The organism is Burkholderia sp. BCC0397 (genome assembly GCF_902832865.1).
In the GTDB taxonomy this organism is placed as follows: Bacteria; Pseudomonadota; Gammaproteobacteria; order Burkholderiales; family Burkholderiaceae; genus Burkholderia.
On record NZ_CADFDL010000010.1, the window covers coordinates 55,292 to 112,962 of the forward strand.

General features: G+C 66.4%; 50 protein-coding genes and 3 pseudogenes (2 of these 53 running past the window's edge). 28 read left to right on the forward strand and 25 right to left on the reverse strand.

Going from position 1 to position 57,671, the window contains the following annotated elements; genetic code table 11:
- The 20 genes from HWX03_RS26240 to HWX03_RS26335 all read left to right on the forward strand — a co-directional run.
- A protein-coding gene (locus tag HWX03_RS26240) for a biopolymer transporter ExbD (RefSeq protein ID WP_011549764.1) crosses the window boundary here: on the forward strand, nucleotides 1-417 show its 3' portion. 6 nt of this gene lie to the left of the window's left edge; 417 of the gene's 423 nt are visible here — the last part of the coding sequence; the start codon falls outside the window, past its left edge; its stop codon occupies nucleotides 415-417.
- Between the two features lie 199 nt (nucleotides 418-616).
- Nucleotides 617-1,048, forward strand: a complete 432-nt coding sequence (locus tag HWX03_RS26245; RefSeq protein ID WP_174431564.1) for a biopolymer transporter ExbD — start codon at nucleotides 617-619, stop codon at nucleotides 1,046-1,048.
- 16 nt (nucleotides 1,049-1,064) lie between these two features.
- The gene (locus HWX03_RS26250) at nucleotides 1,065-2,255 is read left to right on the forward strand and encodes a tetratricopeptide repeat protein (RefSeq protein WP_175873231.1); all 1,191 of its coding nucleotides are present in this window, start codon (nucleotides 1,065-1,067) and stop codon (nucleotides 2,253-2,255) included.
- Nucleotides 2,256-2,558: 303 nt separating this feature from the next.
- Entirely contained in the window at nucleotides 2,559-3,134 is a 576-nt protein-coding gene (locus HWX03_RS26255; RefSeq protein WP_175819790.1) for an XRE family transcriptional regulator, read from the forward strand.
- 353 nt (nucleotides 3,135-3,487) lie between these two features.
- Nucleotides 3,488-6,313, forward strand: coding sequence for a TonB-dependent receptor (locus HWX03_RS26260; RefSeq protein WP_175873232.1), 2,826 nt, complete (start codon nucleotides 3,488-3,490; stop codon nucleotides 6,311-6,313).
- A 240-nt stretch (nucleotides 6,314-6,553) separates the two neighbouring features.
- Nucleotides 6,554-8,428, forward strand: coding sequence for an extracellular solute-binding protein (locus HWX03_RS26265; RefSeq protein WP_175873233.1), 1,875 nt, complete (start codon nucleotides 6,554-6,556; stop codon nucleotides 8,426-8,428).
- A 12-nt stretch (nucleotides 8,429-8,440) separates the two neighbouring features.
- The gene (locus HWX03_RS26270) at nucleotides 8,441-9,493 is read left to right on the forward strand and encodes an ABC transporter permease subunit (RefSeq protein ID WP_175873234.1); all 1,053 of its coding nucleotides are present in this window, start codon (nucleotides 8,441-8,443) and stop codon (nucleotides 9,491-9,493) included.
- Nucleotides 9,447-10,550 carry an ABC transporter permease gene (locus tag HWX03_RS26275; RefSeq protein ID WP_175819794.1) on the forward strand — a complete coding sequence of 368 codons (1,104 nt, stop codon included), beginning with the start codon at nucleotides 9,447-9,449 and terminating at the stop codon, nucleotides 10,548-10,550. Before HWX03_RS26270 ends, HWX03_RS26275 begins: the two co-directional genes overlap by 47 nt.
- Nucleotides 10,550-12,184, forward strand: coding sequence for a dipeptide ABC transporter ATP-binding protein (locus HWX03_RS26280; protein WP_175873235.1), 1,635 nt, complete (start codon nucleotides 10,550-10,552; stop codon nucleotides 12,182-12,184). Before HWX03_RS26275 ends, HWX03_RS26280 begins: the two co-directional genes overlap by 1 nt.
- A gap of 112 nt (nucleotides 12,185-12,296) precedes the next feature.
- Entirely contained in the window at nucleotides 12,297-15,470 is a 3,174-nt protein-coding gene (locus HWX03_RS26285) for a multidrug efflux RND transporter permease subunit (protein ID WP_175873340.1), read from the forward strand.
- A gap of 42 nt (nucleotides 15,471-15,512) precedes the next feature.
- The gene (locus HWX03_RS26290) at nucleotides 15,513-15,659 is read left to right on the forward strand and encodes a Tn3 family transposase (RefSeq protein WP_347879536.1); all 147 of its coding nucleotides are present in this window, start codon (nucleotides 15,513-15,515) and stop codon (nucleotides 15,657-15,659) included.
- A gap of 640 nt (nucleotides 15,660-16,299) precedes the next feature.
- Nucleotides 16,300-19,020 (forward strand): TonB-dependent receptor, encoded by a 2,721-nt coding sequence (locus HWX03_RS26295; protein ID WP_175873236.1) that lies wholly within the window; start codon nucleotides 16,300-16,302, stop codon nucleotides 19,018-19,020.
- 301 nt (nucleotides 19,021-19,321) lie between these two features.
- Nucleotides 19,322-19,519: a hypothetical protein gene (locus HWX03_RS26300; protein WP_208456825.1), complete on the forward strand. Its 198-nt coding sequence runs from the start codon at nucleotides 19,322-19,324 to the stop codon at nucleotides 19,517-19,519.
- A 169-nt stretch (nucleotides 19,520-19,688) separates the two neighbouring features.
- Nucleotides 19,689-20,672: an anthranilate 1,2-dioxygenase regulatory protein AndR gene (gene andR, locus HWX03_RS26305; RefSeq protein WP_175873237.1), complete on the forward strand. Its 984-nt coding sequence runs from the start codon at nucleotides 19,689-19,691 to the stop codon at nucleotides 20,670-20,672.
- Between the two features lie 102 nt (nucleotides 20,673-20,774).
- The gene (locus HWX03_RS26310; protein ID WP_175873238.1) at nucleotides 20,775-21,734 is read left to right on the forward strand and encodes a PDR/VanB family oxidoreductase; all 960 of its coding nucleotides are present in this window, start codon (nucleotides 20,775-20,777) and stop codon (nucleotides 21,732-21,734) included.
- Between the two features lie 22 nt (nucleotides 21,735-21,756).
- A complete protein-coding gene (locus HWX03_RS26315) occupies nucleotides 21,757-23,094 on the forward strand; it encodes an aromatic ring-hydroxylating dioxygenase subunit alpha (protein WP_175873239.1) in 1,338 nt (445 codons plus the stop codon).
- Nucleotides 23,094-23,630, forward strand: a complete 537-nt coding sequence (locus HWX03_RS26320; RefSeq protein ID WP_175873240.1) for an aromatic-ring-hydroxylating dioxygenase subunit beta — start codon at nucleotides 23,094-23,096, stop codon at nucleotides 23,628-23,630. The genes HWX03_RS26315 and HWX03_RS26320 overlap by 1 nt, the downstream gene beginning before the upstream one ends.
- A complete protein-coding gene (locus HWX03_RS26325) occupies nucleotides 23,627-24,265 on the forward strand; it encodes a cysteine hydrolase (RefSeq protein WP_175873241.1) in 639 nt (212 codons plus the stop codon). The genes HWX03_RS26320 and HWX03_RS26325 overlap by 4 nt, the downstream gene beginning before the upstream one ends.
- Nucleotides 24,262-25,110 (forward strand): SDR family oxidoreductase, encoded by an 849-nt coding sequence (locus HWX03_RS26330; protein ID WP_175873242.1) that lies wholly within the window; start codon nucleotides 24,262-24,264, stop codon nucleotides 25,108-25,110. The genes HWX03_RS26325 and HWX03_RS26330 overlap by 4 nt, the downstream gene beginning before the upstream one ends.
- Before the next feature lie 50 nt (nucleotides 25,111-25,160).
- Nucleotides 25,161-26,387 (forward strand): dienelactone hydrolase family protein, encoded by a 1,227-nt coding sequence (locus tag HWX03_RS26335; RefSeq protein ID WP_175873243.1) that lies wholly within the window; start codon nucleotides 25,161-25,163, stop codon nucleotides 26,385-26,387.
- 133 nt (nucleotides 26,388-26,520) lie between these two features.
- Here the strand turns inward: HWX03_RS26335 and HWX03_RS26340 are convergent, their stop codons facing one another.
- Nucleotides 26,521-26,775, reverse strand: coding sequence for a hypothetical protein (locus HWX03_RS26340; RefSeq protein WP_175873244.1), 255 nt, complete (start codon nucleotides 26,773-26,775; stop codon nucleotides 26,521-26,523).
- A 209-nt stretch (nucleotides 26,776-26,984) separates the two neighbouring features.
- On the opposite strand from HWX03_RS26340, the gene HWX03_RS26345 reads away from it, so the two are divergent.
- The 4 genes from HWX03_RS26345 (at nucleotide 26,985) to HWX03_RS26360 (ending at nucleotide 29,075) form a co-directional block, all read left to right on the forward strand.
- Nucleotides 26,985-27,404, forward strand: coding sequence for an organic hydroperoxide resistance protein (locus HWX03_RS26345; RefSeq protein WP_034201940.1), 420 nt, complete (start codon nucleotides 26,985-26,987; stop codon nucleotides 27,402-27,404).
- A 66-nt stretch (nucleotides 27,405-27,470) separates the two neighbouring features.
- The gene (locus HWX03_RS26350) at nucleotides 27,471-27,797 is read left to right on the forward strand and encodes a DUF4148 domain-containing protein (RefSeq protein WP_175873245.1); all 327 of its coding nucleotides are present in this window, start codon (nucleotides 27,471-27,473) and stop codon (nucleotides 27,795-27,797) included.
- Nucleotides 27,798-27,860: 63 nt separating this feature from the next.
- A complete protein-coding gene (locus HWX03_RS26355) occupies nucleotides 27,861-28,190 on the forward strand; it encodes a DUF4148 domain-containing protein (protein ID WP_175873246.1) in 330 nt (109 codons plus the stop codon).
- A 168-nt stretch (nucleotides 28,191-28,358) separates the two neighbouring features.
- Entirely contained in the window at nucleotides 28,359-29,075 is a 717-nt protein-coding gene (locus tag HWX03_RS26360) for a GNAT family N-acetyltransferase (RefSeq protein WP_175873247.1), read from the forward strand.
- Between the two features lie 52 nt (nucleotides 29,076-29,127).
- Here the strand turns inward: HWX03_RS26360 and HWX03_RS26365 are convergent, their stop codons facing one another.
- The 4 genes and pseudogenes from HWX03_RS26365 to HWX03_RS26375 all read right to left on the reverse strand — a co-directional run.
- Complete coding sequence (locus HWX03_RS26365; RefSeq protein WP_006482257.1) at nucleotides 29,128-29,583, reverse strand: MarR family transcriptional regulator; 456 nt, start codon at nucleotides 29,581-29,583, stop codon at nucleotides 29,128-29,130.
- 107 nt (nucleotides 29,584-29,690) lie between these two features.
- On the reverse strand, nucleotides 29,691-29,819 hold the full coding sequence (locus HWX03_RS37265) for a hypothetical protein (RefSeq protein ID WP_256122098.1): 129 nt from the start codon (nucleotides 29,817-29,819) through the stop codon (nucleotides 29,691-29,693).
- Complete coding sequence (locus HWX03_RS26370; RefSeq protein ID WP_175873342.1) at nucleotides 29,816-30,187, reverse strand: GFA family protein; 372 nt, start codon at nucleotides 30,185-30,187, stop codon at nucleotides 29,816-29,818. Before HWX03_RS26370 ends, HWX03_RS37265 begins: the two co-directional genes overlap by 4 nt.
- 185 nt (nucleotides 30,188-30,372) lie before the next feature.
- Nucleotides 30,373-30,483 (reverse strand): annotated as a pseudogene (locus tag HWX03_RS26375) (nitronate monooxygenase); the annotation flags it as partial.
- Nucleotides 30,484-30,717: 234 nt separating this feature from the next.
- Between HWX03_RS26375 and HWX03_RS26380 the strand changes: the two are divergent.
- A complete protein-coding gene (locus HWX03_RS26380) occupies nucleotides 30,718-31,320 on the forward strand; it encodes a 5-formyltetrahydrofolate cyclo-ligase (RefSeq protein WP_244132785.1) in 603 nt (200 codons plus the stop codon).
- Nucleotides 31,317-32,000 (forward strand): hypothetical protein, encoded by a 684-nt coding sequence (locus HWX03_RS26385; protein WP_175873249.1) that lies wholly within the window; start codon nucleotides 31,317-31,319, stop codon nucleotides 31,998-32,000. Before HWX03_RS26380 ends, HWX03_RS26385 begins: the two co-directional genes overlap by 4 nt.
- Before the next feature lie 63 nt (nucleotides 32,001-32,063).
- Here HWX03_RS26385 and HWX03_RS26390 read toward each other — a convergent pair whose 3' ends face one another.
- Both HWX03_RS26390 and HWX03_RS26395 read right to left on the reverse strand, forming a co-directional pair.
- Entirely contained in the window at nucleotides 32,064-33,197 is a 1,134-nt protein-coding gene (locus HWX03_RS26390) for an AAA family ATPase (protein ID WP_175873250.1), read from the reverse strand.
- Nucleotides 33,198-33,238: 41 nt separating this feature from the next.
- Nucleotides 33,239-34,108 (reverse strand): annotated as a pseudogene (locus tag HWX03_RS26395) (RNA ligase family protein).
- A gap of 733 nt (nucleotides 34,109-34,841) precedes the next feature.
- Between HWX03_RS26395 and HWX03_RS26400 the strand changes: the two are divergent.
- Nucleotides 34,842-35,129, forward strand: a pseudogene (locus tag HWX03_RS26400) (RtcB family protein); the annotation flags it as partial.
- A 219-nt stretch (nucleotides 35,130-35,348) separates the two neighbouring features.
- On the opposite strand, the gene HWX03_RS26405 reads toward HWX03_RS26400, so the two are convergent.
- From HWX03_RS26405 to HWX03_RS26485, 18 genes are all read right to left on the reverse strand, one after another.
- A complete protein-coding gene (locus tag HWX03_RS26405) occupies nucleotides 35,349-35,561 on the reverse strand; it encodes a hypothetical protein (protein WP_014897011.1) in 213 nt (70 codons plus the stop codon).
- 151 nt (nucleotides 35,562-35,712) lie between these two features.
- A complete protein-coding gene (locus HWX03_RS26410) occupies nucleotides 35,713-38,292 on the reverse strand; it encodes an EAL domain-containing protein (RefSeq protein WP_175873343.1) in 2,580 nt (859 codons plus the stop codon).
- A gap of 57 nt (nucleotides 38,293-38,349) precedes the next feature.
- Nucleotides 38,350-42,033 (reverse strand): hybrid sensor histidine kinase/response regulator, encoded by a 3,684-nt coding sequence (locus HWX03_RS26415; RefSeq protein ID WP_175873251.1) that lies wholly within the window; start codon nucleotides 42,031-42,033, stop codon nucleotides 38,350-38,352.
- A gap of 47 nt (nucleotides 42,034-42,080) precedes the next feature.
- On the reverse strand, nucleotides 42,081-43,316 hold the full coding sequence (locus HWX03_RS26420; protein ID WP_175873252.1) for an ABC transporter substrate-binding protein: 1,236 nt from the start codon (nucleotides 43,314-43,316) through the stop codon (nucleotides 42,081-42,083).
- Nucleotides 43,317-43,652: 336 nt separating this feature from the next.
- Nucleotides 43,653-44,090 carry a hypothetical protein gene (locus HWX03_RS26425; RefSeq protein ID WP_175873253.1) on the reverse strand — a complete coding sequence of 146 codons (438 nt, stop codon included), beginning with the start codon at nucleotides 44,088-44,090 and terminating at the stop codon, nucleotides 43,653-43,655.
- Between the two features lie 191 nt (nucleotides 44,091-44,281).
- A complete protein-coding gene (locus tag HWX03_RS26430; RefSeq protein WP_175819811.1) occupies nucleotides 44,282-45,205 on the reverse strand; it encodes an ABC transporter permease in 924 nt (307 codons plus the stop codon).
- Nucleotides 45,205-46,077 (reverse strand): sugar ABC transporter permease, encoded by an 873-nt coding sequence (locus HWX03_RS26435; RefSeq protein WP_175873254.1) that lies wholly within the window; start codon nucleotides 46,075-46,077, stop codon nucleotides 45,205-45,207. Before HWX03_RS26435 ends, HWX03_RS26430 begins: the two co-directional genes overlap by 1 nt.
- Before the next feature lie 49 nt (nucleotides 46,078-46,126).
- Nucleotides 46,127-47,215, reverse strand: a complete 1,089-nt coding sequence (locus HWX03_RS26440) for an ABC transporter ATP-binding protein (RefSeq protein ID WP_175873255.1) — start codon at nucleotides 47,213-47,215, stop codon at nucleotides 46,127-46,129.
- 49 nt (nucleotides 47,216-47,264) lie between these two features.
- Complete coding sequence (locus HWX03_RS26445; protein WP_175873256.1) at nucleotides 47,265-48,431, reverse strand: extracellular solute-binding protein; 1,167 nt, start codon at nucleotides 48,429-48,431, stop codon at nucleotides 47,265-47,267.
- A gap of 339 nt (nucleotides 48,432-48,770) precedes the next feature.
- Nucleotides 48,771-48,959 carry a hypothetical protein gene (locus HWX03_RS37050; RefSeq protein WP_244132787.1) on the reverse strand — a complete coding sequence of 63 codons (189 nt, stop codon included), beginning with the start codon at nucleotides 48,957-48,959 and terminating at the stop codon, nucleotides 48,771-48,773.
- Nucleotides 48,949-49,158 carry a hypothetical protein gene (locus HWX03_RS37055; protein ID WP_244132788.1) on the reverse strand — a complete coding sequence of 70 codons (210 nt, stop codon included), beginning with the start codon at nucleotides 49,156-49,158 and terminating at the stop codon, nucleotides 48,949-48,951. Before HWX03_RS37055 ends, HWX03_RS37050 begins: the two co-directional genes overlap by 11 nt.
- Nucleotide 49,159: 1 nt before the next feature.
- A complete protein-coding gene (locus HWX03_RS26455) occupies nucleotides 49,160-49,303 on the reverse strand; it encodes a hypothetical protein (RefSeq protein ID WP_175873257.1) in 144 nt (47 codons plus the stop codon).
- Nucleotides 49,304-49,458: 155 nt separating this feature from the next.
- Nucleotides 49,459-50,052: an alpha/beta hydrolase gene (locus HWX03_RS26460; RefSeq protein ID WP_175873258.1), complete on the reverse strand. Its 594-nt coding sequence runs from the start codon at nucleotides 50,050-50,052 to the stop codon at nucleotides 49,459-49,461.
- A 30-nt stretch (nucleotides 50,053-50,082) separates the two neighbouring features.
- A complete protein-coding gene (locus HWX03_RS26465; RefSeq protein ID WP_175873259.1) occupies nucleotides 50,083-51,411 on the reverse strand; it encodes an MFS transporter in 1,329 nt (442 codons plus the stop codon).
- A gap of 163 nt (nucleotides 51,412-51,574) precedes the next feature.
- Nucleotides 51,575-52,630 carry a 3-keto-5-aminohexanoate cleavage protein gene (locus HWX03_RS26470; RefSeq protein WP_175873260.1) on the reverse strand — a complete coding sequence of 352 codons (1,056 nt, stop codon included), beginning with the start codon at nucleotides 52,628-52,630 and terminating at the stop codon, nucleotides 51,575-51,577.
- Between the two features lie 123 nt (nucleotides 52,631-52,753).
- Nucleotides 52,754-53,602 carry a TauD/TfdA family dioxygenase gene (locus tag HWX03_RS26475; protein ID WP_175873261.1) on the reverse strand — a complete coding sequence of 283 codons (849 nt, stop codon included), beginning with the start codon at nucleotides 53,600-53,602 and terminating at the stop codon, nucleotides 52,754-52,756.
- 10 nt (nucleotides 53,603-53,612) lie between these two features.
- Nucleotides 53,613-54,593: a quinone oxidoreductase gene (locus HWX03_RS26480; RefSeq protein WP_175873262.1), complete on the reverse strand. Its 981-nt coding sequence runs from the start codon at nucleotides 54,591-54,593 to the stop codon at nucleotides 53,613-53,615.
- Nucleotides 54,594-54,611: 18 nt separating this feature from the next.
- Nucleotides 54,612-55,544: a universal stress protein gene (locus HWX03_RS26485; RefSeq protein WP_175873263.1), complete on the reverse strand. Its 933-nt coding sequence runs from the start codon at nucleotides 55,542-55,544 to the stop codon at nucleotides 54,612-54,614.
- A 242-nt stretch (nucleotides 55,545-55,786) separates the two neighbouring features.
- Between HWX03_RS26485 and HWX03_RS26490 the strand changes: the two genes are divergently transcribed.
- Nucleotides 55,787-57,671 carry the 5' portion of a LuxR C-terminal-related transcriptional regulator gene (locus HWX03_RS26490; protein ID WP_175873264.1) on the forward strand. The gene runs 809 nt beyond the window's last position, so only the first 1,885 of its 2,694 coding nucleotides appear in the window; its start codon is at nucleotides 55,787-55,789; its stop codon lies off the right edge, out of view.

Genomic DNA, 57,671 nt, shown 5'->3' on the forward strand with positions numbered 1-57,671 from the left:
ATGAACGTCGGGCAGGACGAAAGCGACGAGGTGATCGCGAACATCAACACGACGCCGCTCGTCGACGTGATGCTGGTGTTGCTGATCATCTTCCTGATCACGATTCCGGTCGTCACGCATACGATCCAGCTGCAGTTGCCGAAGGAGGTCGTGCAGCCGCTGCAGACCACGCCGAAGAGCGTCGAGATCGCGGTGAACCGCGACGGCGATTTCTTCTGGGGCGAGCAGCTGGTGGATGCGTCGACGTTGCTCGCGAAGCTGAAGGGTGTGTCGCAGCAGCAGCCGCAGCCGAGCGTGCACGTGCGGGGCGACCAGAACACGCGCTACGAGTTCATCGGCCGGGTCATCACGATGTGCGAGCGAGCGGGTATCGCGAAGGTGTCGTTCATTACGGAACCGCCGGCGCGTGGTGGCTAGCCTTGCATGGGGGACGGCGCACGCGCCGATTCTGATTGACCGCTATTGCATGGGACCAGAGTAAGCGCTAAAGCGCTAACTCTGGTCGACCGCGAAGCATGGGATCTGAGTAAGCGCTAAAGCGCTAACTCTGGTCGACCGCTATGCATGGGACCAGAGTAAGCGCTAAAGCGCTAACTCTGGTCGACAGGAGCAGACGATGGGAATGAACGTGCCTTCGGGCGGAGGCGGCAGCGAGCCGGAAGTGATGGTCGACATCAACACCACGCCGCTGATCGACGTGATGCTGGTGCTGCTGATCATGCTGATCATCACGATCCCGATCCAGATGCATTCGGTAAAGATGGACCTGCCGGTGGGCAACCCGCCGCCGCCCGCCACCCAGCCGGAAGTCGTGCAGATCGACATCGACTTCGACGGAACGACGACGTGGAACGGCGCGCCGGTGCCGAATCGCGCGGCACTCGAGGCGAAGCTGACGGCGGTCGCGCACGAACCCGTGCAGGCGGAGATCCATCTGCGGCCGAACAAGCTGGCGCCGTACAAGGACGTGGCGGCCGTACTGGCGTCCGCGCAGCGCGTGGGCGCGACGAAGATCGGCCTGATCGGAAACGAGCAGTTCATGCAATGACGGGACAGGCCAACCGATGAACCAGCGACGATGGAAACGGATGATGGCGCTGACCGCGCTCGGTGCGGCCTGCGTGCTCGGCCGGCCGGCGTGGACGGCTGACGCGTTGCGGCCCGATGTGGCGAAGTCGCTGGCGGCGGCGCAGGAACTGTATCGCGCGCACAAGTATCGCGACGCGCTCGGCAAGATCGCGCAGGCGGCCGCCGTGCCCAACCGCACGCCGTATGAAACCTACATGGTGGAAGCGACGCGCGGCGCGGCGGCGATGGCGGCGGGCGATACCGGCGTGGCCGCGCAGGCCTACGAAACCGTCCTGAATTCGGGGCGCCTGTCGGGCGAGGACGAGCAACGGACCACGGCGGCGCTCGCGGGGATCTATTTCCAGCAGAAGAACTATCCGCAGGCGATCCGCGTCGCGCAGCGCTACCTGAAGGCGGGCGGCACGGATCCGGAAATGCACACGCTGCTCACGCAGTCGTATTACCTGTCGAACGATTGCAGCCAGGTCGTGAGCCAGCTGAAGGCAAGCGCGGACGCACAGGCGAAGGCCGGCCACGCGCCGGACGAAGGGCAGTTGCAGATGCTGGCGACCTGTGCGCAAAAGAGCAAGGATGCCAGCGCCTATCGCAGCGCGCTCGGCATGCTGGTGGCTTATCATCCGAGCCCCGCGTACTGGGAGGACATGGTCTCGGCCATTCGCGGCAGCCCCGGTTACTTGTCGTCGCTCGACCTCGACATCTATCGGTTGCGCAGGGCGACGGGCTCGCTGACGACGGCCGACGCCTATATGGAGATGACACAGCTCGCGCTGGTGGCGGGAACGCCGGCCGAAGGCAGGCAGGTGATCGACCAGGGGTTCGCGTCCGGCGTGCTGGGCAAGGATGCGCAGGCGGACCGCGAGAAACGGCTGCAGGCGCTGGCCGCCAAGCGCGCGCAGTCGGGCGTGGATGCTGCCAGTCCGGTGGCGCCGATCGACGTCGGCATGAATCTGGTGTTCGCGGGCCACGCGGCGCAGGGGCTGTCGATGATGGAGCAGGCGATCGCGAAGGGCGGGCTCGAGCATCCCGATGCGGCGCGGCTGCGGCTCGGCGAGGCGTACTACGTGGCGGGCGAGAAGGCGCATGCGGTCCAGGTGCTTCGCACGGTGAAGGGCGCCGACGGATCAGGGGATCTGGCGAAGCTCTGGACGGCGGTGGCATCCCGGTAGCGCAACGCAAGGGCGCGACGGCGTGCGACGCGCACGCGCTCGACAAGTAGCGTGGCGCGGCGGAAGTACAAGTGCTTGACGGTCAGGCACGAAGAGAAAGAGGGGGTAATCTTGTTAATTAGTAAACCGAATGAAATATGCGAAGATCGCGCGGCCATGGGGCGATGGCGTCGAGCCGCACCGCGCGCCGGCTGCACGCAGCGGCAGTGCGCGGCCGGGTATCACGCCGAGCCGGTCGCGTCATCGCATCGGCGAAGGATCGCCGACATCAAACCGGTTTCGACTGCGAGGCTCCGCACTTCCATGACTGTGCCCCCTGATGAGTCGGTTCTGGTCGCCGTATCGCTAGGCAACAAGATCCGGGCGCTGCGCCAGCGCCTGAAGCTCACGCTCGACGAGACGGCCGGGATCGCTGGCATTTCGAAGCCGTTCCTGTCTCAGGTCGAGCGTGGGCGCGCGACGCCGTCGATCACGTCACTGGTCCGGATCGCGCAAGCGCTGGGCGTGACGATGCAGTACTTCATCGACACGCCGACGGAAGCGCGTTCGGTGTGCCGCGGGAACGCGATGCAGTATTTCCAGTTCGCGAACTCGGCCAGCCTGTTCGCCAGGCTGACGAACCTGGTGGATGGCCGCAAGCTCGACGCGATTCTCGTCAGGATGCCGGCGGGGCAGTCGCCGTCCGAGATAACGACGCATTCGGGCGAAGAGTTCGTCTATGTGATGCGCGGGCAGGTCGCGCTGACGCTCGAGGATTGCACGTTCACGCTGAACGAGGGCGATACCGCGCACTACGAATCGACGATGCCGCATGCGTGGCACAACACGGCCGACGAAGAGGCGGTGATCGTCTGGGTCGGCACGCCGAGGCTGTTCTAGCGGAGGCGGCAGGTGCCGCACCCCGCGATGTCGGAGAACTACCCGACTGACGGAAGACAGCATGCAGTACGGCGCGCGAACAGTTTCGTTGCCGGCAGGGCTGGACTCGTCATCCATCGAATCGGAAGCAGCAGGAAGTGCGCTCATTACATGTAGTAAGTATGACGAATCAAAATATAAAGAGACGGTGATGCTGAGTGGCACGGGTGCCCCGAGGCCGGTCCGTTCGAGTCATTGCAGTCGGAAGAGTGGCTATCGCGGGTTCCGTTACACGGGCACCCAGGACGCGCGAGGAATTCACAAGGTTCCGGCGCGCAGCAGGCGGGGTCTTACTACGAGCGAGAGGGAACAAGATGAAGCAGAGAGTTTTGGCGTTGGCCATCAAGAGGATGGTCTGGGCGGAACTGGCGCTGACGGCCGTGCTGGTGCCGCCGGCGTTCGCCCAGAGCCAGCCGGCGCCGGGCGCCGCATCGATCGCGGATGCGGTCGCGAACGGCGCACCCATGACCGTTGCACAGGCGGACGGTGCGGCGGGCGCTGTCGCTGCCACGGGTGCCTCGGCATCCGGTGCGGCAGCCGAGGCGACGCCTGCCGCGCCCAGCGCGAACGGACAGGGCAAGGTCGCGCAGATCAAGCGGTTCGAAGTGACGGGTTCGCTGATCCGGCAGGCCGACAAGGTCGGCTTCAACCAGGTTCAGACCGTCACGAGCAAGGACATCGAGAACAGCGGTCAGACCAGCGTCGCTGACTACCTGCGCAGCACCTCGGCGAACTCGGCAAGCAGCTGGAGCGAAGGTTCGACGAACAGCTTCGCGCCGGGCGGCGCTGGTATCGCGCTGCGCGGTCTTAGCGAGAAATACACGCTGGTGCTGATCGACGGCATGCGGGTGTCGCCGTATGCGTTCGCGGTGAACGGCAGCGATCAGTTCTTCGACCTGAACACGCTGCCGCTCAACATCATCGACCGTATCGAAATTGTCAAGACAGGCGCGGTGTCTCAGTATGGTTCCGACGCAATCGCGGGCGTGGTGAACATCATCACGAAGAAAAACTTTCAGGGTCTTGAACTGGGGGGCAGCTACGGTGGCGCGACGAACGGTGAAGGCGGCCAGGGCACGACGAAGTTCAACATCCTCGGCGGCTTCGGCGACCTGAACGCCGATCGTTTCAACGTGACGGCGGCGCTCAGCTACTACAAGTCGAACGGCATCTCGATCGCCGATCGCGACACGACGCAGAACCAGAACTTCTCCAATTTCCCGGGCGGTCTGTCGAACCAGAGCGTGTCGTACTGGCGCAATCCGGCCACCGGCGCGAAGGTGCCGCTGAGCCCGTGTCCGAACGGAGGCCAGGCCGTGCCGGGCACCTCGGTCGCGCAGGTCAACGGTCCCGGCACGGTCTGCGCAAACAACACCGCGTACGCATCGTCGCTGTCGCCGTGGACCGAACGCCTGAGCGCGAAGGTGCACGCCGACTTCAAGATCAACGACGCGATGCAGGCGTTCGCCGATCTCTGGGAAAGCAACAATACGACGGTCACGAACAACTTCGTCGGCCGCCTCGGTAACAGCACGCAGACCTATGATCCGGCGACGGGCGGTCTCACGCCGATTTCGAACCTGGTGCCGGGCAGCAACCCGTATAACCCGTTTGGCGTGCCGGCCAAGCTGGTCTACGCATTCCCGGCCGCGCAGGCGGTGCATACGAGTTCCAACTTCTGGCGTGCCGCGACGGGTGTGAAAGGCTCGTTCAGCACGCCACGCGTGGGTGATTGGGATTGGACAGCGTCCTACACGCATTCGCAGAACACGGTGTCGAACAACTATTCGAACCTGATCAACGCGGCTGCACTGGAAAATATTGTCCAGAACGGCGTGTTCAACTTCGCCAATCCATCGTCGACACCGAACGGGTTGAACGGGCTGTACGGAAGCACGTCGACACAGGCCATCACGAAGCTCGACGCTGTCGACGCGACGCTGTCTACGCCGAACCTGTTCACGTTGCCCACGGGTAACGTCGGCCTGGGTCTCGGTACGCAATTCATGCACCAGAGCCAGTACATCGGTACGGGCGCGGACTACGCGAACGGCACGCTCGTCCAGCCGTCGCTGCAATCGGTCAACGGCGAGCGCAACGTCGCGGCGATCTACTACCAGATCGATATTCCTATCCTGAAGAACTTGACGTTCAGCCAGTCGGGGCGCTATGACCACTACAGTGACTTCGGTGGAGCGTTCTCGCCGCGCTTCGCGTTGCGCTTCCAGCCGATCCGCGAGCTGACGATGTACGGTTCGTACAACCGTGGCTTCCGCGCACCGACGCTGATCGAAAACACCTCGTCGAGGACCTACGGCGCGCAGGGCGCGGTCGATTCGAACGATCCCAACAACCCGAACGCATACAACCTCGTTGAGGAAGTGCAGGCCGGTAACAGCAAGCTGCAGCCGGAGCGGACCAAGAACTACAACATCGGCTTCCAGCTGTCGCCCACCCGCAATACCGATTTCGGCTTCGACTGGTACAAGATCCACATCGACAACGTGATTGGCACGGAAGACATCCAGACGGTGGTCGACCAGAATGATCCGTCGAATGTGATCCGTAACCCGAACGGCTCGATCGCGTATGTGCGGCTGCCGTATATGAACCTGTCGTCGCTCGATACGGACGGCTTCGAGACCACCTTCCGCCAATCGGTGTCGACCAAGATCGGCACTTTCACGCTGTCGGGTGACTGGGCCTACGTGTGGCACTTCAAGATGCCGGTGGGCGGCGAGTCGACCGACTTCGCGGGCAACAACGGTTCGCTGAACGAGCCGTTCGGCGGCAGTTTCCCACGCTGGAAGGGCAACACGAGTCTGAACTGGAACTACCACAACCAATGGAACGCGACGTTGACGTGGATGTTCACGGGGCCGTACAGCCAGGCCATCCTGTCGCCGGGCCAATATCCGAACATGCAGGACAGCGTGGCTTCGTACAGTCAGTTCAACCTGATGGTCAGCTACACCGGCTTCAAGCACTGGACGATCTACGCGGGCATCGACAACATCTTCAATCGTGCGCCGCCGTTCGACCCGGTTTATATGAACGCGAGCTACCAGACGGGCTACGACACGTCGCTGTACACGTATGTCGGTCGATTCGCGCAGGTTGGCGCGACCTACAAGTTCTGATGGCGATTGCGATGCACTGATAGGTTTTAGACCGGCCGCTCCACGTCCACCTCCCCATTTTTTGGAGCGGCCCTTTTTCGCCTGGCGCCACGACGGCCCGCAACCGGGACGTGCGGCGATGCAGTTTGCAGGATCGTTTTCAGCACGAACAACCAGTGGGATGCAGGTGGCACGCGGCATCCTGCACAGGAATCTACCGCGCGCAGGCATCGCGCCCGCACGCTTTCGGACAGACCGACCATGAAACTGTTGAAATGGCGATGGGCAGGCGTGCCGCGCGCGGCGCTGTTCGCGTGCGCCGTGCTGCTCGTGTCGGGTAGCGCCATGCCACGTGCGGCGCTCGCGGTGTCGGCGATCGCGCAATACGACCAGCCCAAGTACCTGGCCAATTTTACGCATTTCGATTATGCCGATCCCGATGCGCCGAATGACGGCACGCTCAACTTCGAAAACTACGACGAAGCACAGAGCTACGACTCGCTGAACCCGTTTCTGACCCGCGGCTCGCCCGCGCCGGACATCAAGAACCTGATGTTCGACACGCTGATGCAGCGCAGCTGGGACGAGCTCGCGTCCGAATACGCGCTGATCGCCGACGATGTCGAGGTTGCGCCCGACGGGCTGTCGGCCACGTTCCACATCAATTCGGCCGCGCGCTTCTCGAACGGCGACGCGATCACCGCGGCCGACGTCAAGTATTCGTTCGATACGCTGACGAGCCCGCAGGCATCGCCGCTGTACAACGCGCAGTTCTCGATCATCAAGCGCGCGGTGGTCGTCGACGGTCACACGGTCCGCTTCGAGTTCAAGCACGCGGAGCGCGACGCCGCGCTGATCGCGGGCGACCTGCCGGTGTTCTCGCCGAAGTGGGGGCAGCGCGCGGACGGTACGCGGCCGCCGTTCGACCAGATCGCGAACGTGCCGCCGATCGCGAGCGGTGCGTACCTGATCGAGCAGCGCAGGAACGACAAACAGATCCGATACGTGCGCAACCCGCGCTACTGGGCCGCGAATCTGCCGTCGCGGCGTGGGATGTTCCGCTTCGCGCGCGTGTCGTTCAAGCTGTACCTCGACCAGTACACGGCGCTCGAGGCGTTCAAGGCCGGCGATGTCGACGCGCGGATGGAGTACAGCTCGACGCAGTGGGCGCGCAAGTACGTCGGCAAGAATTTTCACAACGGGCTGCTGAAGAAGGGCGAATTCCCTGACGGCCCCGCGCAGATGCAGGGTTTCCTGATGAACCTGCGCAAGCCGATGTTCCAGGACGTGCGTGTGAGGCATGCACTCGCGCTGGCGTTCGACTTCGACTGGATGAGCCGGATGATGTTCTACGGACAGTACCGCCGCACCAACAGCTTCTGGGAGGCGAGCCCGTTTGCCGCGTCCGGCGTGCCGAGCGCGACGGAGCTCGCGCTGCTCGAACCGTACCGGTCGACGCTGCCGTCGGAGGTGTTCGGCCCGATGATCAAACAGCCGTCGACGCTGCCGCCCGGCTCGCTGCGCGCGAACCTCAGGCAAGCGCGCGACCTGCTCGCGCAGGCCGGCTGGCACTATCGCGACGGCGCGCTGCGCGACGCGAACGGCACGCCGATGACGATCGAGATCATCGACGACCAGCCCGGCATGGATCGCCTGATCCTGCCGTACACGCAAGCGCTCGCGACGCTCGGCATCCATGCGTACCTGCACGAGATCGACAGCGCGCTCTACCAGAAGCGGCTCGACAATTTCGAGTACGACATGACGACGTATATCTACTCGCCCGTGACGATCCCCGGCGCGGAGCTGACCCGCCGTTTCGGGAGCGCGGCCGCCTCGCAGCCCGGTTCGGAGAACTATCCGGGCGTGAAGTCGAAGGCCGTCGATGCGCTGATCCGCGCGGCGCTCGCGGCCAATACGCTCGACGATCTCGAGACGGCCACGCACGCCCTCGATCGCGTGCTGATCAACCTGTACGTGCTGGTCCCGCAGTACTACATGCCGAACGCGCGGATCGCGTACAAGACGACGCTCGGCCATCCGGCGGTCGTGCCGGCTTCCTATCAGTACGAGGACTGGATCATCGACTACTGGTACGGGAAGCGGCCGGCGCTCCAACCCGCTCCGGCGGCCTGACGGAGAACAACCATGCTGGCATACATACTCAGGCGCCTGCTGTTGATGATCCCGACGCTGATCGGCGTCGTGACGATCACGTTCGCCGTCACGCAGTTCGTGCCGGGCGGCCCGGTCGAGCAGGTGCTCGCGCAATTGCGCCACGGCAGCACGCGCGGCGGGGAGGCGGGCGGAGGTGGGGGCGGCTACCACGGCAGCCAGGGTGTCGACCCGCAGCAGATCGAACAGATCCGTAAGCAGTTCGGCTTCGACAAGCCGCCGCTCGAACGCTACGCGCTGATGCTGAAAAGCTATGCGACGTTCGACCTCGGCCAGTCCTACTTCGCGCACCGCAGCGTGTGGGCGGTAATCCGCTCGAAGCTGCCGGTGTCGATCACGCTCGGGCTTTGGACGGTGATCCTCACGTATCTCGTGTCGGTGCCGCTCGGCATCGCGAAGGCAGTGCGCAACGGTTCGCGGTTCGACACCGTGACGAGCGTGCTGGTGCTGACCGGCTACGCCGTGCCGGGCTTCGTGCTCGGCGTGCTGCTGCTGATGCTGTTCGGCGGCGGCACGTTCTGGCAGGTGTTCCCGATGCGCGGCTTGACCTCGGACGACTTCGACGAGCTGACGATGGTCGGCAAGACCCTCGACTATCTGTGGCATATCGCGTTGCCGGTGACGGCCTCGGTGGTCGGCAATTTCGCGATCGTCACGATCCTCACGAAGAACACGTTCCTCGAGGAAATCGGCCGGCAATACGTGCTGACCGCGCGCGCGAAAGGGGCGCCGGAGCGCGACGTGCTGTGGAAGCACGTGCTGCGCAATGCGGCGATCCCGCTGCTCACCGGGTTGCCGGCCGCGTTCGTCGGCGCATTCCTGAACGGCAACCTGCTGATCGAGACGCTGTTCTCGCTCGACGGGATGGGGCAACTGTCGTACGACTCGGTGATCCGCCGCGACTATCCGGTCGTGCTCGGCTCGCTGTTCCTGTTCACCCTGATCGGTCTGCTGACCAAGCTTATCGCGGATATCTGCTATGTCCTCGTCGACCCCCGTATCCAGTTCAGCCGCCTGGACCACTGATCCAGCGTGCGCGCCGTCGCCGTCGCCGTGGCGGCGCACGTGGCAGCGCTTTCGTGCGCAGCCGCTCGGCTATGCAAGCCTCGCGATCTTCGCGACGCTGTTCGTGCTCAGCCTGTGTGCCGACGGCCTGTCGAACGATCGGCCGCTGCTCGTGCGCTACGACGGGCACTATTACTTTCCGATTGTGAAGGACTATCCGGAGACCGAGTTCGGCGGCGACTTTCCGGCGAAGACCAACTATCTCGACCCGTACATTCGCGCGAAGCTCGAGGCAGGCGGCAATTTCGCGATCTATCCGCCGAATCGCTACCGCTACGACACGATCGACTATTTCGCATCGCGGCCGTATCCGGCGCCGCCGTCGGCGAGCAACTGGCTCGGCACCGACCAGTTCGGGCGGGACGTGCTCGCGCGACTGCTGTACGGGTTCCGGCTGTCGGTGCTGATGGCGTTCGCGCTGACCGTGTCGGGGGTGCTGGTCGGCGTGCTGACCGGCGCGCTGCAGGGCTTCTACGGCGGCCGCACCGACCTGGTTGGGCAGCGCCTGATCGAGATCTGGAGTGCGTTGCCAGACCTGTACCTGCTGATCATCTTCGCGTCGATCTTCACGCCGTCGCTGTGGCTGCTGTTCATCTTGCTGTCGATGTTCGGCTGGCTCGTGCTGTCTGATTACGTGCGCGCGGAGTTCCTGCGCAACCGCGCGCTCGACTACGTGAAGGCCGCGCGCACGATGGGACTGTCGAACTGGCAGATCATGTGGCGGCACGTGCTGCCGAACAGCCTGACGCCGGTGATCACGTTCCTGCCGTTCCGGATGAGCGCGGCGATCCTGTCGCTGACGAGCCTCGACTTCCTCGGCCTCGGCGTGCAGCCACCGACGCCGAGCCTCGGCGAGCTGCTGCAGGAGGGCAAGAACTACCTCGATGCGTGGTGGATCTCGATCTCTGCATTCGCGGCGCTGGTGGTGACGCTGCTGCTGCTGACCTTCATGGGTGACGCGCTGCGCAACGCGCTCGACACGCGCTCGCGCGGCTCGGCATTCGGCGGGGAGCGATGATGGCGAACGCGTTGCTTCAGATCGACGGGTTTTCGGCGCGCTTCGGCGCGAAGGCGGCCGTGCAGGATCTGAGCCTGTCGGTCGGCCGCGGCGAGCGCGTGGCGCTCGTCGGCGAATCGGGGTCGGGCAAGAGCGTGACGGCGCTGTCGATACTGCGCCTCGCGCAGCAGGCGACGCTGTCGGGACGGATGCTGTTCGACGGCGAGGACCTGCTCGCGAAGACCGAACGGCAGATGCGCGGGATTCGCGGCGCCGACATCGCGATGGTGTTCCAGGAGCCGATGACGGCGCTGAATCCGCTGTATACGATCGGCAAGCAGATCGCCGAGAGCCTGCGGCTGCACGAGGGGCTGCGGCCGGGCGATGCGCGCGAGCGGGGGATCGCGCTGCTGCGGCGCACCGGTATCCCGGAGCCGGAGCGGCGTATCGACAGCTTTCCGCATCAGTTGTCGGGTGGGCAGCGGCAGCGCGCGATGATCGCGATGGCGCTGGCGTGCCGGCCGCGGCTGTTGCTGGCCGACGAGCCGACGACGGCGCTCGACGTGACGGTGCGCCAGCAGATCGTCGATCTGCTGATCGAATTGCAGGAGCAGGAGGCGGCCGCGCGCGGGATGGCCGTGCTGCTGATCACGCACGACCTGAATCTCGTGCGGCGCTTTGCGCAGCGCGTGGCCGTGATGGAGCAGGGCGTGCTCGTGGAGACGAACACGACCGACGCGCTGTTCGCCGCGCCGCAGCACGCCTATACGCGCCGGCTGCTCGACAGCGCGCCGCAGCGGGACGTCGAGCCGGTCGCGGCCGGCGCGCAGACGATTCTCGACGTGCAGGACCTCGCCGTCGATTACCGCATCGCGGCGAAGGGCTGGCGCGCGGTGCTCGGCAAGACGACGTTCCGCGCCGTGCACGATGTGAAGTTGAACCTGAAGCGCGGCGAAACGCTGGGAATCGTCGGCGAATCGGGCTCGGGGAAATCGACGCTGGCGGCGACGGTGCTCGGCCTGCAGCGGCCGGCCGCCGGCTCGATCGAAATCGACGGCATGCCGCTGGACGCGCTGCGGACGACGGGCGGCAGGCGCGCGCTGTACGGCAGGATGCAGGTCGTGTTCCAGGATCCGTTCGGCTCGCTGTCGCCGCGGATGACGGTCGAGCAGATCGTCGGCGAGGGGCTCGCCGTGCACCGGCCGCAGGTGGCCGGAGTCGCGCGGCGCGCGCGGATCGCCGCGCTGCTTCAGGAGGTCGGCCTGCCGGCCGAGTCGATGCTGCGCTATCCGCACGAATTCTCCGGCGGCCAGCGGCAGCGGATCGCGATCGCGCGTGCGCTGGCGGTGGAGCCGGAACTGCTGGTGCTGGACGAACCGACGAGCGCGCTCGACGTGTCGATCCAGAAGCAGGTGCTGAATCTGCTGACGAATCTGCAAAAGAAGTACAAGCTGAGCTACCTGTTCATCACGCACGATCTCGCGGTGATGCGTGCAATGGCCCACCGGGTCGTGGTGATGAAGGCGGGGCGGGTGGTCGAGGAGGGCGATACGCTCGACGTGCTGGATGCGCCTTCCCATCCGTATACACGCGCGCTGCTTACGTCGTCGATGCTGGCTCCGGTGCGCGGCAAACAAGAGAGAACCGATGATTGACGTGAACCGGGCGAAGTACGCCCAGGCCGCCCACACGCCGTGCGGCGGTGCCGACGGTGATGCCGTTCCGCAGTCCCGCGCCGAAACGCCGGCGGTTCGCTGACGCATGCCGATGCCATCGTTCTTCATCGATCGTCCCGTCTTTGCGTGGATCGTTGCGCTCGCAATCGTCGTCGCGGGCGTGCTCGTCATTCCGCAGCTTCCGATCGCGCAATATCCGCGGCTTGCGCCGCCGCGGGTCGTGATCACGGCCGCGTATCCGGGCGCGTCGACCGAGACGGTCGACGGCGACGTCGGCAGCATCATCGAGGAAAGCCTCGACGGCGCCGACGGGCTGCAGTATTACGCGACGAGCAGCGACGGTCACGGCAATCTCGAGATCGACGTCACGTTTGCGCCCGGCACCGATCCGGACATCGCGCTCGTCGACGTAAACAACCGGCTGAAGCAGGTCGAGCCGCGGTTGCCGCAGCAGGTCGTCCAGCAGGGGATCGGCGTATTCAAGGCAGCGAACACGTTCCTGATGCTCGTCACGCTGACGTCGACCGACGGCACGCGCGATTCCGCGCAACTCGGCGATTACCTGAACCGCTACGTGCTGCGCGAACTGAAGCGTGCGCCGGGCGTTGGCGCGGCCGAGCTGTGGGACGCCGGCGAGGCGCTGCGGGTCTGGCTCGATCCGAACAAATTGCGTGAATACGACCTCGGCGCCGATGACGTGATTGCCGCGATCGGCGTGCAGAACGCGACGGTGACGGCCGGTGCGATTGGCGATGCGCCGTTCGTACGCGGCCAGCAGCTCACCGCGACGATCGTCGTCAAGGGACAGCTGACGGCGCCGGAGGAGTTCGGTCGAATCGTGCTGAAGTCGAAGCAGGACGGTTCGGTGGTGCGCGTCGCCGACGTCGCGCGTGTCGAAATCGGTCGCGACGACTACTCGTTCTATTCGCGGCTGAACGGCCGGCCGGCGGCAACCGTCGGCATCCAGCTTGGCCCGCGCGGCAACGCGCTCGAAACGTCGAACGCGATCCGTGCGCGGCTTGCCGAACTGTCGAGGGTATTGCCGCCGGGCGTGGCGATCGAGATTCCGTTCGATGGCGCCCATTTCGTGACGATCGCGATCCGGGAGGTCGTGCTGACGCTCGTCGAGGCGGTCGTGCTGGTGTTTTGCGTGATGTGGCTGTTCCTGCGCGATCTGCGTTACACGCTGGTGCCGACCGTCGTGATTCCCGTCACGCTGATGGGCGCGTTCGTCGCGATGTGGGCGTTCGGACTGTCGATCAACGTGTTCACGATGTTCGGTCTCGTGCTGGCGATCGGCATCCTTGTCGACGATGCGATCGTCGTCGTCGAGAGCGTGCACCGGGTGATGGAGGAGGGCGTGTCGCCGCGCGACGCCACGCGCCGCGCAATGAAGCGGATCGGTGGTGCGATCGTCGGTGTGACCGCGGTGCTGACCGCCGTATTCGTGCCGATGGCGTTTTTTCCGGGCGCCGTCGGCGGCATCTACCGGCAGTTCGCGGTGGCGATGATCGCAACGATGCTGGTGTCATCGTTCATGGCGCTGTCGCTCACGCCCGCGCTGTGCGCGAACCTGCTGAAGCCGGTCGCGCGGCACGACGGCGGAATCGGCCGCGCGCGGCGACGTGGCATCGGCACACGTCTGGCCGACCGCTTCGGTGCGGCCTTCGCGCGCGTCGAAACCGGTTATCGCCGCATCGCCGTGTTCGCCGTGCGCCGCACCGGCATGGTCGTGGCGGTCTACGCGGTGCTCGTGATCGCATGCGGGCTACTGTACTGGATGATGCCGGGCGGCTTCCTGCCGACCGAGGACCAGGGGCAACTGCAGGTGATGATCCAGTTGCCGGCGGGCGCCACGCAGGCGCGCACGCTCGCGGTCGTCGAGCGTGTCGAGGCGATCCTGCGCGCGGAGCCGGCGATCGCGAACGTGACGAGCGTGATCGGCTGGAGTTTCGCGGGCAGCGGGCAGAACGTCGGGATGGCGTTCGTGGAGCTGAAGGACTGGGCGCGGCGCGACGTCGACGCGATGGCGTTGCGCGACCGGCTCAACGGGCATTTCGGCACGATCCTCGACGGCGACGTCGAGGCGTCGCTGCCACCGTCGGTGCGCGGCATCGGGCATTCCGACGGATTCACGTTCCGGCTCGAGGATCGGGGCGGTGTCGGACTCGACGCGTTGAAGGCGGCTCGCGAGCAGTTGTCCGGACGAGCGAAAGCGGATCCGTTGCTCGCCGCCGTGCATTTCGAAGACCTGCCGGACGCGCCGCGCATCGAACTCGATGTCGATCGTGCGAAGGCGTATGCGCTCGGCGTGCCGTTCGAGCGAATCGCGGGCCTCCTGGGCGGCACGTTCGGCTCGAACTACATCAACGATTTTCCGGCATCGGGCCGGATGCGGCGGGTGATCATCGAGGCCGACCCGGCCGCGCGCGCGACCGATGCGCAACTGATGGCGCTGACGGTGCCGAACCGCACCGGCGACATGGTTCCGTTGTCGGCCATCGCGGCGCCGCACTGGACGGTCGGCCCGGTGATGCTGAATCGCTACAACGGCTATCCGTCGCTCGACATCAGCGGCCGCGCGGCGACCGGCACGAGTTCGGGCGCGGCGATGGCGGAGATGGAGCGGCTCGCCGGCGCACTGCCGGTCGGGATCGGCTTCGACTGGGTCGATGCGGCGCGCGAGGAGCAGGTTGCCGCGCGGCAAACGCCGCTGCTCGTCGGGCTGTCCGTGCTCGCGGTTTTCATGGCGCTTGCCGCGCTGTACGAAAGCTGGACGGTCCCGCTGTCCGTGCTGACGATCGTGCCGCTCGGCATGATCGGCGCGATCGCGGCGGCGCTCGCGCGCGGGATGCCGAACGACGTGTATTTCAAGGTCGGGATGATCACGGTGGTCGGGCTGGCGGCGAAGAATGCGATCCTGATCGTGCAGTACGCGCGCGATCTGGCCGGGAGCGGCGTGCCGCTGCGGCAGGCGGTGATCGACGCGGCCGCTGCGCGATTCCGGCCGATCATGATGACGTCGATGGCGTTCCTGCTGGGCGTCGTGCCGCTCGTGCTGGCGACGGGCGCGGGTGCGGAAAGCCGGCGGTCGATCGGCACGGGTGCGTTCGGGGGCGTGCTCGCCGCGACGATGTTCGGGCTCGTGTTCGCGCCGGTGGCGTTTCGGGTGGTGGTATCCATAGGCCCGCGCGGGCGGCATGCAGCGGTGACGAAGCGCGAGGCGCAGCGCGTGGAAACGGCTGGAAATCTGGAGATCGATTGATGGTCGCGACGGGGCGTTGGCGGTGGGATCACGGGATGACGGGTGGGCGACGCCACGCACGTGCTCGAAGGGCTGCTCTATCAAGAGTCCGATCTGCTGATCGAGGAACACTATACCGACACGGCGGGATTCATCGAACACGTGTTCGGACTGTTTCTATGCCAAGGATTCGTGTCTCCTCTCTGGTAAACAAAAAAGTTCGGACTGGCGAGTATCGGCCGCGTGCTCCATTGCGGCGCATGCGCGAGCGGGTGAAAAAAGCAGCCGAACAAGGAAGACAAGATAACGGTAGCGGCTGATGAACCATATCGATTTTTATTTGGCACCAACCGAGTGCATCTATTGCACCTAAACAAAGTTATGTGTCATCAAATATTTTTTGACGCATCGATTCTGTCCTGCTATGTTCGCGTCCAACGTAAAACTTTGGTAGTGAACGGTAATGAAGGTTCCGTGCATTAAGACTTTCAAAGTGAAGACGTAAAGCAGCCCTTCAACGGACGACTGCCTTTCCTGGTAGCGCGTCCGCTCTAATTTATGAAGCGCCATGGTGCGAATGTTCCAGGGTGCAGCGTGTATGCAGCCGTTCGATGCAGGGAAAGATCGATCCATGTAATTAGAGGTCCTAACTCTATGGGAATGCAGATTCTTTTATTTCAAATTCATTCTTCTTGATAACGGAAGAAATAACGTTGAAAGGAATAAGAAAACGGACGGAATGGTTGTGAGCACCAGATGACGAATCAGGAACGCGGGGCAACGCTATTTAAAGGCCGGCGAATCTCCGTGCATACAAAAAGGTCAGGCCTTGCGACGACAGAGGGGTGTTATGAAACCAACGGCTTTGGGATCGGCAATACGCAGCATCGTATGGGCTGAAGTCGCGTTGACGGCGGCTTTGGGTACCTCCGCTTATGCGCAGACAACGCCTGTCGACGGGAGCGTCGCCGCCGAGCAGACCGGAAGCGCTGCCGCCGCCGTGCCCGCGCCGGCATCCGGCGCCGCTGCGGGCGGGCAGACCGTGAAAAAGCTCGACAAGTTCGAAGTGACGGGCTCGCTGATCCGCACCTCCGACAAGGTCGGCCACACCGAAGTGCAGGTCATCACCGCGAAGGAAATCCAGCAAAGCGGATACACGACGGTCGCCGATTTCCTGCGTTCGACCTCGGCCAATTCCGCAAGCAGCTGGGGCCAGACGACGATGAACAGCTCGGCCCCCGGCGGCGCCGGCATGGCGTTGCGCGGGCTCAGCGAGAAATACACGCTCGTGCTCGTCGATGGCCAGCGCGTCGCGAACTATGCGCAGTCGGTGAACTTCACCGACACGTTCTTCGATGTCAACGCGATCCCGTTGAACATGGTGGAGCGCGTCGAGATCGTCAAGACCGGCGCGGTATCCGTCTACGGCTCGGACGCGATCGCGGGCGTCGTCAACATCATTACGAAGAAGAACTTTCAGGGCCTGCAGATCGACGGCCAACTCGGCAAGGCGCAGCATCCGGGCGACGGGCAGGGCAACTTCAGCGTACTGGCCGGCTTCGGCGACCTGAATTCGGATCGCTTCAACGTCACCGCGGCCGCCAGCTATTACCGCGATTCGGGCTCGACGCTCGGCGATCGCGACATGACGTCGGCGCAAGACTTCACGCAATATCCCGGCGGGCTGGCAGCGCCGCTCGGGCCGAACCAGCAATCGTACTGGTCGCTGGCGGACGGCTCCAAGGTGCCGCTTTCGCCGTGCCCGCCGGGCAGCAAGACGAGCGCGACCAATTGCACGTACAACCCCGCCGCGTCGACATCGCTCGTTCCGTCCACGACGCGCCTGAACGCGAAGGTGCGCGCCACCTTCAAGATCGACGACAACACGCAGGCCTATGCGGGCTTCTGGCTGAGCCGCGATGAAACCGTCCAGTTGCAAGGACCGGCCTCGATCTCGAGCACGACGAACGTCTACAACCCTGCGACCGGGTCCGTTTCGCCGCTGCCGCGCACCGTACCGGTGAGCAACCCCTATAACCCGTTCGGCGTGCCGACGGCGATCAACCTGACCTTCCCGGGCAACGTCGTGAGGGCGGACACGGTATCGACGTTCTGGATGGCGAACACGGGCGTCAAAGGCTCGTTCGACGCGGGCAGATTCGGCGCGTGGGACTGGTCGGCCGATTACGGGCACTCGCAGAGCACCGTCGATACGACGTATAGCAACCGGATCAACGCCGCGGGCCTCGAGAACATGCTCGCGAACGGCACCTACAACTTCTCGAACCCGGCCGCCACGCCAAACGGCCTGAACGGCGTTTTCACGGACGACGATCAGCAGGCCATCTCGAAGGTCGACAGCGTGACAGCCAAGGCCTCGACGTCGAATCTCTTCACGCTGCCCGGGGGAGCGGTCGGCCTGGGCCTGGGCACCGAGTTCCGCCACGAATCGTCGACGATCAACCCGCAGACGCTCGCGTCGCAGGGCGTATCCGCACCCGCGAACGTGCAGACGGTGGAGGGTTCGCGCAACGTCGCCGCCGCGTTCTACCAGGTCGACATTCCGATCCTGCGCAACCTGACGTTCACGCAGGCGGGCCGCTACGATCACTACAGCGACTTCGGTGGGGCGTTTTCGCCGAGCTTTGCGCTGCGTTTCCAGCCGGTGCAAATGCTGACGACGTATGCATCGTACAGTCGCGGCTTCCGCGCGCCGACCCTCGTCGAAAACTCACAGGCCGTCTATCTCTCTCACCAGAACCTCGTCGATCCGAACGATCCGAGCGGTGTGCCGACCAAGCACTTCACGACGGAGCAAGTCGCGGGCAATCCGAATCTTCAGCCCGAGCACACGAAGAACTACAACATCGGCTTCCAGCTTTCGCCCGATGCGATGACCGATATCGGCGCGGCGTTCTACAAGGTCCGCATCGACGGAGTCATCGGCACCGACGATCCGAACTCGGTGCTCGTTGCCAACGATCCCTCCCGCGTCGTGCGCAACGCCGACGGGTCGGTGCGTTACCTCGTTCAGCATTTCGTGAACCTTGGTGCGCTCGATACCGATGGTTTCGATCTCAACTTCCGCAAAGCGCTGCGCACCAAGTACGGCACGTTCACGCTCGCAGGCGACTGGACTTATGTGTGGCACTTCAAGCTGCACAGCCCCGGAACCGCGCCGCAGGACTTCGCCGGCAACAACCTTGCGCTGCTGCAGCCGTTCGGCGCGAGCAACCCGCGCTGGAAGGGCAATACGAGCGTGAGCTGGGACTACCGGCAGCTGACCACCACGCTGACCTGGCAATACACCGGGCCATATACGAACGCCGTGGCCGCGGAATTCGGCGACGGCGGTACGGGATCGGTGGCGTCGTACAGCCAGTTCAACCTCATGTTCAACTATCGCGGCTTCAAGCATTGGACGATTTACGGCGGCATCACGAACCTTTTCGACAAGAAGCCGCCGTTCGACGTCGAGTGGCAAGCCGTGCCCGACATCACTGGCTATGACCAGTCGCTCTACACGGATCTCGGCCGCTTCTTCCAGATCGGGGCGACGTACCGGTTCTGACAGAGAGGAGGCCGCCAGGCGGCAACCGGTCCCGGCGCGCGGCCCGCGCCGGGACGACGAAGAATGAGCTGGACCGGCAGCCGGCCTCACTCAAGGTCAAGTGCAAAGGTGCAAGGTTTGAACGCGGGGACGCTTGGCCAGCAGCACCTCGTGCAGTCGATTTATCGTATTTGACATAATCAACATTATCGATAGTTTGTGTGTAGGTCCCAAGTTCAGATGTCGTGTTTCCGCTAAATAGAAATGTCGCGTTTGGACCTCGGTAAGCTTGCCGGCTCCCCGTCAGATCATGGAGCCGGCGATGCACCGAACAGCTCTGGTGACATTGAACATGCGAGAACTCGACCGTCTGAAGGTAATCCAGGCCGTGGTGGATTTGGGGCTCAAGCCTGGCCAGGCGGCCGATCAGTTGCCGGCTGGAAAGGCGCAGCGGGCGCTGGCATTGATCCGCGCGCTATGCGGATACGGGGTCGACCGGCGCTCGCCATCCAGCCGCTAAACGCAACCGCACACGGTCGCCTGTCCGATTCCGGCAAGTATCCGGAGGCCGATATCGGCCGTTTTATTGACCTTGTCGCAAACGTGTACAGTGGACGTGCCCCGGAAAACAACGGCGATCGTTCGATATCGCACCCCGGGTTTACCCGCGTACGCAACGAAGATTCGCCATGCCAAATGCTTCCTTGCCGATCGAGCCGACCCTGCTCCGGCGATACCGCTATTTCGAATCGGTCGATATCGACGACACGCGCGAACGGATCGCCGCGGTGCTGCAGCCGCATCGACTCACGCCAGGGAGCTCGCGTGGCGGCTATTCCGCGTACATGGACTACGTGCGGATCGACAGTGTCGGGTTCGGCACGATCGGTTACGACGTCGCGATGGGCGTCGATGCCGGCGAAATCGAGGATTACTATCTCGCGATCCTCAGCCTCGGCGGTTATGCGGACGTGAGCGTCGGCGGCCGGCGTGTGATCATCGGGCCGGCGCAGGGTGTCATCGTCAGCCCGGCCAGCCATTTCGGCGCTACGTTCTCCCGCGACTGCGAGCAGTTCTTCGTGCGCGTCGACAAGCACGCGATCCTTGCTCACACCGGCTACGACCATCTGCAGATCGAGCCGGTACTCGACCTTTCCCGCTCCGAACTCTTGCCGTGGCTGATGCAGTTGCGCGTCATGGCATCGTCGCCGGAGACGGTCGCACTCGCGCAGCGCGACCGCCGCATCGCGCTCGAATTCGAGCGGCTCGTGATCTCGCTCCTGCTCGCCGGCCAGCCGCATCACTGTCAGACGCGGCCCGGCGGAACGGCGCTCGTGCCGCGTACGGTCAAGCGCGCGGAAGCTTATATCGCCGAGCACGCGTGCGAGCCGATTACGCTGGCCGATATCGCGCTGGCGGCCGGCGTGCCCGTGCGTACGCTGCTCGACGGGTTTCGGCGCTTTTCGCGCGGGAGCCCGATGCAACTGGTCCGCGAACGGCGTCTCGAACGCGCACGCGACCGATTGTTGCAAGGCCGCGAGACCGATCGCGTGGCCGACGTGGCGCTCTGTTGCGGCTTCGCGAATCTGGGCCGCTTCGCCGCCCTGTACCGCGAAACGTTCAGGGAATCGCCGTCGGATACGTTGCGCCGCGCCCGCCAGTCCGCCGGCTGAGCGGAAATTCTGCGCGCGCCGGACAGGTGCTGCGTTCCTCGGATATTCGCGGCACATTCGCCCGCATACAGTGGGCTCCTCTGAATTCAACGGAGCCGCTGGATGTCCCCGCTCAAAATCCGCGTCGAGCGTATCGATGCCCTGACGCCCGCAATCCGCCGATTGCATCTTGTCGCCGCCGACGGCGGCCCGCTGCCCGGGTTCGTGGCCGGCGCGCATATCGACGTGCACGTGCCGCTCTCCCCTCGTTCGCAACGGCGCGCGTATTCGCTCGTGAACGCCGACGGCAGCGCCGATTCGATCGACCGTTACGAAATCGCGGTGCTGCGCGAACCGGCCGGAAGCGGCGGTTCGCAGTGGATGCATGCCTGCGCGCCCGGCGACGAATTCGACATCGATCCGCCCAGGAACGATTTCCCGCTCGTTGCGCACGCACGCCGGCACTTGCTCGTGGCGGGCGGTATCGGCATTACGCCGATCCTCGCAATGGCCCGCGAACTGGCGAGCAGCGGGCGCCCGTTCACCCTGCACTACGCCGCGCGCGATGCCGTATCGATGGCCTATCGCGACGAGGTCGCCGCGCTACCGGGCGCGACGTGCTGGTTCGACGATGGCGAACCGTCGCGCGGCCTGCGGCTGGCCGACACGATCGGCACGCCTGAAAGCGGCACGCACCTGTATGTTTGCGGCCCCGCCGGGCTCATCGAGGCGACGCTCGCGGCCGCCCGGCATCTCGGCTGGCGCGACGACACGCTGCATTGCGAGCGCTTTGCCGCGCCGGTCGCCACGGGCGGAGACGCCCCGGTCGAAGTGCGTCTCGCGGGTTCGGGGCACGTGCTGAACGTGCCGCCCGGCACGTCGATTCTCGACGCCATGATCGAAGCCGGCCTCGATCCGCTCTACGACTGCCGGCGTGGCGATTGTGGCGTGTGCGTGGTCCGCTTGCTCGACGGCGATCCCGATCACCGCGACATCTGCCTCAGCAACGACGACCACGCGAGCGGTGCGTTCTGTCCATGCGTGTCGCGCGCGCATGGCGCGCATCTCGTGCTGGATCTTTGACTGTCCCCTTCGAGGAACTCCCATGAGCCTTACCAACGAGACGCTGGCCGTGCTGGTGCGCCCCGACAGCGTGCACAAGCGCCTCTATACCGATCCGGCGATTTTCGCGCTGGAAATGGAGCGGATCTACGGCCGTGCGTGGATCTACGTCGGCCACGAGAGCCAGGTCAAGACGGCCGGCGACTATCACACGACGCGCATCGGCGACCAGGACGTCGTGATGGTGCGCGCATCCGACGGCACGATCCACGTGATCTACAACCGGTGTCCGCACAAGGGTGCGAAAGTCGTACCCGACGGCGACGGCTCGGTCGGGAAATTCTTCCGGTGTCCGTATCATGCATGGACGTTCGGGCACGACGGCACGCACCTGTCGGCACCGTTGCGCAACGGCCTGAAGAACACCTGCTTCGATCCGAAGCATCCGGATTTCTCGATGCGCCGCGTCGCACGCATGGACAGCTATCGCGGTTTCGTGTTCGCCAGCCAGAGCGACGACGGCCCGGATCTGCGGACCTTCCTGAATGGTGTCGTGTCGTCGATCGACAACCTGTGCGACCGCTCCCCGATTGGCGAGGTCGAGGTCACGGGTGGCGTGTTCCGCGTCCTTCAGCGCTCGAACTGGAAGGTGTTCTACGAGAACCTGCACGACACGATGCATGCACCGGTCACGCATGAATCGTCGGTGGTGTCGGCCCGCGCGCAGGCCGCGGCGATGGGCGCGATGCCGTTCGAGTTGCTCATCATGGACGGCAACGGCGAGCCGTACGAATTCTGGGAAAAACTGGAATTGCGTGCCTACGCATACGGCCATGGCTACATGGAAGGCATTTTCGATCCGGCGGCGGCCGAACGCGATTCGGTGTCGAACGCGCATTTCGCGGTGCTCGCGCAGGCTTACGGCGACGAACGCGCGCGTCGGATTCTCGGCATGAACCGCCACAACACCGTGATCTACGGCAGCGGTTCCCCGCATACGGTATTTCAGCAGTTCCGCGTGATTCGTCCGATCGCGGTGGACCGGACGCTGGTCGAAATCCAGCTGTTTCGCCTGAAAGGTGCGCCCGACGCGGTGTTCGACCGGGCGTTGACCTACGCGAACGTGATCAATTCGCCGTCGTCGAACGTGATGCCCGACGACGTCGAAGTCTACGCGCGCTGCCAGGAAGGCAACCAGACCCGCGGCGGCGAGTGGGTGAGCATGCATCGCTACGCGGGTACGGATCGCGCGACGGACGACGGCTTCGTGTCGATCAACGGCACCAGCGAATTGCCGATGCGCAACCAGTTCGCCGCATGGAAACGCTTCATGGTCGACGAGGCCGCCTCACCCGCGCGCACGCGCGAAGGGGACGCCTGATGTTGCACGATCCGGCCTTCGATCTGTCGACCGTCGCGGTCGACGCACCTGCCCTCGCCTCCGACGCAGCGCTGCACGCGCAGGCGGCGCAGTTCCTGTTTCGCGAGGCGCGGCTGCTCGACACGCGCGCATTCGACACGTGGCTCGACCTGTGGACGCCCGACGGCATGTACTGGCTGCCGCACGAGCCGGGCCAGGCCAATCCGCGCGACCATATCTCGCTCTTCTGGGAGGACGCGACGCTGCGCGAAGTGCGCGCGGCCCGCGTGACGAACCGGCGCAACTGGTCGCAGCAGCCGTCGACGCGCACCGCGCGCATCGTCGGTAACGTGATCGTCGACGGCCGCGATGCGGCCGGCCGGCTGGTGGTCCACTCGACGCAGATCGTCAACGAATGGCGGATCGGGCAGCGCACGCTCGCCGGGCTCGTCACGCACAAGCTCGATACGCGCGGCCCGGACTGGAAGATCTATCTGAAGCGCGTCGATCTCATCAACTCGACCGATGCGCTCGCGAACCTGGAGGTATTCGTGTGAACGCCGCATCGCTGTCGATACCGCTTGCGCGCACGGCCGTGATCGCGCTGCACTACCAGAACGACGTGCTCGATCCGCGCGGCAAGATTCGTGTCGGTTTCGTCGCGGACCAGCCCGCGCGCGCGGCGGTGCTCGACGCGGCCCGCGCGTTGCTGGCCGGCGCGCGCGGGCTCGGTTTGCCGATCGCGCATGTCCGTATCGTATTCCGTGAGGATTACGCGGATTTGCCGCGCAATGCGCCGATTTTCGTGCGTACGGCCGAGCTCGGCGCACTGCGTGACGGCAGTTGGGGCGCGCAGTTTTACCCGACGCTCGACCCCGATCCGGCGCGCGCGCTCGACCATGTCATCCATCACCAGTGCACGAGCGGCTTCATCGGTACGCCGCTGGAACGGATCCTCGCGGCGCACGACGTTCGTCACCTGATCGTCGCAGGCGTCGCGACGCATTCGACCGTCGAAATGACCGTCCGCCATGCCGCCGATCTCGGCTATCGCGTGACCGTCGCGGCCGACGCCTGCGCATGCGCGGATCGTCGGCAGCACGATGCATCGATCGAGTCGATGCGCTTGATCGCGAGCATTTCCAGCGTGGCCGAACTGTTCGGCCGCGCATCGCAAACGGAGGGCACATGAACGTTTCGCATTCTCCCGAATCGGCCTCGCAGGCCAGCCTGGGCAGTACGCGCGAGCGCCTCGCGGGCAAGGTCGCAATCGTCACCGGCGCGACGCAAGGGCTTGGCGCCGACATCGCGCGTGCCCTCGCGAACGAAGGTGCTAGCGTGCTGATTGCCGGGCTCGATGTCGAGGCGGGCCACGCGCTGGCCGCTTCGATCGGCGCATCGGCGCGCTTCGCACACACCGACGTCACCGACGACGCGCAACTCGACAGCACGATCGCGGCCGCCCTTGCCGCCTTCGGCGGGCTCGACATCGTCGTGAACAATGCGTGCAGCTACGACGACGCGGGCCTCGCGTCGACGCGCGCACAATGGTCGCGCCTGCTCGACGTCAATCTCGTGTCGGCGGCGATCCTGGCACAGAAGGCCGCGCCGCATCTGCGGCGACGCGGCGTGATCGTCAACCTCGGCAGCGTCGGCGGCAAGTTCGGCACGGCCGGACGTGCGCTGTATCCGGCGTCGAAAGCCGCGCTGCTGCAACTGACGCGCAACCTCGCCGTGGATCTGGTGCCGCGTGGCCTGCGGGCAGTCAGCGTGTCGCCGGCCTGGACATGGTCGCCGTCGCTGGAACGGCTCGCGGGTGGGTCGGTCGATGTCGCGGACCGCGTCGGCCGGCCGCTGCACGCACTTGGCCGCGTCGGCCGCGGCGACGAGATCGGGCGAGTCGTCGCGTTTCTCTGCTCGGACGATGCATCGTGGATCACCGGCATCGACGTACCCGTCGACGGCGGCTTTTCGATCCTCGGGCCGGATCAGGGCCGCTCGCCGCGCGAATGGTTCGAGCGGCACGCAGCGCAGTAGCGAACCATTCGGCTTGCATTCCTTCCCCCTACTCCATCGGGACTTCATCCATGACGAAGCACATCAGAATCGATCGGGGCGACACGGCGTTCGACGCCTATCTCGCGCTGCCGGAAGCGGGCAGCGGCCCGGTCATCGTATTGCTGCAGGAAATATTCGGCGTGAACGCCGAGATGCGCGAAGTGGCGGATCTCTATGCGGCCGAGGGTTATGTCGTCATCGCGCCGGACCTGTTCCACCCATTCGGCCCGAACATCGAACTCGGTTACGGCGAAGCCGACCATGCCAAGGCCTTCGACTATTACGCGCGCCTCGATGTGGCCCGCGCCGTCGACGATATCCGCGCGACCGTCGCCCGTGCGCGCATGCTGCCCGAATCGACCGGCAAGGTCGGCGTGCTCGGCTTCTGTCTCGGCGGCAAGCTTGCCTGGCTCGCCGCGGCGCAGGGCGACGTCGATTGCGCGGTCGGCTATTACGGCGTCGGCATCGAGCAATCGCTCGAGCTGGCCGAGCGCATCGCGTGCCCGCTCGCGCTGCATTTCGGCGCCGACGATCCGCTCAATCCGCCCGAGACCGTGACGGCGATACGCGTGGCCCTGGACGGCAAGCCGAACGTGAAGCTTGACGTCTACGAGGGCGCCGGTCACGCATTCAGCCGTAGCGGCCCGACCTTCGTCAAGGCGGCGGCGATGTCCGCGCATACGCGCAGTCTTGCGGTGTTTCGCAAGGTGCTCGGCCCCGACTACGACTTGGGTGCGCTCGCCGATCATCACTTCCATCTGGAGTTCGCCGCGCGCGATCCGGAGGAGACGATGCGGACGATGGTGCCACAACCATACGTGAATCACGTGCCGACCATGACGGGCGGCACCGGGTACACGGAACTGAAGCGCTTCTACACGCATCACTTCATCCACAACAATCCGGCCGACATGGCGATGGCGCCGATCTCGCGCGTGGTCGGCGTCGATCGCATGGTGGACGAGTTCATCCTGACGTTCACGCACGACCGGGAGATCGACTGGCTGCTGCCCGGCGTCGTGCCGACCGGCAAGCGCGTGGAGATTCCGATGGTCGTCGTCGTCGAATTCCGCGGGCCCAAGCTCTACAACGAACACATCTACTGGGACCAGGCGAGCGTGCTTGTGCAGCTCGGGTTGCTCGATCCGCACGGATTGCCGGTCGCCGGCGTCGACGTCGCACGCAAGCTGCGCGACGAAACGTTGCCGTCGAATACGTTGATGGCGCGCTGGCGTGAGAGCGAACCGGCGCAGTAGTAGCGCATGCCGGCCTCGACAAGCCCTTCTTCGCCGGTGGCGACGCCGCTGTCGGCGTATTTTGTGGACGGCAGAGGCGCGTTTTCGAATCGGCTAGTTTGGAAATTGGATAGATCTATTGTGATAAGAAAAGTTATCCAGATAGGGGTGTATTTTTATCCAACTGCGTATTGCGCGACAGAAAAATCAGGTCGTCAAACCACCGGAAAATCGGGTCCCACGGTGAGATCGCGCCACGCTTCGACATTCGCGTGCGGCGCATCGAGACGCTTAGGCACGACGTCGAGCGCCGATTGCCGAACCGCAGACGCAACGACGGCGTATCCGGGCCCTGCGCGTCGATCACCGCGCCGAGCGCCCGAACCACATTGGCCAGGATCCACCGCACCGTCCGGTTGGCCGCCGCCGTGGTTCATCAGGATTGGGATCGCCTGAAAGCCTTGTCCCACAAGGCGCTACACATTCCAGATACATTGAAATACAAAATATCGCATGCGATTTAATCGAATGCGCTTGACGTGAGTGGTCGTTAGGCAGAAACTGCATCGCATGCGATCGAATCGCATCTGAAACAAACCTCAACTGACGGAGCAAACGATGAGCAAGATCGACAAAGTGCTGTACACGGGCAAGACGCATACGACTTCCGGCGGTCGCGACGGCGCGGCGCGCAGTTCCGACGGCCGCCTCGACATCCAGTTGTCGTCGCCGGGCAGTGCCGGTACCGGCACCAACCCGGAACAACTGTTCGCAGCCGGCTGGTCGGCCTGCTTCATCGGCGCGATGCAACTTGCGGCGCGCGCCGCGAAGGTGACGCTGCCGGCCGATCTCGCGGTCGACGCCGAAGTGGATCTCGGCACGGCGGGCAACGCGTACTTCCTGCAGGCCCGGCTGAACGTGAGCGTGCCGGGGCTCGAGCGCGACGTCGCACAACGCATCGTCGACGCCGCGCACCAGACCTGCCCGTATTCGAAGGCGACGCGCGGCAACATCGACGTCGACATCCGGATCGCCTGAACGTTGCATCGGGCGGCCGAGCGCCGCCCTCCCGAATTCCCGATTCCTTTTCTATCGAGGTGAAAAATGAAAGTCCAATCGATCGCTGCCCTGCTCGTCGCTGTTTCGGCTGCCGTTGCCGCTCCGGCGTTTGCCAATGAATCCACCGTGACGCGTGCGCAGGTGCGCGCCGAACTCGCGCAGCTTCAACAGGCCGGCTATCCGCTGAACCGCGCGACCGACGCCACCTACCCGAACGATCTGCAGGCCGCGCTGACGCAGATCCACGCCGGCGACGCCGTCGCAGCCAACGCGGCGGCTTCCGGCTACGGCAGCGACGGCGACACCGCGAAGCAATCCGGCCGCCGGCATGCCGTCAGCGTGGCCGAGCGCTCGGTGTACTTCGGTCACTGAGCACCACGCTTGATACGTGAACCCTGATTCCTTTTATTCCTGATTCCATTTTTGTCGAGGTGAATGATGAAGACCCAACTGATTGCCGCCCTTCTCGTTGCCGTGTCGGCCTCCGTCGCCGCACCGGTTTTTGCCGGCGAAAGCACCGTCACGCGTGCGCAGGTGCGTGCGGAACTGGCCGCATTGCAGCAAGCCGGCTATCAGCCGAATCGCCCCAATGATCCGCACTACCCGGACAATATCCAGGCGGCGCTGAACCGGATTCGCGACAACGGCGCGGTCGCGGCCGATACGCAGGCAGCCGGTTACGGCAGCGATGCCGGCGGCGCCACTCAGTCCGGCAACCGCGGTGCGATTCGCACGGCCGAGCGCTCGATCTATTTCGGCCATTGAGTGCGATACGGCGAATTCGGTCGCTGAAGCCTCTCATGTAAGGCGCATGCGATGTAATCGCGTGCGCTTTTTCTATTTGTTTTGTCCGGGGCTGCATCGCCAGCGCTACCTGTCCGGCCCATCCAGGATTATTCTGTGCGGCACCTCAACTTCCACCAAGGAGCCGCGATGTCGGACGCCACGACCGGAAACGCGACAGGCGATGCGCACGTGCTCGACCGGGTCGTCTGGAATGCGCTCACGGGCAGGCAACGCCGTTTTGCGCGCGGCGAGGGCCGTGCGGTGCGGTTCCCGACAGCCATCGCGCCGTTTGCCGCGATCGACGACACGAGCCCGGCGTCGTTCGACGCACTGCGTGGGCTGATCGCTGCACACGGGCCGGCGGCGCTCGTCACGCCGGACGAGATCGAGCCGCCAGCAGGCTTGTCGGTGATCCGGCGCGCGACGTTGCTGCAAATGACCTGGCAAGGGGCGTTCGATCCGACACACGAATCGGAATCTGTTCCGCTCGGCGAAGCCGACGTGCCGGACATGCTCGCGCTGACCGCCGCCGCGCAGCCGGGCCCGTTCGGCCCGCGCACGTTCGAGCTTGGCCACTACATTGGCGTGCGCAGTGACGGCCGGCTGGCCGCGATGGCCGGCCAGCGGATGCAGGTCGACGGATATACCGAGATCAGCGCCGTCTGCGTGGATGCCGCGTTTCGGCGGCAAGGGCTGGCGGCTCGGCTGATCCGGTCGTTGATCGCGACGATCGGTGCGCGTGCGGAAACGCCGTTCCTGCATGTCCTCACGACGAACCAGGTGGCGATCGAACGCTATCTCGCGCTCGGTTTCGTCGTCCGTCGCGAGATGCACCTGCTGGTGCTGGGCGATGCGCACGCATGACAAAGCGGCCGGCGCGATTCACGCGTCGGCCGCTTGCCGTGTCTGAGTATTTTTATGCTTCGGTCGACCGGATCAGGTTGCCGCGCAGCGTGACGATTGCCTTCTGCACCTTCGCGAATTCGTCCGGCTTCAGCCCGGTGGCTTCGACCAGGTTCATGTCGAGCCCCTTCTCGCGCACGCGGCGACCGCTTTTCGTCAGGCTGACGAGCACCTGGCGTTCGTCGGACGGATCGCGATGCCGCTCCAGGTAGCCCATTGCCTCGAGCTTCTTCAGGATCGGCGTCAGCGTATTGGATTCGAGGAACAGCTTCTCGCCGAGCTGGCCGACGGTCTGGTTGTCCTGCTCCCACAGCGCAATGATCGTGATGTACTGCGTATACGTGAGACCGAGTTCGTCGAGGATCGGCTTGTACGCCTTGCCGAACGCGAGGTTCGCCGAGTAGATCGCAAAGCACAGGAACTCGGACAGCTTCGGCGCGGCAGGCGACGGGGTTTCGGTCGGTTTCATGGACTTCCTCCAGCGACTTGAACGGTCGCAGACGATCGCATTATATATCGCATGCGATCTTATCGGAAGCATGATAATCGGTGTCGATAGGCTGACGCGCCGCGCGCTCAGCCCGGTTTGCGACGCTTGCCGGTTTGCTGACGGCTGACCGACAGCAACGTGCACTGCACCGGATGTGCGATTTCGGTCGCGAGCCCACCCGCAGCAAACAGCAGGATCATCAGCCAGCGTTTCATGCGTCCTCCACGATCGAGAGGCTCGCACCATCGGCGACGGTCGCGTCGAGCGCATACGGATCGACGCCATCGAGGCAACCGAGATTGACGCGCCAGCACGCCGGATCCTTGCGGGTCTGGTGGAACGGATAGACGCCGCACCGGCTGCAGAAATAGTGGCGCGCCGTGTGCGTGTTGAAGCGATAACACGTCAGTGCGCCCTCGCCTTCGACGATTGTCAGGTTGGCGGCGGCGAACATCGGGCTCATCAGTGTGCCGCGCCGGCGGCACAGGCTGCAGTTGCAGCGGCCGGCCGGCGCAATGGCGGCCCTGACTTCGAACTTGACGGCCCCGCAATGGCAGGACCCTTTGAACCAGGTGGCAGACATGATGGACTCCGAAGCGGTCATGCCTGCTTTATAGCGAACCTGCGCGCGGGCGTTGTATCGCACTGTATCGGCGGTCGGCGCAGATACAGGACATTGCAAATCCGCGGCGCGCGCGCTCAGTCCAGCACGTGCTGCAGCCGCTCGATTGCCGCGCGCGTTTCGCGTTCGAGCGCCGCGAACAGCTCGGCGGCCGCCAGCGCCGGCGTGCTGACGCCGGCCATCGGCGCCTGAACGATCGGCGCGCGGATGCCGAGCGTGCGCAACAGGGTTGTCCGGTGGTCGGTCGGTTGGTTCATGTCGCTTGTCTCCTGATGGCGGCCGAAGCGTCGGCCGCACGTATCGCATTTCCGGTTTCACCCCTAGAATAGCGGTCGGAGAAACCGCATCCAAGGCCGTCAGCGAGCAGCGTTCGTCGAACGCTTCGCCGACATTCATGCGGTTTAGCCGAATAACGAACAACACCATTACAACATTCACGATTCATGAAAAGAAGAACATTTCTCGCGCTGCCCGCCGTGGCGGCGTCCGGCATGCTTGGCGGCTGCACCGATTTCGGTCCCGTCACCAATCGCATGATGAAGGATCCTGAATATCGGGAAACGCTCTCGGCGTTTCTGATCAGCGCGGACGGGAAAAAACTCGTCGTGATAGGCAAGCAGTATCACTATATTTTCGATCTGCCGCCTGCCCTCGCCGCCAACCTCACGGCACCTTATCGCGCCAGGCTGTATACCGATTTCGACGAATTCGAGACGCACGGCGATACGATTTCCGGGCGTTACGTGCTGCGGCTTTCGCGCGAGGATGCGCCTCCCGGCTCCGAGCTTCGCGAGCGTGCGCTCGCTGACGGTTTCAAGGACCAGCGCTACCAGCTGACGGAGAGCGGGACGATCAGCGGCAAGCGCTACCAGCCGAACGACGTCACGCCGTCGTCGCTCCCGCAGGCGTTCAATCACGAGTATGACGTCAAGGTCATCGAGCGGCCATCGGTACTCGGCAAGGGCGCGAAGCTCGCTCTGTCGCCGATCACGATGGCGGCCGACGGTGCGATCGGCCTGCTCGGCGTCGCGCTGTTACCGTTCGCGCTCACCGCATTCGTCGTCGCAGCGAAGAAAGACCAGAGATCGCAATGAAACTTCCTGTCCGAAAGATTTCCCGGATCGGTAGCCTGGTTGGTTGCCTCGCATTCGCGCAACACGCCGCTGCCGAAGGCGACTGGGACACTGCCCGTCATGTCCGCACCGACTGGGTATTCGCGTCGATGAAGGAAAGCGACGTACGGCCGACGCTCGATCTCGCACTGAAGGACCAGGCGCGCTGGGCCGCCCTGCCCGCCAACGCGCCCGATGCAGGCGCGTTCCGCTGCACGAAGCTCGCGTTGCCGCCGCCGTCGGCCGCCGCCCAGGCCGCGTTCGACGCGGCGCCGTCGCCACGCGGCCGCGATGCCGACAAGGCGTACGCGACAGCCGCGTCGCTCGGTTCGTGGCGTGCGGCAGCGCGTCTCGTCAACAGTTCCCTCGAGGACGAGGATTGGGAAGGCGCGCAGCCGGCAGTCGCGTGGCTGCTCGCGCATCACGTGCCGGCCGGATACAACAAGCTCGCGGACGTGATGCAGGCAATGTCGGGCTACGACGGCGAAACGCCCGGCGAACGCATGAGCGGGATGATCGCGTCGTTGCGCTGGCGCGCGGCGCGCGAAGGCGATCCCGTCGCGCAGATGGAGATGGCCGATCTGTTCGAGAAACTCGGCAACAACGCGCTCGTCACCGCGCTGCGCGCGTGCGCGACGCAGCAGAATCCGGAACTGAAATGATGCGCGTCGCCGGTACGCCGCGGTGACAGGCGGCGTACCGGCGCGCGCGACGACATCGCCGCGTCAGACTTCGTAGCGCACCGCATGCGTTTCGGTCGGCAGCGGCAGATCCCAGCGCAGCAGCATCGCCTCGAGCGCACGGTTCGTCAGCGACGTGTCGCGCCGCGCATTGCGGCGCAACAGCTCCGCGCGCGGCCGTTCGAGGTAGACGAGCGTCACGTCGGCGCCGTACGCATACAGCAGGTCGAGCGTCTTCTTGCGCATCAGCGGCGACAGGTTCGTCGCATTCCACACGAACGGCCGCCGGTCGCGCAACAACGCCTTCGCGGCATCGACCGCATGGTGCGCGACCGCGCCCTCGTTGCGGCCGTGACGCAGCCCCAATGCATCGCGCGCATCGTCGAACGACACGACCGGCAGATCCGGATGATGCCGCGCAACCCACGTGTTCTTGCCCGATGCCGGAAGGCCCGCCATCACCACGACCGGCGAGCCCGGCGTGCGGAACAGCGGATAGTCGGGATGCACGTCCGCGCCGCGGAAATAGCTGAGTGCGGTATGCGCGTCGGCGAATGCACGCGGCTGGCCGTAACAGCCGTCCTCCCGCGCCAGTTCGCGCCACAGCTCGATGTTGTCGAGCACGCGCTGCGTGTCGTTGCAGATGCGGCCACGGATGTCGGCTTCGGCGAGCAGGCACAGCAGCGGCAGGCTGACCTGCCACGACAGTTCGCGCGCGATGAACTCCGGCGTGCCGCGGCGCGAGCCGCTCATCGCGAAGAACGGCACCTGGTGCACGGCGATCATCCGGCAGATGGCCTCGCGCACCGCGAACGGCACGCCGGCATCCCACAGCGCGATGCGCGCATCGATCGCACCCTTGCGCGAGTGGCCGGGATGGCCGATCGCACCGGTGACGGGATCGACGACCGTCGTGCTCGACTTGGCGATGTCATGCAGCAGCGCGGCCAGGAACACGATTTCCTGGTCGGCGCGCGACGCGGCCCGATAACCGGGCAGCGCCAGCAGCGCATCGATCACCATCATCGTATGTGTCCACACGTCGCCTTCGCCGTGATGCGCGGGCTCCTGCGGGGTCGTTTTCGCGTGTTCGAGCGCGGGGAACGCCGCGAGGCACGCGTGATAGTCCGGCTGCTGGCCGGGCGCAGGCACGAGCGCCTGCAGATGTTCGTACTTCATGATCTGGACTCCTGTCGAAGCGGCATGTGGCCGCTTCGCATTCATGGGTTCGGATGTGCTGCCGGGCTCGACGCCCACGTCACCGTCGGACGCGGCGCATACAGGTCGACACCCGGCGCGAGCAGGTTCGGGATGAACGGCTGCTCCGAGTGATGGCGCGCGGAAGCGAGAATCGCCTGCACGAAATCGTGGCGCACCCACTTCAGGCGCGCGGTCGTCGTATCGTCGGTCTCGACCTTCACGTAGAGCCCTTCGGACCGCTCCGACTTGTCGCACTGCTGCTAGGCGCGCGCGAGGTCGAGCCCCTGCCGCCGCACGGTGTCCTCGAACGCGCGGCGCCAGTCCGGCGTCTTCGCGAGCGACGGACCGAGCAGCGCCTTGAGGTCCGCGAGCCGCGCCGGCGCGACACCTTCGTACAGCACGGGCACCGACAGCACCGGTCCGTCGGCGAGCAGCGCGCGCCGCGCGGGCGTCGACAGGAAGCGGCCCGTCGCGCGGTCGAACACGTCGAATTCGAAGAAATGATGCGGCAGCGCGTCGTAGAACACCGCGTGCTTCTTGCTCATCGTCTCGCCGTACATCACGTAGCGATCGCCGAGGCGGTCGAGCAGCCAGCCGGCATGGGCCGCTGCCCAGGTCTTCACGAAACCGAACTGCCGCTCGCGGCCGCCGCCGGCCAGATAGTGGCCGCGCGACTGCAGCAGCAGCTCGCCTGCCGGGCTGAAGCTGATGCCCGTGTTCGCGCCGTCGAGCTTTTCCTCGACGACGAGGTGCGCGCCCGCGAGGGTGCGATAGGGAACGTGGTCGTGACCTTCGTCGCCGTCCTGCAGGCGCGAGCCTTCAAGATGCGGCGTGCGCGGGTAGCGGGCGAGGTCGAGCGATTGCGCGTAGGCGCGAAAATCCAGCGTCATGGTCTTTCTCCGGAAACAGGGAAAAAGCCGACGACGTGAACGAACGGATTGGAGTGCGTTGCGGTGTCAGTGCGAGTCCGGGCGCGGCCCTGCGATCACCGTTCCGGCGCGATGGCGCGAACGGAAACGGGCAGGACGACACGCGGCCGGGACGGCAGTCGTCGGCGTATCAGGCGAAGGGACGAATGATTGCGGGCACTTGGATCACCGGTTCGATGAGGGTTCAGGGATGAAGCAGGCGGATGCTACGAAACGGTTTTGGCGGTGTCAAGCGCGACCGGGTGTGTCCGTTGTGGTCGTCCGAACGTGTTGAACACCTGCTGCGACGCGCGGCACGCGTGATCGGCGCATAAATGATTCGGAATCCTATGTGTGTGTTTTTCGCCACATCACGCGCCGAATCGAGCGGCGACCTCGCACTGCCCGCTTGCTGCGCCCGTTGCGTGCATGCTAGAGTCGCCGCCATTCCGATCAACCCCTCACTCGCAAGGAGAAGAACATCATGACGTCACGCCAACGCTCCTCCCGTCGCGGGTCGTAGTTCGGGTTTTTCGCGTCCGTTCGTTTCGTCGTTCACGCCACGCAGCACGTCGCATCGCCGTCATCGCGATGAGCCGGATCGTTCCGGTCCGGTCGTGCCGCCCTCCTCCCGACTTCCGATGTCGGGCAGCGCATGTGTGCGCTGCCCGCGCCATGGCCCGCCGTTCTTCCTTTTCATCGAACGGAAACCTCCATGGGCACTTCCATGCAATACCTGGCCGAGCGCATCACGCTGTGCGCTTGCGCTACCACCTGGATCGAAGGTGAGGCCATCCTGCAGCTCGAACAGGCTGCCACCCTCCCCGGCATGCGGCGCGTCGCCGGCATGCCCGATCTTCATCCCGGACGCGGCTACCCGGTCGGCGCCGCGTTCTTTTCCATGGGCCGGCTGTATCCGGCGCTGATCGGCGGCGATATCGGCTGCGGAATGGCGCTCTGGCAAACCGCGCTCGATGCGCGGCGCATCAGTGCGTCGAAACTCGCGATGCGGGTTCGGAGCACGTGAAGACGTGAAGGCGCGCTGTGGACAGCAAGGCGCAGCGGGATCCGAGAATCGGGCAGGTGGTGCTCAGAAGCAGTGTTCAGGCGACGCGCGACCGGAACCGGTGCGCGTGAGCGCGCGATGCGCGCCGCCGCTGCGTGTCGGCCGTCGGCCGCGCGTCGGCGGGAATCAGCGGAGATGCGTCAGCGGGGGCGAGACTCAGTAAGCGGACATCTCGACGCAAGGATCGACCTTGGACGGCGAGCAGATGACCGAATACTTGGCGCTTTCGCGCATCAGCGCTTCGCCTTCATGCAGGGCGATCTTGATCTCGGGGTGACGCTCGTACGCGAGGAAGGCGGAGCAGACGACCGCGGACATCACGACCAGGGAAAACACAAATTTTTCAAGGGATTGGAAACGTTCGGGCATGGTTCGACCTTTCTTCTAGGCCGACATTATAACCAAGGATAAGGGTTTTCCCTATATGCGCGCCGGCATACCGAGGATCGCTCCGGTCGTCCCCCTTTTCGTCGTCATTTCGCGCCGGCGGCCCGCGGCCCCGCAGCGACGCCGGCGCCGTTCAAGGCCGATCGTGCGGTTCCGCCACGTCGGGAGACCGCAGCGGAGACGGATGAATGCCGAGGCGGCCCACGCCGAGGTCTGCCCGGCTCAGCGACGTGTGCTCGAACCGCTGGAACGACTCGGCAATGTGCTTGCGCAGCAGCGCGACGTCCCATGGCTTGATCAGCAGCTTCTGGACGGATCCGTTGCCGGCCGCGTCGGCGATCGACGTCCCTTCGCCGTAGCCCGACAGCAGGATGCGCACGATGTCCGGGTACAGCGCCTTCACACGCTGCAGCAGGTCGATGCCCGACACGCTCGGCATCCGGAAGTCCGACACGATCACGCCGACGCGATGCTGGGCGAGCAGGTCCAGCGCTTCGTCGGGATCGGTGGTGGCGAGTATCTCGTAGCCGTCGCGGCCGAGCGCCTGCCGGAGCATCTGCAGGACCGCGCGGTCGTCGTCCACCAGCAGCAGCGTCCGGTGCAGCAGCTCGCGCTGCCGGCAGTGCTCGGGAAGCTCCGAGCCGGCGGACAACATGTCGGCGATCTCCTCGCCGGTGACCGGATGGCTGAAGTAGTAGCCCTGCATCGAATGGCAGTGATGCCGGTTCAGGAACGACAACTGCGCTTCCGTCTCCACGCCCTCGGCCACCGTCTCCATGTGCAACGACTCCGCCATCGCGATGATCGAGCGCGTCAACGACGCGCCTTCCGCGCTGGTGGTGACGTCGCTGAGGAACGACCGGTCGATCTTGACGACGTCGATCGGCAAGTCCTTCAGGTACGACAGGCTCGAATAGCCGGTGCCGAAGTCGTCCAGCGACAGCACGACGCCGAGCGCCTTCAGCTCGCGCAGCGTGTGCGCGATCGCGTTGCAGTCCTGCATCAGCACGCTTTCGGTCAGTTCGAGTTCGAGCGAGTCCGGCGCGAGACCGGTTTCCTCGAGCGTCGTGCGCACCATGTCGGCCACGTCCTGCTGCCGGAACTGGCGCGCCGACAGGTTGACGGCGATCCGGATCGGCGGATGCCCTTCCCGCCGCCACGCAACGGCCTGTGCGCACGCGGTGCGCAATACCCACTCCCCGATCGGCAGAATCAGCCCGCTTTCTTCGGCGATCGGGATGAAGCGGTCGGGCGGAACAATGCCGATCCCCGGACGTCGCCAGCGAATCAGCGCCTCGACGCCGCTGATCTGGCCGGTCTTGAGATCGACCTTCGGCTGGTAGTACAGCTCGAGCTCGCCGTTCGCGACGGCCTGATGCAGCGCGGTTTCGATGACGGCCTGCTCTTCCACGCGCGCACCCAGTTCGCGTGTATAGAAACTGTAGCAATTGCGCCCGCGCTCCTTCGCGCAATACAGCGCGGCATCGGCCGTCTTCAGCAGCGTCTCCGCGTCCGTGCCGTCGGTCGGGCAGAGGCTGACGCCGACGCTGGTCGTCACGTGCAGGTCGTGGCCGTCGAGCACGAACGGTGCGATGAAGGTGTCCAGGATCTTGCGGGCGATCGCGTCCGCGTCCGACGCCGTCGCCAGGTTGACCAGCATCACGACGAACTCGTCGCCGCCGAGCCGCGCGACCGTGTCGCCGTCGCGCACCGAGCTCTTCAGACGCGCGGCGACGACCCGCAGCAGTCCGTCGCCGACCGAGTGGCCGAAGCTGTCGTTGACGTGCTTGAAGCGGTCGAGGTCGAGCACCATCACCGCGATCAGCTGCCCGGTGCGGCGCGCCTGCGACATCGCCTGCTCCATCCGGTCGCTGAGCAGATTGCGGTTCGGCAGGCCGGTCAGCGCGTCGTGATTGGCCAGGTATTCGATGCGGCCCTGCTGCATCTTGCGTTCGGTGATGTCCTGGACGATGCCGCGCAGGATGATCGCGTGATTCGGATCGCGACCGGATTCCGCCTGGTGCAGCACGCAGCGCTCGGTGCCGTCCGCATGGATCAGCCGATGCTCGAGCGAGAACGCGACGCCTTCGGTGCGCAGGCTCGTGTACGACTGCACGAGCAGCGGCTGTTCGTCGGGCGGCACGGCCTGCACGAGGCGCTCGAAGGTCGGCGGCGTGCGGGCGGCGTCGAGCCCGAGAATCCGGTACAGCTCCGGCGACCAGTAGCCGTCCGTCCGCCCGGCCTGATATTCCCAGTTGCCGAGGTGCGCGAGCGCCTGCGCATGGGTGAGGCTGACCTCGGTGGTCGCCAGCTTTTCGACCGCCGCGGCGGCGCGCAGCAGATAGCGGATCCGGTAGCCGAGCAGCTTCCACCGCATGGGCTTGGACACGAAGTCGGTCGCGCCGGCGTCGAACGCACTGGCGATCGATGCGTCGTCGTCGTTGCCCGTGAGCATGACGATCGGCACGCGGCGCCCTTCGGGCATGGCGCGCAGCGTGCGGCAACAGTCGAATCCGTCGCCGCCCGGCATCTCGACGTCGAGCAGCACGACGGCGGGACGATGACGCAGGAACGCGTCGATGCCGTCCTGCGGCCCGGTCGCTTCCTCGACGCGGAACCCTTCGGGTTCGAGGGTCTCCACGACCAGCATGCGCGTCATCACGTCGTCATCGATGATCAGAATCGCCGGCACATCGGCCTGTTCCTGGTTCACGACCGTCCTCCTGTTCATGCCGCGTCGCGATCGCCATGGCGATCGGCCGGCCTCCGTTCAACTGTCGACGCGCTCCGCCATCAGCGCGGCGTGCGCTTGCCCGAATTCCGCGTCCGTGCCGGCGACCAGTTCCACCGCCGCGTTCACGTCGGCGGCGCGCGCCAGCCGCTCGATCTCGCGGCAACGCGCCGACAGCAGGTGCGCGCCGACGTTCGCGCTGCTCGATTTCAGCGTGTGGGCGGCCAGCTTCAGCGCATCGGCGTCGCCCGCGTCGACCGCCGCATGCATGTCGCGGATCAGCCGCGGCGCATCCGCCGTGAATTGATCGATGATGCGCGTCAGGACATCCGGGCGGCCCGGCCGCTGAAGCGCGCGCAATGCATCGAGCGCCTTGTGGTCGATCACGCTTGCGTCGTCGTCCGGATCGGGGGCGGCGCCCCCGCCCGCTTCCGGACTCGTTTCGATGCCGGCGCCGGTCACGGCCGCATCGCTTTCGGTGGCCGGCGCGCATGCCGCGCCGCCGACATGGCGCGCGAGCGTCCGCAGCAGCGCATCGCGGCGGAACGGCTTGCCGAGATAGTCGTCCATGCCGGCGGCCAGGCAGCGCTCCCGGTCGCCGCTGAGCGCGTTGGCCGTCAACGCGATGACCGGCATGCGCGGCGCACCGGCTTCGGCTTCGCGACGGCGCAACTGCCGGGTCGCCTCGAAGCCGTCGAGCCTCGGCATCTGGCAGTCCATCAGAACGACGTCGAATACGTCGTCCGCCAGCCGGTTCAGGGCCTGCTCGCCGTCGTCGGCCACGGCGACCTGATAAGCGGTGTCCTCCAGCATCGCGAGTGCGATCTGCTGATTCACGACGTTGTCCTCCACCAGCAGCACGCGCGCCGGGATCGCGTCGAGCGGCCGGCCCGCGCCGGCGTCGTCGGACACCGGCTCGGCCGACGTCAGCCGCGGCGGCATCACGTGCATCGCCGACGCGATGGCCATATAGAGGTTGACCCCATGGAGCGGCTTCGTCAGCCGGGCGGCGATGTCGAGTTCGCGCGCGATCAGGACGCTGTCCATCATCTCGAACGCGGTCAGCGTGATGATCCTGAGCGCACGCAGCGACGGATCGTGGCGGATGTGCTGCACGAGCGAGATGCCGTCCATGCCCGGCATCCGCACGTCGACGATCGCGAGATCGAACGGTGCGCCGTCGGCGACCGCCGAGCGCAACTGCGACAGCGCGTCGTCACCGCCGATCGCCGTGGCGACGCACAGCTGCCATTCGATCGCATGTTCGAGCAGCACGCTGCGATCGGTTTCGCTGTCGTCCACGATCAGCACCTTCAGGCCGGCGAGCGACGGCCTTGCCGCCGATGCGACGCCGACCTCGCCGGACGCCGGCTCGAACGGGGTCGTCACGGTAAACACCGAGCCCTTGCCGGGCGTCGATTCGAGCGTGAGCGCACCGCCCATCATCTCGGCCAACTGGCGGGAAATCACGAGGCCGAGCCCGGTTCCGCCGTATTTGCGCGCGACCGAGTTGTCGGCCTGCTGGAACGGCCGGAACAACTGCGCGGCCACCTCGGGCGCGATGCCGATACCGCTGTCGGCGATCGAGAACACGAGACGGCCGTCGTCCGCATACGATGCAGTGAGCGCGACGTGCCCGTGCTCGGTGAACTTGATCGCATTGCCGAGCAGATTCATGAGCACCTGGCGCAACCGCACCGGGTCGCCGCGCATCCATTCCGGAACGGTGTCGCCGCGCTGGTACACGAGCGCAAGCGCCTTGCGTTGTGCGTTGGGCTCCAGCAGCGCGACGACATCGTCGAGCAATTGATGCAGGTTGAAATCGATGCGTTCCAGCGTCAGCTTGCCGGCCTCGATCTTCGAGAAATCGAGAATGTCGTCGATCAGGACGAGCAGCGTCTGACCGGATCGGTACACGGTGTCGACGAACTTGCGCTGCTTCGACGTCAGCCGCGTGCGCTGCAGCAGTTCGGTCATGCCGAGCACGCCGTTCATCGGCGTGCGGATCTCGTGGCTCATTCGCGCGAGAAACTCCGATTTCGCCGAATTCGCGGCTTCGGCCGTGGCGATCGCCGCCTGCAAATCGACGTCGCGGCGCTCGATTTCGTCGAGCATCATGTTGAAGCCGGCGATCAGCGCCGCGACTTCGTCGCTGCCTTTGTGCGCCATGCGCAGCGACAGGTCGTTGCCGCTGCGGATGCGCGCCATCGTGCGCGTCAGGTTCGACAGCGGGCGGGAGATCGACGTGCCGAGCCGATGACTGATCACCAGGCCGCCGATCGCGAGCAAGAACGATACCCCTACGATCATCAGGAACGCGGTCGCCACGGCCCGGTAGACGTCCGATACGATGCCGCGCTGCTGAAGGTCGACGCGCACGGCCTCCTGTTCGGTGTAGGCCGCGAGGCGATTGGCCGTCGTGTCGACGTCCGCGACGATGCGCTGCATGGCCACGTCGTTGGACAGCATGTCGGACTTCACCGCGAGGATGCGGCGCGCGGAGCCGGCCAGCTCCGTGGTCAGCGCAACGACATCCTGTGCGCGCTTCGCGTTGCCCGGGCCGTCTGCGGCGAGCGCATCGCGCAGCGCGCCGGCGGACGCGGTCAGCGTGCCGACGTTCGTGCGCAGCTCGTCGTCGGCGCGCTTCAGGCGCTCCACGCTGTCGCTTTGCGCGACCATGCGCAGGTCGAACGCCAACGCGTTGATGCCGCCGTTCACCACCGCCGACAGCGACGCGATCCGCGCGGCGCGGCGCCGGAATTCGATCGCTTCGTCGAGGCGCTGTCGCGCCTTGACGATCTGCAGCGCGAACGGGTCCGCGATCTCCGCGAGCTTCGCGTCCAGCGCATCGAGCGACTGCAGCGCCTTGTCCTCTTTCGTGCGGTAGCGGGTCGCGACGGACGGCTCCGCGAACATGGTGCCGCGCAGCGCGACGAGGCCGTCGTGGTCGTCGAGGAGGTCGGCCGTCACGCGCCCGAGCAAACTCGTCACGCCCTGCGCGGTGGCGGCATCGAGGCTCGGCACCGCGATCGCGAGCGCATGGCGTGCGCCGTCGATGGACGCCTGCATGCGCTCGCGCAGCGGCGCGAGCCGGTATCGGTTCGGCGCGACGTCGACGCGGCCGGCGACGGTGATGATGTCCTTGACGTTCGTGCGCACCTGGTCGAGCGCATGAATCGTCCGGTTGTACGCGGTGTTGGCCGCGAGCGCGTCGCTCACCGCGGCATCGGCATCGTCGTCCAGCCGCGCGGTTTCCTTGCCGATCTCGGTCAGCAGCGTGGCGCCCCGCGCCTGCACGCGCTCGATCAGCCCGCGTTCGGCGGCGAGTTGCGCATCGCCCCGCAGCCGCTTGTCGACGCCTTCGTTCATCGACCCGAGCATCGTCCGCAGGTCGGCGGACGGTTCGTCGATGCCGTGCCGGTCGATCGCGCGCACGGCGGCCGTGATACCCGTGATCCGCTGCAATTGCGTATCGATCTCCGCCGACGACTGCTGCCGTTCCGTTGCATCCTGCGCCCGCTCGAGCCGGTTGAAATCCACGGCCAGTTCCGCGTACGCGCGCTGGAGTTCGTTACTGCGCACCTGCAAGGGCAGCGATTCGGTCGTCAGCGTGCGCACGCCGGACGCAATGCCGTGCACCGCGATCAGGCTGGTCGCGGAAATCGCCACTGCGCCCAGCAGCATCAGGCTGGTGCTGGTGACGAGCTTCGCCTTGATGTCCATGCAGCCCTCCAGGACCGGGATGGCCTCGCGCGCGGCCATCCGGCCGGTTATCTGGCCGACGCGTCCAGCGGCGTGACGCGGCCGTGTGCGATTTCGGTGAGGAACACGTCGTTCAGCGCCTGGTGATCGTCGACGCCCAGGGTCACCACCAGGCCGCCCAGGTCGAGATCCCGGATCGATTCGAGCGCCTGCTTCAGCGTGGCCCGCGTCGGTGCCGGGCCCGCGCGTTCCAGCCCGATCAGCGCGAGCTTCGCGTCGAGGCAACCCTCGATGTGCACCACGCCGACGTGCTCGTCCGGAAAGCGCTGCGCGATCAGCCGCGCGCAGTCCCGGACAACCGGGCGCTCGTTCTGCGGCAGCGGCACGACCTGCGAGATCAGCGTGCCGTTCCCTTCGTCGCCGAGCAGGCGCAACAGATCGTCGGCGCCGACGAACGACACCGCCGCGAGCCGCGCCGTGAGGCCTTCGCGGTGCGCCGCGCGAATGAAGGCGGCGACCGGCGTATACGGGCCGACCATGATGACGACGTCCGGCCGAGCGTCGAGTACGGCCGCGAGGCCCGTGTCGACCGCCGTCGTGCCGCGGCGGAACGTGCCCGTGGCGACGACCGCCAGGCCGTGGCGCTGCAGCGCGAGCTGCGTGCCCGCCAGCACCGCGAGCCCGAAGCCGTCGTCCTGATAGAACACCGCGAAGCGCCTGGCATGGTCGTGCGCGATCAGATGGTCGACCAGCGCGCGCGTTTCGTCTTCATAGCTCGCCCGGATGTTGAAGACTTCCGGAATCACCGGCCTGCGCAGCGCCATCGCGCCGCTGAACGTGCCGACGAGCGGAATGCCGACGTCCCGGATGATCGGCAGCACCGCGGTGCTCGTCGGCGTGCCGACATAGCCGAACAGCGCAAGGACGTTGCGCCGCTCGATCATGTCCAGCGTGTTGTCCACCGTCCGGTCGGGTTCGTAGCGATCGTCGGCGACGACGAGCTCGATCTTCCTGCCGTGCACGCCGCCATGTGCGTTCGCGTCGTCGAAGACGGCTTGTGCGCCGATCATCAGCCCGTGTCCGAGGCCGGCGGAATTGCCCGACTGCGCGTTGACCATGCCCAGGCGGATGGTGTCGTCGGTCACGCCCGGTTCTGCCGCGAAACCGGTGCCGCGGCCGGTCAGCGCGACGCAGCACGCGATCAGCGCCAGCGTCCGCCTGAAGCCGGGACGGACGAGCGCGGGCGATCCATTCGACGACCCGATACCCGAACACATCCGTGCGACAGACTCGCTCTCGTCCATGCTGGGCTCCCCTTCGGCACCCGGTCATCTTGATCTGATGGTGCGCCCCGCCGCATGTCGCACCGCTGCTGGGGTACGTGTCGATTAGTCATATATATAGTTTGCATCCCTTGCGACTGCAAGCCGGAGGAGCGGATGGACGCCGTTTGTCGGGAGGGTCGCGGATGTTGCACTGCTGCGGCGGAACGCAGCGACGCAGAATTGCGTTTTCCGGAATTTCGATTCGCTTTTCAATGCGTCGATTCGTTGCGGAAATCGGCTCATACGAGCCGGGACGCGCGCGGGGGCGCGCGTAGCCGGGGCGGCTGTGTCCTCAACGATAGGGACTGCGATCGATTACTGCGGCGCCGATGCCCCGCTGGCCGCGTTGCCGGGCCATGCCTTGCCGATCTTGTCGATCAGCGACTTGGCGGCGCCGGTCGCGATGGCGGCGTCGACGCCCGACGTCTGCCACGCGCCGTCGGCGGCCTGCACGAAGGTCAGGTTCGCGCGCGACGGCGCGTAATCGGCATTGCGCCACGTGACCACCACGTCGCATGCGTACGTGCGTTCGCCGACCTTCCTGCAATCGCCGTCGAGCTTCGCCGAGATCACGTCGGCCGATACGGGCAGCGGCTGGCCGAACAGCGCGTTCAGGCCGCCGTGGTTTTCCGCTTCGAGCGCGCGGCGCACGGCGGCGTCGACGTCGCTCGATCCGGGACCGTCGTGGAAGAGATTGCAGGCGGCCAGCAGCGTGGCGGCACAGCCGAGCGTCAGCAGCGTGGGAAACTTCATGTCTATCCGTGAATCGGGTGAACGTCGGGCGGCAGGCGGCGATGCCTGAGAATGCATCGCCGAGCCGGTACGCCGCGTAGTCTGCAACGTCCGCGCGCCGTTCGCGGTATCCATTTGTAACCAATTGCACGGATGCATACGGAACGACGGGCGGCACGCTGCCCCGCCGCCGTTCGCACCGACCGCCGCGTTTACTGCCGTTCCTGCTTCACGCGGCTGACGAGTTGGGTCGGACTGACGAACTGCAGCGCGATCACGACCCACACAAGGGTGATGGCCATGTAGATCATCGCCATCGCGTCGATCGACTGCGGCGCGCGCACGCCGGTCGAGAACACCGCGTAATACAGCGCGACGACGAGCGTCTGCGTGCTCGGGCCCGCGGTGAAGAACGTCAGCTCGAACAGCCCGATCGTGCGCACCAGCACAAGCAGCCCCGCCGCGAGCATGCCGGGCACCAGCAGCGGCAGCAGCACGTAGCGGAAATAGCGCCACGTGTTCGCACCGAAGATGCGCGCGGCGGCTTCCAGGTTCGGATCGATCTGCTCGACGAACGGCGTCATGACGAGGATCACGAACGGCAGCGCCGGCACGAGGTTCGCGAGGATCACGCCCGGCAGCGTGCCCGCGAGCCCGATCTTGTACATGACCGTCGCCATCGGAATCCCGTACGTGACGGGCGGCACCATCAGCGGCAGCAGGAACACCAGCAGCGCGAAGCGCTTGCCGCGAAACTGCACGCGCGCGAGCGCATACGCGGCCGGCACGCCGAGCGCGATCGACAGCAGCACGACCGCGCCGACGACCTCGACGGTCACCCACAGCACGCTCGCGAGCTGGAAGTCTTCCCACGCCTTCGCATACCAGTGCAGCGTGAAGCCCTGCGGCAACGGCGTGCCGAACCAGCGCGTCGCGACCGAGTTCACCGCGACGGTCGCGATCAGCAGCATCACGTTCAGCAGGAAGAACGCCATCAGCCCCCAGACGAGCGCCTTCCACGCGCGGCCGGCGAGGTGGCTTCTCATCGGGTGCGGTTTCCCCGTGTCAACGGGCCGCGCATCGGGCGCGTCGTGCTTCGGCGGCCACGTGCGAGCGGCATGATTGTCGGTCGCCATCAGCCCTTGCCTCCCGTCACCGCGCCCGTATAGAAGAAGCGGCGCGCGCCGAGCATCGACGCGACCACCAGCAACTGCACGAAGCTCATCACGATCGCGATCGCCGACGCGAGCGAATAGTCGTAGCTCTCGAACGCGGCTTCGGCCGCCGCGATCGAGATCACGCGCGTCGGGCCGGCCGGCGCGCCGAGCAGCACGGCCGACGGGAACACCGAGAACGCCTGCACGAACGACAGGCACGCGGCCATCGTGAGCCCCGGCACGAGCAGCGGCAGGTAGATCTGGCGAAACTGCTGCCACGGGTTCGCGCCGAGCGTCGCAGCGGCACGCGCGAGCGTCGGGTCGATGCCGCTGATGTACGACAGCATCAGCAGGAACGCGAACGGAAACCCCGACACGATCAGCGACAGCAGCACGCCCCAGTAGTTGTGCGTGAGGCGCACTTCGTCGGTGTACAGGTGCAGCCCCTGCAGCGCCTGCGGGAACCAGCCGTTCGGCCCGAAATACGTGAGCATCCCGTCGGCGACGAGCACCGTGCCGAGCGTGACGGGAATCACGAGCAGCGTCGTGACGAACTTCTGGTACGGCGAGTTGCGGCGCAGTGCGAACGCGACGGGCACCGCGATGCCGACGTTGAGCAGCGTCGCCGGCACCGCGAGCTTCAGCGTGACGAGCACGGTCGGCCACATCGCGGTGTCGGTGAAGAACTGCACGTAGTTCGCGAGCGCGCCGCCGCCGTTCATCGGCTGGAACGACAGCACGAGGCCGTACGCGAACGGATAGATGAACAGCGCGGCGATGAACGCGAGCGCCGGCGTGACGAGCCAGGCTTTCGCGTCGCGCGGTGCGCGGCCGGTCGCAAGCGTGCTCATGCGGCCTCCGGGCGAGACGCCGCCGCGCATGCCGCCTGGCGCAGCCCGTTCATGGCACGTCTCCCGCATAGACCAGCGTGCGCGCCGGCGCCACGCGCAGCCGCAGCGGTTCACCTTCCGTGAACTCGCCGGCCACGCGGGCCCAGATCGCGCCGAACGGCGTGATCGCGCGGATCAGCGAGTCGCGGCCGCCGTACTCGACGGTCTCGACGGTCTCGACGGTCGCGTCGAACGCATTGTCGGCGCCTTCTTCCGCGCGCTCGATGTCGTCGGGGCGCAGCGCGACCACGACCTCCTTCGCGTCGAAGCCGGCCATCGGCACGCCCGCGAGGCGCACGCCGCCCGACGCGACGTTCACGTAATCGCCGGCCATCCCTTCGAGCGTAAACGACAGCACGTTGCGATAGCCCATGAAGCGCGCGACATGCAGGTTGTGCGGGCGCGTGTAGACATCCTTCGGCGACGCGACCTGCTGCACGACGCCCTCCTTCATCACGACGATGCGGTCGGCCATCGACAGCGCCTCGTCCTGGTCGTGCGTCACGTAGATCGTCGCGCGTTCGAGCTGCGTGTGGATGCGGCGGATCTCGGCGCGCATCTCGATGCGCAGTTTCGTGTCGAGGTTCGACAGCGGCTCGTCCATCAGCACGAGCGGCGGCTCGATCACGATCGCGCGCGCGATCGCGACGCGCTGCTGCTGCCCGCCCGACAGTTGCCCGGGAAGCTTGCCTTCGTGGCCGACGAGCTGCACGAGCTCAAGGGCCTGCTGCACGCGCCGCCGCGTTTCCTGCTTCGGCACGCCGCGCATCTTGAGGCCGAAGCCGACGTTGTCGAGCACCGACATGTGCGGAAACAGCGCGTAGTTCTGGAACACCATCCCGAAGCCGCGACGCTCGGGCGGCAGCACGTCGATGCGCGTGTCGTCGAGCCAGATGCCGCCGCGCGTGAGCGGCTGCAACCCGGCGATGCAGTTCAGCGCGGTCGATTTGCCGCAGCCGGACGGGCCGAGCAGCGCGATGAATTCGCCGCGCCGGATCTCGAGGTCGAGCCCGTTCAGCGCGGCGACCTGCGCGCCTTGCGCATTGGTGAAACTGCGGCACACGCCGTCGAGCCGCAACCGTTCGAAACTGTGCTTCATTCCACGAACTCCGTCGACGCGGGCGCCGCGGCGCCCGCCGGTTCAGGCGTCACTTCGATTTCTGCGAACCGATCTCGCGATCCCACTTCTGGAACGCGGCGACCATCGCCTGCGCGTTGAGCGGCTGCACGTGCGGGCGATCGGCGAGCAGCTTCGCGTATTCGGGGCGACCGAACTTCTTGATCACCTCCTGGCTGTGCGCGGGCGCCATCTCGAGCGTCACGCCCTTCACCGCCGGGCCCGGATAGAAGTAGCCGTCGTCGTAGGTCATCGCCTGCTGCGCCGGTTCGAGCAGGAAGTTCATCAGCTTGAACAGCACGTCGAGCTTGTCCTTCGGCACGCCCTTCGGGATCACCATGTAGTGCGCGTCGTTCACCCACGTCATGTTGTCGAACGCCTGGATCCGGAATTCGGCCGGCACGATGCCGAGCGCGCGCGGGTTGAGGTCCCAGCCGGTGACGGTCACGGTCATGTCGCGCGTGCCTTCGCCGAGCTCCTTCATCACCGCCGACGTGCCGCCCGGGTAATACGGCACGCATTCGTTCAACTGTTTCAGGAACGCCCAGGTCTTGTCCCAGCCGTTGATCGGGTCCTGCGGATTCTTGTCGCCGAGCACGTACGGCAGCCCCATCAGGAACGTGCGGCCGGGGCCCGAGTTCGCCGGGCGCGCATAGATCAGCTTGTTCGGGTGCGCCTTGCACCAGGCGAGCAGTTGGTCGGGCGTCCTCGGCGGGTCGCTGACCTTCGCCGGGTTGTATTCGAGCAGCGGGCCGGCCGGCATGTAGGTCACTTCGAGGCCGAAGCCCTGTGCCACATCCTGCATCTTGCGCGGGCCGGGCGCGTACCTGTCGAGCACGCCGGGGAAGGCGGCCGCGTTGTCGGGCAGGAGCTTCTGCCACAGGTTCTGCTCGATGCCGGCAGCCAGCGCGTCGGTGCCCGTCAGCACGAGGTCGATGTCGGAGCGCCCTGCCGCCTGCATCGCCTTGATCTTGCCCGGCAACTGCGGCGCGGGCGCGTTCGTGAACGTGACGTTCGCGACGAGACCCGGGTTCTTCTCCTTGAACGCCTCGATGGCCTTCTGCGTGAGCTGCAGATTGCCTGCGACGTCGACGATGTTCAGCGATACGGGGGCGGCAACGGCCGCGGCGGCCGACAGCGTGAAGCCCAGTGCGAGTGCGATCCGGCGGACACGGCGAGCGATCGGGGTGGTGTTCATGTCTCCTCACTTCGGTCGGTGGATGGGACCTTTCTTGTCAGGAAATCATGACGGCGTTATACGATGTCGGTCAACAAAAAACCGAGCGGCGCAGGGCGGGAATTTCCCTAACAAAAACCTTCCGAAAGTGATGCGACCCATCAGATGGGACAAGTCCAACGATCAGCAGGATGAAACACGCGGCGTGTGTTAGGACGTCGTATGTCGATGCGAGGCAGAATGAAACCGGTTCGACAACGGCAGGTCATGACAACCGGCCGTTAGAAAGTGATCGTGCGCCTCGGCAAGTGATCGAGTGATCAAGGGCGGCTGAAAAGAGGATGGTTCGGCGTGCCGCCGTCACCGGGACAGGGAAAGTTCCCAGACTGCACTGAAATACTCGGCCAGTTCCTCGCTGCTTACGCTGCCGTCCGCCACGTCGACCATGAGATCTTCGAGATCGGCGAGGCGAGGAATCGAGACACCCTGTCGCTCCATATACGTCAAGGCACAGGTAAGACCGGTGCGCTTGTTGGCATCATTGAACACGTGCCCCCCGCGCGATGGCAACGGCATAGGTTGCGGCAATCCCGAACACGTCGTCGAGGCCCGCGTAATGGGCATGATTGTCGACGCGATGCAGGGCGGCCTCGACACCACCCCGGCCAGCGTGAGCAAACCCGCTCAGACCGCCAAGGTCCCGGATGATTTCGTCGTGAATCGTGATGACGTAATCAAGGTCCAGCAAATCAACGATCCTTCAACGCGATCAGCACGTCTCGATGTTCGGAAATGACTTTTCGCGCGGCGCGAAGCACGTCACCTTTCTCGGTTTCCGTCGAAGCCTTGACCTCCGTCGTCGGCCGGATGATCGTGCGGGGTTTCAGTTCCACCCCGTACAGCGTCTTTCTTTTTGGGGGCCATGATAGCTTTTACCTTAAAAAACATTAGCAATCAGCCACTTGCCTGCACTCGAGCCAAGCGGCCGTGTTGTCGGCAATCATAGCACCCGAAGAGGCGCCGGAGCGCCCGAATGATACGGGGAATGTCAGTCTGTCAAGCTGGACCGGTCCTTACCAAGCACTGCTACCTCGCCGATCAACCGCTCCGCATCACGCCACTCGCCATACCCGGACGCCGGGTTGAGGTGTCCCACCTCGCCGAGATCGACGAGCCGACTGCCCCACCCTGCTGCCAGTGCTCTGGTGCGCTCGAAGCGCGCGAGCGGATCGTTGCGGCTCGCAGCCACGATGCTCGGAAACGGCAGCGGCCCGGTCGGCACCGGGGTCCAGCCGTGCGCGGCGAGCGCCTCAGGCGTCGGATAGCCTTCGGGCATCGGCGTATCGAGATCGGCCGGCGCCGCGAGCAGCGCACCATGAATCGCGCGCGTGGCCTGCCGCGCCCAGTGCACGACGATCATCACGCCCGCGCTGTGCGCCACGAGCATCACCGGGCCGTCGATGGCGGCCAGCGCCGCATCGAGTGCTGCGACGCGCGCGGCGCGGCTCAGTTTGTCGGCTTCGAGCGGCGCGACAGAGCGCGTGTTCGGCAAGCGTCGTTCGAGATGCGTCTGCCAGTGATCTTCGACATGATCGCGCAAGCCGGGCACGATCAGGATGGTGGGTGCGGTCGCCAGGGTCATGCAGCCTCCAGGAAGCGTTAGGAAGAAGATTCAGGAAAGTCGTGTCGCGCGCCGTTCGCGTTCGACGTGCGCGAGATCGGCCGCGTAGCTCGCGCGTCCGACCGCGAACAGCACGGCGGCCGCGAGCGGCACGACCGGGATCCATTGCAATGCGCCGACGAGCCCGGCGCGGTCGGCCGCCCACCCCGTGAGCAGCGGGCCCGGCGCCATGCCGAGCAGGTTGTTCGCGAGCGTGAGCGTCGCGAACGCCGACGCGTGGATCGCGGCCGGCGTGAGGTTCGCGACCATCGCGCCCGATGCGCCGGACGCGCCCGCGCCGACCAGCATGCCCGCGCAGATCAGCGCGAGCTGCAGCGGCCCCGGTGGCAGCCGGAACGCGACCGCGAGGCAAACGCCGGTGAGCACGCAATACGCGATCGCGGTCAGCCATTTGCGCGAGCCGTCGGCCCGCCCGACGCGGTCGGTGACGATGCCGCAGCCGACCATTCCGACGCCGGCGAGCAGCACGAAGCCGGCCGCGAGCACGGCCGCGCGGTCGGGCGCCATCGCGTAGTAGCGGTTCAGGTAGCTCGGCAGCCACGCGAACAGCGCGCCGGGCACGAACAGGTGCAGCCCGCTGCCGAGATACGCGCAGATCACCGAGCGCGACGCGAACAGCCCCGACATCAGCGCACGCACGCTGCCGCGCAGGTCGCGTGGCGCATCGGCATCGGGCCGGCACGGTTCGACGCGGCATGCCGCGAGCCTCCGTTCGGTTACTACGCAGCGGTACGCGACGAGCAGCACGATGCCGAGCGCGGCCATCACGCCGAACGACCAGCGCCAGCCGAGATGCGCGCCGACCAGCCCGCCGAGCGCCATCCCGAACACGGAACCGAATGCGCCGCCGGCCATGAACGCGCCGGTCAGCGTCGCACGCAGCCGGGCCGGAAAGATGCTGAGGATCAGCGCGACGCCGACGCTGCCGTACGCGGCTTCGCCGAGCCCGACGAGGCCGCGCGCCACGAGCATTTCCGCGTAGTTGGTCGACAGCGCGCAGCCGAGCGTCGCGACGCTCCACAACGCGGCCATCAGCACGATGCTGCGCACGCGCCCGAAGCGGTCGGCGAGCACCGACAGCGGAAACGTCAGCAGGCCGACCAGCAGCGCGACGACGCCGGACAGCGAACCGAGCTGCGTGTCCGACAGCGCCCACGCGTGCTTGAGCAGCGGAAACACGGCGTTGAGCACCTGCCGCGACATGTAGTCCGACAGCAGCAGCCCGACGGTCAGCCCGAACACGAGCCACGCATACGCAGGTGCGCGCCGCTCGGTGGCCGTCAGGTCCTGCAGCGACGGCTCGACGTGATGAATCAACATGCGTGTCTCCTCCGGCACCGGGGCGGCAACGCGCCCGGCGCGGCTTGCGCGGCCCCGCTCCGTTTCGCGGAGCTTGCCTCGCGCAATACCGATACGCGAGGATGGGTGCCGCGCCACATCGATCGGCGGGCGGCGCTCGCGGGCCGCCCGGATGCGCGGCGCGTCAGGCCGCGCGCAGCGGCACGCTCACCTCGCCCGGCCGGCGGTTCGGCGCCATCCCGAGCTGCGCGAGCGTCTCGTCGACGCCGTCGTACTGCACGCCGATCCGGTAGATCGCCTTCGCCTCCTTGCCGGTCGCGATGTCGCGGCCGAGCTCGCGCGCGATCCGCACGCACTGCTCGACCTGCTGCACCGACGTCATCCGGTTGCCCTTCTGGTCGATGATCGTGTCCTCGATCCCGCAGCGCGGATGCAGGCCCAGCGCCATCGCGACCGTGTTGATCGGCAGCACGTTCTTCATCAGCGATTCGAGCGTGATGCACGCGCCGTCCGGGCAACGCCGCACGAATTCCATGAAGTTGTACGGATTCGGGCCGTCGAAGCCGCCGCCGATGCCGACCCACGTGACGTTCAGCGGGCCACGATAGACGCCGCGTCGGATGATCCGCTCGAGCGTCTCGAGCGCATGCATGCCGGTGAGCTGGAAATGCGGCTGGATGCCGGCCGCCTGCAGGCGGCGCAGGTGTTCGTCGACCCAGCCGGGGCCGGCCGGCACCGTCATCTCGCGGTAGGCGTCCCACAGCGCGTTTTCGTTCAGCGACGTGCCGGCGATGTCCTTGCGGCTCATCAGCTCGGTGATGTTCATCTGCACGGTGTTGATCGCGACCGTCACCTGGTCGGGCTTCGGCGTCAGCTCGGCGAGCATGTGGCGCGTGTCGTCGGACAGCCATTTCGCTTCGGCGCCGTCGCCTTCCGGCGCGAACGAGATCGAGCCGCCGACCTGCAGGATCATGTCGGGCACCGCTTCGCGCAGCCGGCCGAGCAGCTCGTTGAATTTCGACAGCCGCTTGCTGCCCTTGCCGTCGAGTTCGCGCACGTGCAGGTGCAGCACCGTCGCACCCGCGTCGTAGCAATCGACGGCCTTCTGCACGTGCTCGTCCATCGTCACCGGAATGTCTTCCGGAAAATCGGCGGGCATCCATTCGGGGCCGTACGGCGCGACCGTGATGACTACCTTGTCCTGGTTTTCAGGGTGCAGCGAATCGTCGAGAAATTGCATGTCGTCCTCCAGTGGGAATCGTTGTCTTTGGGGTGGTCGGGCGTGCGTATCCCGCCGCGCCGGGCGGCGGGCCCGGTGCGTTGCGTTGGGTCGAGAATCGGTTACGGTGCGGGTGCGCTGAGGTCAGAACGGCACGTCGCCGACGATGCCCGCGCGCTCCATCCTGCGCACGCACGGCGGGTAGTCCATCACCGCGTAATGCTGGGTGCTGCGGTTGTCCCAGATCGCGACGCTGTTCTTCTTCCAGCGCCAGCGCACCTGGTATTCGGGGATATAAGCCTGGCTGATCAGGTAGTGCAGCAGCTGGCCGGCGCCGGGGTTCGCGTCCTGCCCGAAGCGCACGCGCCCGGGCGTGTGGAAGTTCGTGAAATGCGTCGTGAATGCATTCACGTACAGCACCTTCTCGCCGGTTTCGGGGTGCGTGCGCACGACCGGATGCTCGGCGTCCGGATACTGCGCCTTCAGCGCGAGGCGCTTGTCGATCGGCATCGCCGCGCCGAAGCTCGCCTCGATGCTGTGGCGTGCACGCAAGTCGTCGATCTGCTGCTTCACGTGCGCCGGCAGGTTCTCGTATGCGAGCACCATGTTCGCCCACATCGTGTCGCCGCCAACCGGCGGACCGTCGATGCAGCGCAGCACACAGCCGAACGGCGGCGCCACGCGCCAGCTCGCATCGCTGTGCCACGCATTCTCGTAGCGGTCGTTCGGCTGGTCGGGCGACTTGTAGATCCGCACGAGCCCCGGGTGCTCGGGATCGCTGCCGGCGACCGGATGATCCTCGAGCTCGCCGAAGCGGCGCGCGAACGCGACGTGTTCGGCGCGCGTGATGTCCTGGTCACGCAGGAACAGCACGCGATGGCGCAGCAACTGCGTGCGGATCTCGGCGAACAGGCCGTCGTCGTGCACGGCGTCGGCGAGGTTCACGCCGAGCAGTTCCGCGCCAATCGCGCAGGTCAGGGGTTCGACTCGCATGCGCGCCTCCTCAGACGATGAATACCGACGAACCGGTCGTCTTGCGCGATTCGAGATCGCGGTGCGCTTGCGCGGCGTCCTGCAGCGCGTAGCGCTGGTTGATCTCGATCTTGATGCGGCCGGCCGCCACGTGCGCGAATAGTTCGCCGGCCAGGTCGTTCTTCTCGGCCGGATCGGCGATGTAGTCGGCCAGCGCCGGGCGCGTCAGGTACAGTGAGCCCTTCATCGCGAGGCGCTGCGGATCGAACGGCGGGATCGGGCCCGACGCGGTGCCGACGCAGACCATCAGCCCGCGCCGCTTCAGCGAATCGAGCGAGCCTTCGAAGGTGTCCTTGCCGACGCTGTCGAACACGACGTCGACACCGGCGCCGTCCGTCAGTTCGCGCACGCGTTTCGCGACGTCCTCGCGGCTGTAGTCGATCGTATGGTCGCAGCCGTGCGTGCGGGCGATCGCGGCCTTGTGTTCGCTCGACACGGTGCCGATCACCGTGAGCCCGAGCAGCTTCGCCCATTGCGACACGATCAGCCCGACGCCGCCGGCGGCCGCATGCAGCAGGATCGTGTCGCCCGGCGCGAACGCATGGATGCGGCGCAGCAGGTAGGCCGACGTGAGGCCGCGCATCGTCATCGCGGCAGCCGTTTCGCACGCAATACCGGCCGGTAGCCGGACGAGCGGCGCGGCCGCGATCAGCCGCTCGGTGCTGTACGCGCCGAGCGTGTTCAGGAAGCCCGTGTAGGTCACGCGGTCGCCGACGGCGACGTTCGTCACGCCCGGGCCGACGGCCTCGACCACGCCGGCCGCCTCGACGCCGATGCCGGCCGGCAGCGGAACCGGATACAGGCCGCTGCGGAAATACGTGTCGGCGAAGTTCAGGCCGACCGCCTCGTGCCGCAGGCGCACCTGGCCGGGGCCCGGCTCGCCGACGTCGACCGCCTCCCAGCGCAGCACGTCGGGGCCGCCGGTTTCGTGGAATCGCACTGCATGTGCCATCTTGTTCTCCGTCAGTCGTCAGTCCGATGCGCGTCGCGCATCGGCGGGTTCGTTCGTGCCCGGCGGCGGCGCGGTTGCGTCGTCCGCCGGCGGTTCGTCCAGTCCGGCCCAGTCGGCGTCGCCGAGGTAGCGCCGCGCGGCCGGGAAAATCACGCCTTCCATCCGTCCCATCTGCTCGAACGCGCCGTGCGCATAGCGGGCCAGCGCGGTGTCGAACGCGGCCGACGGCAGCCCGTCTTCGGCGAGCCGGGCAAGCGCGCCGAGCGCTTGCGCGTCGCGCTGCCGCTGGCGGTCGAGTTCGTCCAGTTCGGCCGCGACGCACTCCGCCCGAACGCGCAATGCCGCGAACAGCCGTGCTTCGTCGGCCGTGCCGAAACGCTCGTTCTGCAGCGCGGCGAGCGAAGCCAGCGCACGCTGCACGTCGACCGCTTGCCGCTGCGGCGCGTGCGCGGCGTCGCCGGATGCCATCAGCGCGTGCAGCAGCACGCCGACCATGCGATGCGCATCGAGGCAACGCGCGATCACGCGCGCCGCCGCGGGCGCCCGGTGCGACGGGCAGACGAGCACCGGCACGCCGCTCGTCGCGAGCAATTGCTGCCGCCGGGCGCAGGCCGCCGCATCGGCATCGACCGGCAGCGCCGCGACGCCGATCAGGTCGCAGCCGAGTTCGGCGGCCAGCGCGCCCGGCGATGCGTCGCCGGCCCCCGGATGGCCGGCCCCCGGATTGCCGGCCCCCGCGATCGCATGGGACAAGCCCTGCGCTCGCGCGGCGGCTTCCACTTTCGCACCGTGTTCCGGCAGCCGCGCTCCGGATAAACGCGAGTCCGGCGAGGCGGCGGGCAGCACGAACGTGACGCGGGCACCGACCGCACGTGCCAGTTCGAGCGCATCACCGATCGCGTCGATGCCGCCGGGCGCGCCGTCGACCGTCACGAGCAGATGGCGGTACATCGTGCCGCTCCGCTTATCCGGCGGTTGGCGCGCTGGACCGCGCGCCGGTCGATACGATCTTCATGGCTGCCCTCCTCGTCGTGTTCGTCATGCATCGGAATCCATGCTATCGGCGCCGTGCCGGCGCGGCCCCACTCGCCGCGGGGGGGGATTGACGCGCGAACGCGGTTCGACCGATCCTTCCCCCCACGCCCACCCCGGCGCTGGCCCGCACGGCCCCGCCGGACTCCACTGCTGCCCCGATGGCCCACCCACCCGATCGCGCCGACGCGCCCCCCACCGAACTGGTCCTGAAGACGACCGCGCCGCGCGTGCCGGCGCAGTTGCTCGCCCGCGCGCGGCTGAGCCTCGCCGCGCCGGCGTTCGACGGCCGCCCGGTCACACTGGTGCAGGCGCCGGCCGGTTACGGCAAGACGTCGCTGCTCGCGCAATGGCGCCGCGAAACCGTCGCGCTCGGCCGCGCGGTCGTGTGGCTGTCGGCCGACGAGCGCGACGACGCGCCGCGGCTGCTGCAGGGGCTCGTGCAGGCGGTGCGGACCGGCTGTGCGCGGCCGGGCTTCGGGCGGTTGATCCCGGGCGGCGCGGCGCGTGCGCTGGACGGCCTGACCGCGTGGCTGGCCGAGGTCGCGCAACTGTCGATGGAGGCGCTGCTGATCGTCGACGACGCGGAGCGGCTGCCGGCCGCCGGCCTCGATGCGCTGACCTACGTGCTGCACAACGCGCCGCAGAACCTGCATGTCGTCGTCGCGGCGCGGCGCGGGCTCGATCACGCGGCCGGCGACCTGCTCGCGAGCGGCCAATGCACGCTGGCGGGCCCCGACTGGCTGCGCTTCACGCTCGACGAGACGATCGCACTGGTCGGCGCGCGCTTCGCGCAACGGGTGGATGCCGACGCATGCGCGCGGCTGTTCGAGCGCGTCGACGGCTGGCCGCTCGGGCTGCAGCTCGCGATGGCCGCGATGGCGCGCTCGGCCGATCCGCGCCAGGCAGTCGATGCGCTCGCCCAACGCGTGGACGGTACGCGCGACCGGCTCGTCGAGCTGCTGCTCGCGAACCTGTCGGCCGACGACACGGCGTTCCTGACGCGCACGAGCGTCGCCGATCGCCTGCATCCGTCGCTGTGCGCGGCGCTGCTCGACGACGCGCACGCGCCCGACCGTCTCGCGCGGCTGGCGCGCGACACGCCGCTGTTCATCGCCTCGGACGATTCGGACTGGTGCCGGCTGCATCCGCTCGTGCGCGACACGCTGCGCGATCGGCTGGCTGCGCGCCCCGACGCCGAGCGCAGCACGCTGCACGCACGCGCGGCGGCCTGGCTCGACGCGCACGGCATGGCCGAGGAAGCCGCGCGCCACGCGTATGCGGCCGGCCAGTTCGAGATCGCGTACGCGCTCGCGCAGCGCTGCCTCGAGGATGCGATCAAGCAGGGCCGCATCAACGACGTGCTCGACTGGCTCGCGCTGCTGCCCGATACGGAGCTCGACAAGCGCCCGACGCTGCGGATCGCCGTCGCGTGGGCACTGGCGCTCGGCGAGCGCCACGTCGAGGCGCAGCGACAGATCGCGGGCATCCTGGCCGACGACGGCACGCCGGCCGCGATGCGCTACGAATGCGCGCTGATCCTCAGTGCGGCCGCGTATTACGCCGACGAAATCGACCGCTTCGTCGAACTGTTCGAGCCGTGGGCCGACTTCACGCCGCCGGCGGCGACGTGGCTCGCGCAAATGCACGCGAACCGGCTGTCGGCCCGCGCAATCATCGTCGGCGAACCGGCGCAGGCGCGCCGTTTCCAGCAGGCCGCGCCGCGCGGCGAGACGGCGGCCGGGTTCGGCTACGTCGCGCGCTGGGGTGAGCTGATCACCGGCCTGAGTTATTTGCGCGAAGGCCAGATCCGGCTCGCGGACGACGCGCTGTCGCCCGCGCTGGCGCGCGCGGAAGCCGATCTCGGGCGGCGCCATCCGTTGACCTGCATGCTCGCGGCGATGTGCGCGGCGATCACGTACGAGGCCGATCGCGTCGACCAGGCCGCCGCGTTGCTCGCGAACCGGCTCGACGTGCTCGAACACGCGGGCACGCCCGATACCGTGCTGCTCGGCTATCGGACGGCCGCGCGCATCGCGCTGCTGC

Excerpts from the sequence above, each read along its gene's own strand:
- HWX03_RS26265 (WP_175873233.1), top strand. The coding sequence starts at position 6,554 with ATGAAACTGTTGAAATGGCGATGGGCAGGCGTGCCGCGCGCGGCGCTG.
- HWX03_RS26370 (WP_175873342.1), bottom strand. The coding sequence starts at position 30,187 with ATGTCTGCCACCTGGTTCAAAGGGTCCTGCCATTGCGGGGCCGTCAAG.
- HWX03_RS26330 (WP_175873242.1), top strand. The coding sequence starts at position 24,262 with ATGAACGTTTCGCATTCTCCCGAATCGGCCTCGCAGGCCAGCCTGGGC.
- HWX03_RS26445 (WP_175873256.1), bottom strand. The coding sequence starts at position 48,431 with ATGAACACCACCCCGATCGCTCGCCGTGTCCGCCGGATCGCACTCGCA.
- HWX03_RS26260 (WP_175873232.1), top strand. The coding sequence starts at position 3,488 with ATGAAGCAGAGAGTTTTGGCGTTGGCCATCAAGAGGATGGTCTGGGCG.
- HWX03_RS26465 (WP_175873259.1), bottom strand. The coding sequence starts at position 51,411 with ATGTTGATTCATCACGTCGAGCCGTCGCTGCAGGACCTGACGGCCACC.
- HWX03_RS26285 (WP_175873340.1), top strand. The coding sequence starts at position 12,297 with ATGCCATCGTTCTTCATCGATCGTCCCGTCTTTGCGTGGATCGTTGCG.
- HWX03_RS37265 (WP_256122098.1), bottom strand. The coding sequence starts at position 29,819 with ATGAAACGCTGGCTGATGATCCTGCTGTTTGCTGCGGGTGGGCTCGCG.
- HWX03_RS26415 (WP_175873251.1), bottom strand. The coding sequence starts at position 42,033 with ATGGACATCAAGGCGAAGCTCGTCACCAGCACCAGCCTGATGCTGCTG.
- andR (WP_175873237.1), top strand. The coding sequence starts at position 19,689 with ATGCCAAATGCTTCCTTGCCGATCGAGCCGACCCTGCTCCGGCGATAC.
- HWX03_RS26405 (WP_014897011.1), bottom strand. The coding sequence starts at position 35,561 with ATGCCCGAACGTTTCCAATCCCTTGAAAAATTTGTGTTTTCCCTGGTC.
- HWX03_RS26420 (WP_175873252.1), bottom strand. The coding sequence starts at position 43,316 with ATGGACGAGAGCGAGTCTGTCGCACGGATGTGTTCGGGTATCGGGTCG.
- HWX03_RS26440 (WP_175873255.1), bottom strand. The coding sequence starts at position 47,215 with ATGAAGCACAGTTTCGAACGGTTGCGGCTCGACGGCGTGTGCCGCAGT.
- HWX03_RS26430 (WP_175819811.1), bottom strand. The coding sequence starts at position 45,205 with ATGGCGACCGACAATCATGCCGCTCGCACGTGGCCGCCGAAGCACGAC.
- HWX03_RS26425 (WP_175873253.1), bottom strand. The coding sequence starts at position 44,090 with ATGAAGTTTCCCACGCTGCTGACGCTCGGCTGTGCCGCCACGCTGCTG.
- HWX03_RS26335 (WP_175873243.1), top strand. The coding sequence starts at position 25,161 with ATGACGAAGCACATCAGAATCGATCGGGGCGACACGGCGTTCGACGCC.
- HWX03_RS26270 (WP_175873234.1), top strand. The coding sequence starts at position 8,441 with ATGCTGGCATACATACTCAGGCGCCTGCTGTTGATGATCCCGACGCTG.
- HWX03_RS26435 (WP_175873254.1), bottom strand. The coding sequence starts at position 46,077 with ATGAGCACGCTTGCGACCGGCCGCGCACCGCGCGACGCGAAAGCCTGG.
- HWX03_RS26250 (WP_175873231.1), top strand. The coding sequence starts at position 1,065 with ATGAACCAGCGACGATGGAAACGGATGATGGCGCTGACCGCGCTCGGT.
- HWX03_RS26385 (WP_175873249.1), top strand. The coding sequence starts at position 31,317 with ATGAAACTTCCTGTCCGAAAGATTTCCCGGATCGGTAGCCTGGTTGGT.
- HWX03_RS26485 (WP_175873263.1), bottom strand. The coding sequence starts at position 55,544 with ATGTACCGCCATCTGCTCGTGACGGTCGACGGCGCGCCCGGCGGCATC.
- HWX03_RS26365 (WP_006482257.1), bottom strand. The coding sequence starts at position 29,583 with ATGAAACCGACCGAAACCCCGTCGCCTGCCGCGCCGAAGCTGTCCGAG.
- HWX03_RS26470 (WP_175873260.1), bottom strand. The coding sequence starts at position 52,630 with ATGCAATTTCTCGACGATTCGCTGCACCCTGAAAACCAGGACAAGGTA.
- HWX03_RS26345 (WP_034201940.1), top strand. The coding sequence starts at position 26,985 with ATGAGCAAGATCGACAAAGTGCTGTACACGGGCAAGACGCATACGACT.
- HWX03_RS26390 (WP_175873250.1), bottom strand. The coding sequence starts at position 33,197 with ATGAAGTACGAACATCTGCAGGCGCTCGTGCCTGCGCCCGGCCAGCAG.
- HWX03_RS26315 (WP_175873239.1), top strand. The coding sequence starts at position 21,757 with ATGAGCCTTACCAACGAGACGCTGGCCGTGCTGGTGCGCCCCGACAGC.
- HWX03_RS26380 (WP_244132785.1), top strand. The coding sequence starts at position 30,718 with ATGCTTGGCGGCTGCACCGATTTCGGTCCCGTCACCAATCGCATGATG.
- HWX03_RS26255 (WP_175819790.1), top strand. The coding sequence starts at position 2,559 with ATGACTGTGCCCCCTGATGAGTCGGTTCTGGTCGCCGTATCGCTAGGC.
- HWX03_RS26245 (WP_174431564.1), top strand. The coding sequence starts at position 617 with ATGGGAATGAACGTGCCTTCGGGCGGAGGCGGCAGCGAGCCGGAAGTG.
- HWX03_RS26320 (WP_175873240.1), top strand. The coding sequence starts at position 23,094 with ATGTTGCACGATCCGGCCTTCGATCTGTCGACCGTCGCGGTCGACGCA.
- HWX03_RS26300 (WP_208456825.1), top strand. The coding sequence starts at position 19,322 with ATGCACCGAACAGCTCTGGTGACATTGAACATGCGAGAACTCGACCGT.
- HWX03_RS26350 (WP_175873245.1), top strand. The coding sequence starts at position 27,471 with ATGAAAGTCCAATCGATCGCTGCCCTGCTCGTCGCTGTTTCGGCTGCC.
- HWX03_RS26280 (WP_175873235.1), top strand. The coding sequence starts at position 10,550 with ATGGCGAACGCGTTGCTTCAGATCGACGGGTTTTCGGCGCGCTTCGGC.
- HWX03_RS26310 (WP_175873238.1), top strand. The coding sequence starts at position 20,775 with ATGTCCCCGCTCAAAATCCGCGTCGAGCGTATCGATGCCCTGACGCCC.
- HWX03_RS26480 (WP_175873262.1), bottom strand. The coding sequence starts at position 54,593 with ATGGCACATGCAGTGCGATTCCACGAAACCGGCGGCCCCGACGTGCTG.
- HWX03_RS26355 (WP_175873246.1), top strand. The coding sequence starts at position 27,861 with ATGATGAAGACCCAACTGATTGCCGCCCTTCTCGTTGCCGTGTCGGCC.
- HWX03_RS26475 (WP_175873261.1), bottom strand. The coding sequence starts at position 53,602 with ATGCGAGTCGAACCCCTGACCTGCGCGATTGGCGCGGAACTGCTCGGC.
- HWX03_RS26275 (WP_175819794.1), top strand. The coding sequence starts at position 9,447 with ATGTCCTCGTCGACCCCCGTATCCAGTTCAGCCGCCTGGACCACTGAT.
- HWX03_RS26360 (WP_175873247.1), top strand. The coding sequence starts at position 28,359 with ATGTCGGACGCCACGACCGGAAACGCGACAGGCGATGCGCACGTGCTC.
- HWX03_RS26295 (WP_175873236.1), top strand. The coding sequence starts at position 16,300 with ATGAAACCAACGGCTTTGGGATCGGCAATACGCAGCATCGTATGGGCT.
- HWX03_RS26460 (WP_175873258.1), bottom strand. The coding sequence starts at position 50,052 with ATGACCCTGGCGACCGCACCCACCATCCTGATCGTGCCCGGCTTGCGC.